Annotated in this window: 58 protein-coding genes (1 of these 58 only partly in view); 17 read left to right on the top strand and 41 right to left on the bottom strand. The window is 69.3% G+C overall.

Annotation, left to right across the window (positions count from 1 at the left end):
* The 9 genes from MKK88_RS23525 to MKK88_RS23485 all read right to left on the bottom strand — a co-directional run.
* Positions 1–361, bottom strand: partial view of a methyl-accepting chemotaxis protein gene (locus MKK88_RS23525; protein ID WP_244004038.1) — the start only. Its footprint begins 1331 nt before the window's first position; 361 of the gene's 1692 nt are visible here — the first part of the coding sequence; the start codon lies at positions 359–361; its stop codon lies off the left edge, out of view.
* 341 nt (positions 362–702) lie between these two features.
* Positions 703–2235: a methyl-accepting chemotaxis protein gene (locus tag MKK88_RS23520; RefSeq protein ID WP_244004036.1), complete on the bottom strand. Its 1533-nt coding sequence runs from the start codon at positions 2233–2235 to the stop codon at positions 703–705.
* Between the two features lie 526 nt (positions 2236–2761).
* A complete protein-coding gene (locus MKK88_RS23515; RefSeq protein WP_244004034.1) occupies positions 2762–3367 on the bottom strand; it encodes a pyridoxamine 5'-phosphate oxidase family protein in 606 nt (201 codons plus the stop codon).
* A complete protein-coding gene (locus tag MKK88_RS23510) occupies positions 3364–3696 on the bottom strand; it encodes a lipid-A-disaccharide synthase N-terminal domain-containing protein (protein ID WP_244004032.1) in 333 nt (110 codons plus the stop codon). Before MKK88_RS23510 ends, MKK88_RS23515 begins: the two co-directional genes overlap by 4 nt.
* A complete protein-coding gene (locus MKK88_RS23505; protein ID WP_244004030.1) occupies positions 3690–4457 on the bottom strand; it encodes a glycosyltransferase family 2 protein in 768 nt (255 codons plus the stop codon). The genes MKK88_RS23510 and MKK88_RS23505 overlap by 7 nt, the downstream gene beginning before the upstream one ends.
* On the bottom strand, positions 4454–6187 hold the full coding sequence (locus tag MKK88_RS23500) for an ArnT family glycosyltransferase (protein ID WP_244004028.1): 1734 nt from the start codon (positions 6185–6187) through the stop codon (positions 4454–4456). The genes MKK88_RS23505 and MKK88_RS23500 overlap by 4 nt, the downstream gene beginning before the upstream one ends.
* A gap of 119 nt (positions 6188–6306) precedes the next feature.
* Entirely contained in the window at positions 6307–7740 is a 1434-nt protein-coding gene (locus MKK88_RS23495; RefSeq protein ID WP_244004026.1) for an MmgE/PrpD family protein, read from the bottom strand.
* On the bottom strand, positions 7737–8921 hold the full coding sequence (metC, locus tag MKK88_RS23490; protein ID WP_244004024.1) for a cystathionine beta-lyase: 1185 nt from the start codon (positions 8919–8921) through the stop codon (positions 7737–7739). The genes MKK88_RS23495 and metC overlap by 4 nt, the downstream gene beginning before the upstream one ends.
* Positions 8922–9028: 107 nt before the next feature.
* Positions 9029–9202, bottom strand: a complete 174-nt coding sequence (locus MKK88_RS23485) for an Rmf/CrpP family protein (protein WP_244004022.1) — start codon at positions 9200–9202, stop codon at positions 9029–9031.
* Between the two features lie 100 nt (positions 9203–9302).
* Between MKK88_RS23485 and MKK88_RS23480 the strand changes: the two genes are divergently transcribed.
* On the top strand, positions 9303–9572 hold the full coding sequence (locus tag MKK88_RS23480) for a hypothetical protein (protein WP_244004020.1): 270 nt from the start codon (positions 9303–9305) through the stop codon (positions 9570–9572).
* A 173-nt stretch (positions 9573–9745) separates the two neighbouring features.
* Here MKK88_RS23480 and ntrC read toward each other — a convergent pair whose 3' ends face one another.
* Genes ntrC through dusB form a run of 3 tightly spaced genes read right to left on the bottom strand, consistent with a single transcriptional unit; the run spans position 9746 to position 13425 of the window.
* Positions 9746–11212, bottom strand: a complete 1467-nt coding sequence (ntrC, locus tag MKK88_RS23475; RefSeq protein ID WP_244004018.1) for a nitrogen regulation protein NR(I) — start codon at positions 11210–11212, stop codon at positions 9746–9748.
* Between the two features lie 48 nt (positions 11213–11260).
* Complete coding sequence (locus MKK88_RS23470; RefSeq protein WP_244004016.1) at positions 11261–12403, bottom strand: two-component system sensor histidine kinase NtrB; 1143 nt, start codon at positions 12401–12403, stop codon at positions 11261–11263.
* Positions 12400–13425: a tRNA dihydrouridine synthase DusB gene (dusB, locus tag MKK88_RS23465; protein ID WP_244004014.1), complete on the bottom strand. Its 1026-nt coding sequence runs from the start codon at positions 13423–13425 to the stop codon at positions 12400–12402. Before dusB ends, MKK88_RS23470 begins: the two co-directional genes overlap by 4 nt.
* Positions 13426–13593: 168 nt before the next feature.
* Here dusB and MKK88_RS23460 point away from each other — a divergent pair, with 168 nt between their 5' ends.
* The gene (locus MKK88_RS23460; protein ID WP_244004012.1) at positions 13594–14886 is read left to right on the top strand and encodes a bifunctional 2-C-methyl-D-erythritol 4-phosphate cytidylyltransferase/2-C-methyl-D-erythritol 2,4-cyclodiphosphate synthase; all 1293 of its coding nucleotides are present in this window, start codon (positions 13594–13596) and stop codon (positions 14884–14886) included.
* Between the two features lie 159 nt (positions 14887–15045).
* Here MKK88_RS23460 and MKK88_RS23455 read toward each other — a convergent pair whose 3' ends face one another.
* On the bottom strand, positions 15046–15444 hold the full coding sequence (locus MKK88_RS23455) for an MAPEG family protein (RefSeq protein WP_244004010.1): 399 nt from the start codon (positions 15442–15444) through the stop codon (positions 15046–15048).
* Between the two features lie 103 nt (positions 15445–15547).
* On the opposite strand from MKK88_RS23455, the gene MKK88_RS23450 reads away from it, so the two are divergent.
* Entirely contained in the window at positions 15548–16045 is a 498-nt protein-coding gene (locus MKK88_RS23450) for a CinA family protein (RefSeq protein WP_244004008.1), read from the top strand.
* A 14-nt stretch (positions 16046–16059) separates the two neighbouring features.
* Positions 16060–17277 carry an FAD-dependent oxidoreductase gene (locus MKK88_RS23445; RefSeq protein WP_244004006.1) on the top strand — a complete coding sequence of 406 codons (1218 nt, stop codon included), beginning with the start codon at positions 16060–16062 and terminating at the stop codon, positions 17275–17277.
* Between the two features lie 38 nt (positions 17278–17315).
* Here MKK88_RS23445 and MKK88_RS23440 read toward each other — a convergent pair whose 3' ends face one another.
* From MKK88_RS23440 to MKK88_RS23410, 7 genes are all read right to left on the bottom strand, one after another.
* Positions 17316–17774, bottom strand: coding sequence for a type II toxin-antitoxin system RatA family toxin (locus MKK88_RS23440; protein ID WP_244004004.1), 459 nt, complete (start codon positions 17772–17774; stop codon positions 17316–17318).
* Between the two features lie 15 nt (positions 17775–17789).
* A complete protein-coding gene (lipA, locus tag MKK88_RS23435; RefSeq protein ID WP_244004002.1) occupies positions 17790–18767 on the bottom strand; it encodes a lipoyl synthase in 978 nt (325 codons plus the stop codon).
* 138 nt (positions 18768–18905) lie between these two features.
* Positions 18906–19637: an MIP/aquaporin family protein gene (locus MKK88_RS23430; protein ID WP_244004001.1), complete on the bottom strand. Its 732-nt coding sequence runs from the start codon at positions 19635–19637 to the stop codon at positions 18906–18908.
* A 115-nt stretch (positions 19638–19752) separates the two neighbouring features.
* A complete protein-coding gene (glpK, locus tag MKK88_RS23425) occupies positions 19753–21258 on the bottom strand; it encodes a glycerol kinase GlpK (protein WP_244003999.1) in 1506 nt (501 codons plus the stop codon).
* Between the two features lie 54 nt (positions 21259–21312).
* Positions 21313–22845: a glycerol-3-phosphate dehydrogenase gene (gene glpD / locus MKK88_RS23420; RefSeq protein WP_244003997.1), complete on the bottom strand. Its 1533-nt coding sequence runs from the start codon at positions 22843–22845 to the stop codon at positions 21313–21315.
* A gap of 84 nt (positions 22846–22929) precedes the next feature.
* Entirely contained in the window at positions 22930–23751 is an 822-nt protein-coding gene (locus MKK88_RS23415) for a DeoR/GlpR family DNA-binding transcription regulator (RefSeq protein WP_244003995.1), read from the bottom strand.
* A gap of 305 nt (positions 23752–24056) precedes the next feature.
* Positions 24057–24302 carry a hypothetical protein gene (locus tag MKK88_RS23410; RefSeq protein WP_244003993.1) on the bottom strand — a complete coding sequence of 82 codons (246 nt, stop codon included), beginning with the start codon at positions 24300–24302 and terminating at the stop codon, positions 24057–24059.
* A 203-nt stretch (positions 24303–24505) separates the two neighbouring features.
* Here MKK88_RS23410 and MKK88_RS23405 point away from each other — a divergent pair, with 203 nt between their 5' ends.
* From MKK88_RS23405 to MKK88_RS23370, 8 genes are read left to right on the top strand one after another with little or no spacing between them, the layout of a single operon-like run.
* Complete coding sequence (locus tag MKK88_RS23405) at positions 24506–25000, top strand: chemotaxis protein CheW (RefSeq protein WP_244003991.1); 495 nt, start codon at positions 24506–24508, stop codon at positions 24998–25000.
* A 6-nt stretch (positions 25001–25006) separates the two neighbouring features.
* Positions 25007–26530 (top strand): CheR family methyltransferase, encoded by a 1524-nt coding sequence (locus tag MKK88_RS23400; RefSeq protein ID WP_244003989.1) that lies wholly within the window; start codon positions 25007–25009, stop codon positions 26528–26530.
* Positions 26530–27087, top strand: coding sequence for a chemotaxis protein CheW (locus MKK88_RS23395; protein WP_244003987.1), 558 nt, complete (start codon positions 26530–26532; stop codon positions 27085–27087). Before MKK88_RS23400 ends, MKK88_RS23395 begins: the two co-directional genes overlap by 1 nt.
* A gap of 48 nt (positions 27088–27135) precedes the next feature.
* A complete protein-coding gene (locus MKK88_RS23390) occupies positions 27136–28809 on the top strand; it encodes a methyl-accepting chemotaxis protein (protein ID WP_244003985.1) in 1674 nt (557 codons plus the stop codon).
* A 13-nt stretch (positions 28810–28822) separates the two neighbouring features.
* Positions 28823–31102: a response regulator gene (locus tag MKK88_RS23385; RefSeq protein WP_244003983.1), complete on the top strand. Its 2280-nt coding sequence runs from the start codon at positions 28823–28825 to the stop codon at positions 31100–31102.
* Positions 31103–31116: 14 nt separating this feature from the next.
* A complete protein-coding gene (cheB, locus tag MKK88_RS23380; protein ID WP_244004048.1) occupies positions 31117–32166 on the top strand; it encodes a chemotaxis-specific protein-glutamate methyltransferase CheB in 1050 nt (349 codons plus the stop codon).
* The gene (locus MKK88_RS23375) at positions 32163–33875 is read left to right on the top strand and encodes a response regulator (protein ID WP_244003981.1); all 1713 of its coding nucleotides are present in this window, start codon (positions 32163–32165) and stop codon (positions 33873–33875) included. Before cheB ends, MKK88_RS23375 begins: the two co-directional genes overlap by 4 nt.
* Positions 33872–35758 carry a response regulator gene (locus tag MKK88_RS23370; protein WP_244003979.1) on the top strand — a complete coding sequence of 629 codons (1887 nt, stop codon included), beginning with the start codon at positions 33872–33874 and terminating at the stop codon, positions 35756–35758. Before MKK88_RS23375 ends, MKK88_RS23370 begins: the two co-directional genes overlap by 4 nt.
* A gap of 481 nt (positions 35759–36239) precedes the next feature.
* Here the strand turns inward: MKK88_RS23370 and rplQ are convergent, their stop codons facing one another.
* The 5 genes from rplQ to rpsM form a co-directional block, all read right to left on the bottom strand.
* Positions 36240–36650, bottom strand: a complete 411-nt coding sequence (gene rplQ / locus MKK88_RS23365) for a 50S ribosomal protein L17 (RefSeq protein WP_244003977.1) — start codon at positions 36648–36650, stop codon at positions 36240–36242.
* A 235-nt stretch (positions 36651–36885) separates the two neighbouring features.
* Positions 36886–37905, bottom strand: a complete 1020-nt coding sequence (locus MKK88_RS23360) for a DNA-directed RNA polymerase subunit alpha (protein WP_010686165.1) — start codon at positions 37903–37905, stop codon at positions 36886–36888.
* A 109-nt stretch (positions 37906–38014) separates the two neighbouring features.
* Entirely contained in the window at positions 38015–38887 is an 873-nt protein-coding gene (locus MKK88_RS23355) for an MBL fold metallo-hydrolase (protein ID WP_244003975.1), read from the bottom strand.
* Between the two features lie 24 nt (positions 38888–38911).
* Complete coding sequence (gene rpsK, locus MKK88_RS23350; RefSeq protein WP_007557606.1) at positions 38912–39301, bottom strand: 30S ribosomal protein S11; 390 nt, start codon at positions 39299–39301, stop codon at positions 38912–38914.
* Positions 39302–39474: 173 nt separating this feature from the next.
* Positions 39475–39843 carry a 30S ribosomal protein S13 gene (gene rpsM / locus MKK88_RS23345; RefSeq protein ID WP_010686168.1) on the bottom strand — a complete coding sequence of 123 codons (369 nt, stop codon included), beginning with the start codon at positions 39841–39843 and terminating at the stop codon, positions 39475–39477.
* A 253-nt stretch (positions 39844–40096) separates the two neighbouring features.
* Between rpsM and MKK88_RS23340 the strand changes: the two genes are divergently transcribed.
* On the top strand, positions 40097–40453 hold the full coding sequence (locus tag MKK88_RS23340; protein WP_244003973.1) for a hypothetical protein: 357 nt from the start codon (positions 40097–40099) through the stop codon (positions 40451–40453).
* Positions 40454–40510: 57 nt separating this feature from the next.
* Here the strand turns inward: MKK88_RS23340 and MKK88_RS23335 are convergent, their stop codons facing one another.
* From MKK88_RS23335 to MKK88_RS23260, 16 genes are all read right to left on the bottom strand, one after another.
* Positions 40511–40741, bottom strand: coding sequence for a hypothetical protein (locus MKK88_RS23335; RefSeq protein WP_244003971.1), 231 nt, complete (start codon positions 40739–40741; stop codon positions 40511–40513).
* A 93-nt stretch (positions 40742–40834) separates the two neighbouring features.
* Positions 40835–41437, bottom strand: a complete 603-nt coding sequence (locus MKK88_RS23330) for an adenylate kinase (protein WP_244003970.1) — start codon at positions 41435–41437, stop codon at positions 40835–40837.
* A 168-nt stretch (positions 41438–41605) separates the two neighbouring features.
* Complete coding sequence (gene secY, locus MKK88_RS23325) at positions 41606–42952, bottom strand: preprotein translocase subunit SecY (protein ID WP_244003968.1); 1347 nt, start codon at positions 42950–42952, stop codon at positions 41606–41608.
* Positions 42953–43097: 145 nt separating this feature from the next.
* The gene (rplO, locus tag MKK88_RS23320) at positions 43098–43601 is read right to left on the bottom strand and encodes a 50S ribosomal protein L15 (protein ID WP_244003966.1); all 504 of its coding nucleotides are present in this window, start codon (positions 43599–43601) and stop codon (positions 43098–43100) included.
* A 10-nt stretch (positions 43602–43611) separates the two neighbouring features.
* A complete protein-coding gene (rpmD, locus tag MKK88_RS23315) occupies positions 43612–43803 on the bottom strand; it encodes a 50S ribosomal protein L30 (protein WP_020096280.1) in 192 nt (63 codons plus the stop codon).
* 12 nt (positions 43804–43815) lie between these two features.
* Positions 43816–44403 carry a 30S ribosomal protein S5 gene (gene rpsE, locus MKK88_RS23310; protein WP_012319173.1) on the bottom strand — a complete coding sequence of 196 codons (588 nt, stop codon included), beginning with the start codon at positions 44401–44403 and terminating at the stop codon, positions 43816–43818.
* A gap of 156 nt (positions 44404–44559) precedes the next feature.
* The gene (rplR, locus tag MKK88_RS23305; RefSeq protein ID WP_010686176.1) at positions 44560–44922 is read right to left on the bottom strand and encodes a 50S ribosomal protein L18; all 363 of its coding nucleotides are present in this window, start codon (positions 44920–44922) and stop codon (positions 44560–44562) included.
* 10 nt (positions 44923–44932) lie between these two features.
* Entirely contained in the window at positions 44933–45466 is a 534-nt protein-coding gene (gene rplF / locus MKK88_RS23300; RefSeq protein ID WP_244003964.1) for a 50S ribosomal protein L6, read from the bottom strand.
* 22 nt (positions 45467–45488) lie between these two features.
* On the bottom strand, positions 45489–45884 hold the full coding sequence (rpsH, locus tag MKK88_RS23295) for a 30S ribosomal protein S8 (protein ID WP_244003962.1): 396 nt from the start codon (positions 45882–45884) through the stop codon (positions 45489–45491).
* 10 nt (positions 45885–45894) lie between these two features.
* On the bottom strand, positions 45895–46200 hold the full coding sequence (rpsN, locus tag MKK88_RS23290; protein WP_244003960.1) for a 30S ribosomal protein S14: 306 nt from the start codon (positions 46198–46200) through the stop codon (positions 45895–45897).
* A 40-nt stretch (positions 46201–46240) separates the two neighbouring features.
* Positions 46241–46807 carry a 50S ribosomal protein L5 gene (gene rplE, locus MKK88_RS23285; RefSeq protein ID WP_244003958.1) on the bottom strand — a complete coding sequence of 189 codons (567 nt, stop codon included), beginning with the start codon at positions 46805–46807 and terminating at the stop codon, positions 46241–46243.
* Positions 46800–47114, bottom strand: coding sequence for a 50S ribosomal protein L24 (gene rplX, locus MKK88_RS23280; RefSeq protein ID WP_244003956.1), 315 nt, complete (start codon positions 47112–47114; stop codon positions 46800–46802). The genes rplE and rplX overlap by 8 nt, the downstream gene beginning before the upstream one ends.
* On the bottom strand, positions 47114–47482 hold the full coding sequence (gene rplN, locus MKK88_RS23275; protein ID WP_007557579.1) for a 50S ribosomal protein L14: 369 nt from the start codon (positions 47480–47482) through the stop codon (positions 47114–47116). The genes rplX and rplN overlap by 1 nt, the downstream gene beginning before the upstream one ends.
* A 790-nt stretch (positions 47483–48272) precedes the next feature.
* Complete coding sequence (locus MKK88_RS23270) at positions 48273–48650, bottom strand: hypothetical protein (protein ID WP_244004046.1); 378 nt, start codon at positions 48648–48650, stop codon at positions 48273–48275.
* 70 nt (positions 48651–48720) lie between these two features.
* Positions 48721–49479, bottom strand: coding sequence for an amino acid ABC transporter permease (locus tag MKK88_RS23265; protein WP_244003954.1), 759 nt, complete (start codon positions 49477–49479; stop codon positions 48721–48723).
* A gap of 587 nt (positions 49480–50066) precedes the next feature.
* The gene (locus tag MKK88_RS23260) at positions 50067–50696 is read right to left on the bottom strand and encodes a transporter substrate-binding domain-containing protein (protein ID WP_244003952.1); all 630 of its coding nucleotides are present in this window, start codon (positions 50694–50696) and stop codon (positions 50067–50069) included.
* Between the two features lie 731 nt (positions 50697–51427).
* Between MKK88_RS23260 and rpsL the strand changes: the two genes are divergently transcribed.
* The 4 genes from rpsL to tuf all read left to right on the top strand — a co-directional run bounded on the left by rpsL (position 51428) and on the right by tuf (position 55737).
* On the top strand, positions 51428–51799 hold the full coding sequence (gene rpsL, locus MKK88_RS23255) for a 30S ribosomal protein S12 (protein ID WP_007557568.1): 372 nt from the start codon (positions 51428–51430) through the stop codon (positions 51797–51799).
* A 111-nt stretch (positions 51800–51910) separates the two neighbouring features.
* Complete coding sequence (rpsG, locus tag MKK88_RS23250) at positions 51911–52381, top strand: 30S ribosomal protein S7 (RefSeq protein WP_007557567.1); 471 nt, start codon at positions 51911–51913, stop codon at positions 52379–52381.
* 30 nt (positions 52382–52411) lie between these two features.
* The gene (gene fusA / locus MKK88_RS23245) at positions 52412–54487 is read left to right on the top strand and encodes an elongation factor G (protein WP_244003950.1); all 2076 of its coding nucleotides are present in this window, start codon (positions 52412–52414) and stop codon (positions 54485–54487) included.
* A gap of 59 nt (positions 54488–54546) precedes the next feature.
* On the top strand, positions 54547–55737 hold the full coding sequence (gene tuf, locus MKK88_RS23240) for an elongation factor Tu (protein WP_244003948.1): 1191 nt from the start codon (positions 54547–54549) through the stop codon (positions 55735–55737).

Raw genomic sequence — 55737 nt, 5'->3', positions numbered from 1 at the left:
AATGCCCGGCGATCTGATCGATGCGCTCTCGGTAGGTCGGGGCCTCCCGGCGGGCGCCGTCGATCAGACTTGCTGCCTCGGCCGAAAAAGCATCGAGCTGGCGTCCGATGCGAACTCCGTCGGCCGTGCCAGCCTCCGTCGCGTTGCGCAGGGCGGCGTAGCCGAGCTGCGCCACGATGCGGTTCAGGCGGGCGACCTTCACGACCGCCTTCGCCTCCTGATCGAGCAACGTTGTGTAGACCGCATCGATATCTGCAATTTTCTTCGATGTATATACTGCGCATCCTAAAAATATTGCACCTGTTAAAGCAATGACTGCCAAAAGCTTCGCTGAAATATTGATCCTAGATATCCACTTCATATCGGTCCCCTCGGCGTGACCTTGGTCAAGCCGTGCCAAATTAAGCCGGTTTTGAGCTGTTACAATGCATAGGGTTGATATTTCTCAAATCGGACTGCGCTCAAATAAAATATCTTGGTGCCAGTTGTAAACTGATATTGGCAATTTTAGAATTTTGGCAAATTATATTCGGGATCGGAGAAAAGTTGTGCGCCCGTAATCGGGTTGTCTGTTGATTTCACAATCCGATCGTGGGCGCGGGCACGTTCCGGACGCTCGGGCCCCATCGAAACGGCGATACCATGCGGAGGGCCGGTGCGCGTCAGGGCGCGGCGTACAGTCTGGCCCTCGGACGGCCGGCGTCAGGCGGCCCGGATCGTGGCGAGGAAGCGCCGGACCTCGCCGCCGAGCTCCTCCGACTGGCGCGCCAGTGCGGCGGTGGCGATCAGGACCTGATCGGCCGCCGCGCCGGTCGCCTCCGAGGCCTCGGCCACGCCCACCATGTTGCTGGTGACCTCGCTCGTGCCCGTGGCGGCCTGGGCGACGTTGCGGACGATCTCCTGGGTCGCCGCCCCCTGCTGCTCCACCGCGGCCGCGATCGAGGTCGACACCGCGTCGATCTCGCGAATTCGCGCCGTGATCGTCGCGATCACCGAAACCGCCTGCCCGGTCGCCCCCTGGATGCGGCCGATCTGATCCGAGATCTCCCCGGTCGCCCGGGCCGCCTGGCCCGCAAGCGCCTTCACCTCGCCGGCCACGACGGCGAATCCCCGTCCCGCCTCGCCGGCCCGGGCCGCCTCGATGGTGGCGTTCAGCGCCAGCAGGTTGGTCTGGCTCGCGATGGCGGCGATCAGCTCGACGACGGCGCCGACCTTGCCGGCGGCAGCGCTCAGCTCCTGTACCAGGGCGGCGGTCCGGTCCGCCTCCGCGACGGTGTTCTGCGCGAGGGATGCGGAGCCGCTGACCTGCCGGCCGATCTCCAGGACCGAGGAGCCGAGTTCCTCGGCCGCACTCGCCACCGTGCTGACGTTGGTCGCGGCCTCCTCGGCGGCGGTCGCCACGGTGGTGGACCGGTCGGCGGTGCGCGCGGCGGTGTCGGTCATGGTCCGGGCGGTGGTTTGCAGCGAGGCGACCGAGGTGGAGACGAGGCCGATGATCCGTCCCACCGTGGCCTCGAAGCCGTCCGCGAAGGCCATCAAGGTCCGGCTGCGATCGGCGGCGGCGGCTTCGTCGGTCAGACGCTTGGCTTCGGCTTGCTCGGCGGCGTTGCGGGAGACCAGGGCCTTGATGCCCTCCACGGCCTTGCCGATGGCGCCGATCTCGTCCCTCCGCCGCGCCTCCGGCACGTCCGTGCCGAGCTCCCCGTCTGCCATGGCTTTCAGGGCGGACGCCATCCGGCCGAGCGGGCGCGTGACCCCCTGATTCACCAGCAGAAGGCCGAGCAGGATGCTGATCGCGATGCCGGCGGCCGAGGAGCCGATCACCCAGTACAGGGTCGTCCGGGTGTCGGCACTGAGCGCCGCGGCGCCATTCTCGATCGCGGCGCCCAGATCGGTCGCGAAGGCATCGAGTTCGGCAAACAGCGTCTTCTGGACAGGATCGACCTTCTTGTGCGCGAGGGTCAGGGCCTGGGCGCTCTGGCCCCTCTTGGCCATGATGCACATCTCGCCGGTGAGCTTGGCGTAGGTCTCGACCAGTTCGGCGATCCGTTCGGTCCGGTCGTGGAAGGCCGCCGGGGCGTAGCTGCGCACGCCCGTGATGAGCTTGCCGGCCTCGGCCGGCAGCGGCTCGAACCCGGCGCCCACCCGATCCGACTCGTCCGGATCGGCCTCGCCGAGGGCGCGGAAGGCCACGTAGCTCATCTGGTAGACGGTGCGGCCGAGGCGTGCTGCCATTGTCGCGGCCGCGGCATCGTTGCCCAGATAAGCACCATACGACGCGTCAGCCGCGACCATGCGCTTCGAGATATAGTAGAGATATCCGACAGAATTTGCGGCAATGAAGGCAAAGGCGAATGCAATTTTCAGGGATATGGAATTTCTGTAGAAACGATTCACGGCCAAGGCTCCGGGGCTGCCGCAGCTTATATCCCGCACAATAAACAAATCGACAAAAATCTGACGCCGCGATGTGCTTGCGATCCGGGCAAAGGCAGTGTCGATCGGCCCGCCACCTCAGGATGGCAAAACATAGTCTGATACAGATCGGGTAGGACAGTCGTTTCTTATAGATCTAGAATGAGACTGTGCGGACGCGGCGGGTGATTGGATTTCGCGGTGGACTTGTTCCGTCGAGCACTCGCCCGGAGATTCATTCGCCCGGCGGTCGCTGCCGGACGCGGCTGTGAGCGGCGGGGTCCGGTCCGACGGACGGACGACCAAGGGGGCGCCGTTGACGCGACCTGCCATTCGCGTCGCCCGATCAGGGTGCGAGCCACGTCCCATGCCAGCCGCCGGCGGCGTTCCGATGCCACGCCGCCCGGCGATGGCCGCGGCGGTCGAGATAGAGGAGGTCCAGCCGCTCGGTCCGGATCAGCACGACGGCGAAACGCGGCCGGCCGGTCGTCGCGGCGGTAACCTCGTCCGGCAGGCTGTAGGCGTCCCCGGCCGGGAGCGCGGTGCCGGGGGCGGGCTCGGCCGCGTAGCAGACCCGGCTCATCGCCCGGGATCCGGCCCAGGCTGCCTCGGCCACGGGATCGTCGGTGTGGAGGGTGGCACGGCCTTCGAGGCGGATCTGAATCTTGGCCGCTGCATCGTAGGCCATGAGCGCACAGGCCGGGTGCGCGGCGATCTCGGTCGCCTTGTCGGAGCGGCGGTCGCAGTGGAACCGGAGGGTGCCGGTTGCCGCGTCGGCTTCGCGCAGCACCACGGTGCGCAGCCGCGGTGCACCATCGGCACCGAGGGTCGCCAGGGCCGGCAGGTGGAATCCGCTGCGCCCCAGCGCGGCTCCCTCCGCCAGGAGCCGCCAGAGTTCGGCGAAACTGGCATCGAGGTCATCGTAGAAACCCGGCAGTGGCGCGCGGCTCATGCCCCGCTCCGCCTGCGGCGGCGTTCGCGGAAGATCAGCGCGAGATTGCGGAGGTAGATGCCGGTCGACAGGCCCTGGCCGATGATGATCACCGGCTCGCGCCGCACGAAGCCGTAGACCAGGGTCATCAGCCCGCCGACGATCGACAGGAACCAGAACGACAGCGGCATCACGCTGCGCCCCGCCCGCTCGCTGGCGATCCATTGCAGGATGAAGCGCGAGCCGAACACGACCTGGGCGACGATGCCGAACACCAGCCAGAAATCCATCCGGGTGACGAAGACGTCGTAGAAGTAGTCCGGCAGGTCGTGGGCGAGCTGGATCAGCATCCGACGTCCTGATCTGCCGGCGTCCCGGCCGGGGCGGCGATCTCCTCCGGGCGCGGATCGGTGCGCTTGCGCCGGATCAGCCACCAGACGCCCGCGAGGTCGAGGAGCCCGACCCAGAGGCGGTCGAACAGCCCGTAATTCGAGACGCCCGTCAACCGCGGCCGGTCGACCACGTCGCGGTGGACTACGGAAAAGCCCTCCCGGGCCACGAGCGCCGGCATGAACCGGTGCAGGGCGTCGAAATAGGGCAGACGGAGATACACCGCCCGGCGAAACACCTTGAGGCCGCAGCCGGTGTCGCGGGTGGCGTCCTTCAGGATCCGCCCGCGCACACCGTTGGCGATCCGCGACTGGAGCATCTTGAACGGCCCGTCCTTGCGCCCGCGCCGCTGGCCCTGGGCAAGCCCGGCCCGGGGGCCGCCTTCGTCGAGGGCGGCGAGCAGGGCGGGGATGAAGGCCGGGTCGTTCTGGCCGTCGCCGTCGAGGGTCGCGACGGTCTCGCCCCGGGCCGCCAGGACGCCGCTGCGCACTGCCGCCGACTGGCCGCCACCCCGGGCATGACGCAGCACCCGGAGCCAGGGCCGCCCCGCCCGCGCCGCCGCCAGCGCCACCGGGGTTGCGTCGGTGGAGCCGTCATCGACGCAAATCAACTCGAAGGCGAGGCCCGCGCAGGCCGCCTCGATCTCGGCCACCAGGGGCGCGACGTTGCCGGCCTCGTTGCGCATCGGCACGACGACGCTGAGACGGGGGGGCTCGCTCACCGGGTCATCCCATAGGCCGTCACGAAGACCCGCCGGCCGGTGTTGAGGTTGAAGCCATCGACCTCCGCCATCGGCGCCGGCGCCCCGCGCGCCACCGGCCAGGCCGCATTGAAATCGTCACGGTCCCGGGCCTCGACGAACAGGAGCCGGCAGCCGCCGGCCTCCAGAAATCGCCGCGCCGCCGGCCCGTCCGGCGGCAGGACGAGCCCGGTGCCGATCAGGAAGACGAGGCTCGGCTCCCGATAGCCGAGGCTCGCCACCGCGGGATTGATGCAGGGCATCCGGTCGCGCAGGGCGGCGAGGCGCGGCGAGACCTTGAGGGCCGGCAGCGAACGCTGCGCCACGCCCAGCACCGCTGGCCCGAGGAGGCACGAGGCCAGCACGCCGAGCACCAGCGCGCGTTCGGCGGATCCCTCCACAGGCCCTCGCGCAAAGGCCAGCCACGCGAGGCCCGCCACCGCACAGGCGGCGGCGAGCAGCGGCAGGGCCGGCCAGGGGATCGTGTGGCTGTCGAGGCGCCAGCCGACGACGCACAGGCCCAAGGTCAGCGCCACGGGGATCGCCGGCACCAGCAAAGCGGTCAGGCGCGCGCCGCGCAGGCGCGGGTCCAGCGCCCCCCGCGACAGCGCCAGCACGGTGAGGATCGCGAGCCACGGCATCAGCGGCAGGACGTAGTGGGGCAGCTTGGTCGGCACCGCCTCGAAGATCAGCCAGGCGGGCAGCACTGCGGCGATCAGGAAGGCCACGGCGGGCTCGCGCCGCACCCGCCACGCGAAGGGCAGGCTCATGGCGGCGAAGGCGGCCCCCGGCCAGAAGGTCGCGAAGAACGCGAGCGTATAGGCCCCGGGCGGTCCCCAGTGCCGTTCGGCCGCGCCGCCGACCTTGCCGAGCATGTCGTGTCCGATCGCCTCCGCGTAGAAGGCGCCGCCGCTCTTCCAGGCGATGGCGGCGAACCAGGGGGCCACCAGGGCGAGGGTCAGGGCGAGGCCCGGCAGCGGCCGCAGCGCCAGCAGCCAGCGCCCGGAGCGCGCGACGACCGACAGTCCCAGGGCCGGCAGGGCGACGAAGAGCGGGACCATCGGCCCCTTCACCAGGATGCCGAGAGCCATCCCGAGCCAGAAGGCCGCGAAAACCGGGCCTGAAAGGGGCCGGCCCGCGCGCGCGGCCAGCCACGTCCGGGCGAGCGCACCGAGGCTCGCCGTGGCGCAGGCCGCCAGCAGCGCGTCGGTCTTGGCGAGATGCGCCTCGGCGTTGAGCATCAGGCAGGCGCCGTAGAGGGCGGCGGCCAGCAGCGCCCCACGGCGCGGCAGGACGGCGAGCGCCGCCCAGTAGGCGAGCAGCACCGAGGCGGCGGCGCCGATCAGCGAGGGGATACGGTAGAGGGCGATCTGCGTGCGGGCATCCGGTACGCCGAGCGCCTCGCCAGCCGCCACCGCGGCGGCCTGAGCCCAGTAGATTCCCACCGGCTTCTTGTTCCGCGCCTCGCCCTGGAAGCGGATATTCACGAGATCACCGGTCTCCAGCATCTGCTTCGAGGCCTGGGCGAAGCGCGGCTCGTCCCGGTCCATCGGCTGCAGCGAGATCTGGCCGGGCAGGAACAGGATCAGGCAGAGCGCCAGCAGGGCGGCGACGGCCCGGGCATGGCTCATACCCAGCGCGTCGAGCCCGCGACCGATCCGGTCGGCGGGTGCGTGGCGCGCGGTGCCGCCGGCGGAGAGGCTCGTGGTCATGCCCGGCCGGTCAATCAGGATCGCGCGGGAAGGTCAAATGCATCGGGTCTCTTGAAGGTGCAGATAGCCGTATCGGGAGCGGCATTCGGTGCCCTGCAGCGCCGCCGTACCGCCCCACCTCAAGCGACCAGCAGCGCCCGCAACGCCCGCATGTCGGCCACCGCCTCCAGGGCGTTGATCTGCGCGATCAACCGATCGGCCTTGTCCGGCCCGAGCACCGGCGCCATCAGGTCCCGCGCCTTGGCGTTCACCGCCTCCGTGCTCAGCGGATTCTCCTTCGTCCCAGGCGGGTGCCGCGTGTGGTGCTCGACGATCCGCCCATCCGCCATCGTGATCGTGACGATCGCGCCGCGCGGGGCTGCCGGGTCCATCAAAGCGGGATCCCCCGCGAGCTCCACCTTGGCGCGTTCCGCCGCGATCGCGGAATCGTGCATCAGGCCGGCATCGTGGCTGTCCGCGAAGGAGACCGCGCCCTTCACCAGCGCCAGCGCCACGAGATGCTGGCAGCTCACATCCGGCATGGCGCTCGATCCGACGATGCCGACCGCATCGGTCGGCACCTTCACCAGGATGTGGCGCACAGTCTCCGGCGTCAGGCCGTACTGCCGCCGCAAGGTCAGCGTCGCGTCGAGCGGTGACTGGATCGGGTAGCCCACCGAGTAGGTCTTGATCGCCGTCTCGGTGACGAAGAAGCGGCTGCCCAGCCCGTCCAGCATCGCCTCGGGCTTTGGTGCGGTCGAGAGGGCGTTCAGCAGGTTGTGGCGGCCGTCGAGCACGTCCGACACCCCGGTCAGCCCCGCCTCGACCATGCCGACCGCCGTGACACCGTTGCGCGCGCCCATGCCGGCGAAGTCGAAGGCCTTCTCGACATGGTCGTGATCGCGCACCCAGCTCCACAGGCCGGAGACCTGCTGAGCCGCGTAGGAGAGCGCGAAGCGCATGCCGCGCTCGTCCAGGTGGGCCAAGGACGCGGCCGCCCCGAGCGCCCCGAAGGTCGAGCTGGTGCCCTCCGCGCTTCGATGGGTGCCGCGCACATGGTCGGGCCCGAGCGCCAGGAGCAGCCGGCAGCAGAGGTCGTAGCCGAGCGCCACGGCCCGGACGAACTCCGCGCCGGAATTGCCGTGCAGCTCGGCGAGCGCCAGGGCCGCCGGCACGGTGGCGCAGCCGGGATGCGCCTTGGTCACCGGCTCGAAATCGTCGGTCTCGTCGGCATGGGCGCACATGGCGTTGGCAAGCGCGGCGTTGACCGTCGTGGTCCTGTAATCGGAGGCGACGACCCCCGCCTGCTCGGTGCCGCCGAGACCCTTCACGTAGGCGAGCGCCATCACGCCCGGCTGCATCCGCGCGCCCGACACCATGGCGGCGAGGCTGTCGAGGATGCGGTGCTTGCAGGCGATCAGCACCTCCGGCGGCAGATCCTGCCCCCGGGCCGCCACCATGTAGCGGGCGAGCCGCCCGGTCACGTCGGTTTCCCCGGCCAGGGCCGGAAGCGTGTGTGCGACCGCGAGGGCGCCGGCGCCCTGAATCAGGCGGCGCCGGGTCGGCACACTCACGAAGCGGCCCGCAGGCGCGCGAAGCCGGCGTCGAGGTCGGCCTTGAGGTCTTCGACGTCCTCCAGCCCGATATGGAAGCGCAGGGCCGGGCCGCCGGGTGCCCACTGGGTGGCGGTCCGGTAGCCGGCGCAGTCGAACGGGATCACGAGGCTCTCGAAGCCGCCCCAGGAGAAGCCCATCCCGAACAGCTCCAGCCCGTCCAGCATGGCGGCGACCGCCGCCTCCGGCACGGGCTTCAGGATCACCCCGAACAGCCCGGAGGCGCCGGAAAAATCGCGCTTCCAGATGGCGTGGCCGGGATCCTCCGGCAGGCCGGGATGGAGTACCCGCAGCACCTCGGGCCGGGCCTGAAACCAGCGGGCCATCTCAAGCCCGGCGCGGCCGTGCTCGCGCAGGCGCAGGTTCATTGTCCGCATGCCCCGCAGGGCCAGGAAGATGTCCTCGGCACCTGCGCACATGGCGAAATGGTCGAAGGTCCGCCGGACCGCCGGGTAGTATTTCGCGTTGGCCGAGGTCAGGCCGATCAGCAGGTCCGAGCCGCCGCTGAGATACTTGGTCCCGGCCTCGACCGCGATGTCGACGCCGCGCTCGTGCGGCGGGAACAGCAGCGGCGTCGCCCAGGTGTTGTCCTTGATCACGCAGGCGTCGCGGGCATGCGCGACCGCGGCGATGGCCGGGATGTCCTGCATCTCGAAGCTCTGGGAGCCCGGCGCCTCGACCAGAACGGCCTTCGTATTCGGTCGCATCAGTTCGGCGATGCCGGCGCCGATGGTGGGATCGTAGTAGGTGACCTCGACCCCGTAGCGCGCCAGCACGCCGTCACAGAAATTGCGGGTCGGCCGGTAGGCGGAATCGGTGACGAGGAGGTGGTCGCCCGCCGAGACCGCGGCCATCAGCGCGACCGTCAGCGCCGCCAGCCCCGAAGGCGTCACCACCGTGCCGGCGGCGCCCGCGAGTTCCGTCCAGGCGCTCGTCAGCGCGTCCATGGTGGGCGTGGCCGAGGTGCCGTAATTGTAGCGCCCGCGCCGGTACTTGATGGCGTCGTAGGTCGGGTAGAGGACAGTCGAGCCGCGATAGATCGGCGTGTTGACGAAGCCGTGCTGCTCACCCGGATCCCGGCCCGCATGGACGAGCCGCGTCGCGGGCGCGAAGGTCTTTTCGGATTCGGGCTTCAGGGACATCGGAACTCGTGGACCGGGCTGCGCTGCACCGCACGAAGCGCCGCCCGCCCGGCGAGGTCAAGCTTGGCCGGTCATCCCGACGCCTCGAATGCGTCCGTTCCCCTGAATCAGGGGTTCTCGGGCGGATCGGTGACCGCGGCTTCGTCGTAGGCCTCCATCCAGGCGGTCCGGTCCTCGGACCCTTCTGGATAGGGGCACTCGCTCTTGGGCTTGCCGTAGAGCCGGGCATTGCGCCCCTGAATGAACGGGCTGTCGCTCGCGGTGGCCTGGGCGTTCGTCAATATCGCCTCCCGAAAATTGGGCGGAAGCCTTGGAGTGGGGCTTCGTTAACGGCCGCGGCGCTATTCTGTTGCCGTCTCAAGTCGCGTGTCGGGTCGTCGCTTGCGTATCCTGCGTTCCCTCTTCGGCGGCGTCCTCGTCCTCGCTTCCACGGCGACGGTGGTGTTCGTCAGCGCCGACCGGCTCGCCCATCTGGCGCCGGCGCCTGTGGTGCGCGCCGCCCAGGCCGAGCCCTCCGCCACCGGATCCCTGCCGGCGCCCATCAAGGCCGCGCCGGCCGCCAAGCCGGCCGCGCCGGCGATCCCGAACGGGTTCGATACCGAGCGGCTTCACGCGCTGATGCGGGGCGACCCGATCCTGCCGGCGCGGTGAGCGCAGGCGGGATCGCGCTCATCCGGATCTGGATCTCATCCCGAGGCGCCGGAGCGTAGCGGCGGCCTCGAAGGAGCCCTCCAGAAAGCGCACGATCCCTGGATCCCGCCTTCGAGGCCCGCTGACGCGGGCATCTCAGGATGCGGCGGCGGGTTGGATCAGGCTGAAAACTCCTACCGCGCCGTCCGGAACACCTGCAGGTCGAGATCCCGCACCTTCTTGCGCAGGGTGTTGCGGTTGACCCCGAGCAGTTCCGCCGCGCGGATCTGGTTGCCGCGGGTGGCGGCCAGAGCCGCGCCGATCAGCGGCCCTTCGATCTCCCGCAGGATCCGGTGGTAGAGCCCGGGCGGGGGCAGCGTGTCGCGATACCCGGAAAAGTAATCCGAGAGGTGCCGCTCCACCGCGCTCGACAGGCTCTCGGATTCCCCGCCGGCCTTGCGGGCGGCGCCGTTGGTGGCCGGGGTCGAGGGGGTGGCCAGCGGCAGTGTGTCGAGTTCGGCCTCGATCACCGGGCCGGTGATCGTGTCCTGCGGGTAGAGGGCGGCCAATCGCCGGACGAGGTTCTCCAGCTCGCGGACGTTCCCCGGCCAGCGGTAGCGCTTGAGCCGCTCCATGGCGTCGCCATCGAGGGACTTCCGGGTCAGCCCCTCGCGCTCGACCAGCACGAAGAAGTGGCGGACGAGGTCCGGAACGTCCTCGGACCGCTCGCGCAGGGCCGGTAGCCGCAGCGGCACGACGTTCAGCCGGAAGAACAAATCCTCGCGGAAGATGCCCTGCTGGATCGAGATCCGCAGATCCTTGTTGGTCGCCGCGATGATCCGGACGTTGGTCTTGATCGGGACCCGGCCGCCGACCGTGGTGTACTCGCCCTGCTGGAGCACGCGCAGCAGACGGGTCTGCGCCTCCATCGGCATGTCGCCGATCTCGTCGAGGAACAGCGTGCCGCCCTCGGCCTGCTCGAACCGGCCGGCGGAGCGCTGGAGCGCGCCGGTGAAGGCACCCTTCTCGTGGCCGAACAGCTCGGACTCGATCAGGTCGCGCGGGATCGCCGCCATGTTGACCGGCACGAACGGGCCGGTGCGGCGGCGGCCGTAATCGTGCAGCGCCCGGGCGACCAGCTCCTTGCCGGTGCCGGATTCACCCGTGATCATCACGGTGAGGTCGGTGGGCATCAGCCGGGCGAGTGCCCGGTAGATCTCCTGCATGGCGGGCGAGCGGCCGACCAGCGGGATATCCTCGTTCTCGGGCGGCGCACCGGCCGGCGCCGCGCCGCGGGGGCGGGAGAGCGCCCGGCCCACAATGGCGATCAGCTCCTTCAGGTCGAAGGGTTTAGGCAGGTACTCGTAGGCGCCCCGCTCCGAGGCGCGGATCGCCGTCATGAACGTGTTCTGCGCGCTCATCACGATGATCGGCAGCTCCGGCCGCACCCGCTTGATGCGGGGCAGCAGGTCGAACACGTTCTCGTCGGGCATCACCACGTCGGTGATCACGAGATCGCCCTCCCCCTGTGCGACCCAGCGCCAGAGGGTGGCGCAGTTGCCCGTGGAGCGGACTTCGTAGCCCGCCCGGGACAGCGCCTGGTTGAGCACGGTGCGGATCGCGGCGTCGTCGTCGGCGACGATGATGTGGCCGTTGGGCATGACTCTCTACTCAGACCTCCGACGGGGGCCGGAAAGGGGGAAACCACATTACGGATCGACCGCCGATTCGCGCCCGTCCCGGGCGCTCGACATCGGCAGGAGGATGCGGAACGTCGTGCGGCGGGGGGCGGGATCGCACTCGACGATCCCTCCGTGATCGCCGACGATCTTGGCGACCAATGCAAGACCGAGGCCGGACCCCTGTGCTTTTGTGGTCACGAACGGATCGAACAGGTCCTGCAGCAGCTCGGCCGAGATGCCGGGGCCGTTGTCGCGCACCGCCACCTCGATCGGCAGGCTGACCCGCTCGCGCGAGCCCGGCACCTGCAGGCGCAGGCCGGTGCGGAAGGCGGTCGACAGGGTGATCTCGCCCTCGACCGCGTCCGGACCGATCGCCTCGGCGGCGTTCTTCACGAGGTTCAGGATCACCTGGATCAGCTGGTCGCGGCTGCCCAAAACCGGCGGCAGGGACGGATCGTAGGTCTCGACGAAGCGGATATGGCGCGCGAAGCCCGACTGCGCCGAGCGCTTCACCTGATCGAGCACCCCGTGGACGTTGACGGCGCCGCGCTCGGCCGGACGCTCGTCGCCGAACAGCTCCATGCGCTCGACGATGCGCACGATCCGGTCGGATTCGTCGCAGATCAGGCGGGTGAGGAGGCGGTCCTCCTCGGCGCCGGTGCTCTCCAGGAGCTGCGCGGCGCCGCGGATGCCGGCGAGCGGGTTCTTGATCTCGTGGGCCAGCATGGCGCCGAGCGCCACCATTGAGCGCGCGGCGCCGCGATGGGTGAGCTGGCGGTTCATCTTGTCGGCGATGGTGCGCTCCTGCAGCATCATCACCACCGCGTCGCCGTCGTCGCCGAGCGGGGTGGCGAACACGTCGACGCTGCGCTCCAGCCCCAGGCGCGGCTGGGTCAGCTCCACCCGGTACTCGCTGACGCTGGCTTGGCGCCGTCGCACCTCGGCCACCAGGGCGATGATCGGCGAGGCGAACGGGATGATGTCGCGCAGGCGACGGCGCTGCATCAGCCGGGCGGAATAATCGAAGAACGCCTCCGCGGCATGGTTGCAGTGGAGGATGCGCTCGTCACCGCCGATGGTCAGGACCGGCAGCGGCAACGCATTGAGCACGGCCTCGGCGGCAGTATCGCGCCTCGGACCGGGATCCTGCTGGGGAAGTTCGTCGCTCACGCGGCCTCCCGCACGGTATCGGCCGGTCCCGCGAAGGCCCGGGCCAGGAGGGACAGGGCGACGTCCGGATCGGTCGTGGTCAGGAGCGCCGACCGCTCCGCCGGCTCCAGCGCCCCGCCGGTTTCGGCATAGGCGGCGAGGTGCTTTCGCGCGTGGCGCACGCCCATCGGGCGACCGTAGAGCGCCAGGAGGCCGGCATAGTGCTCGGCGGCGAGCGCCGCCTGCTCGGCCCGTGACGGTTCCGGAACCGGCCGGCCGGCGAGCGCCGCCGCGACCTGCCCGACCAGCCAGGGCCGGCCGGTCGCCGCCCGGCCGATCATCACCCCGGCCGCGCCCGAGGCCGCGAGGCAGGCGCGGGCGCTAGCGAGGTCGGTGACGTCGCCGTTGGCGATCACCGGGATCGACACCGCCTCGACCACCGCGCGGATCGCCGCCCAATCGGCCGTGCCGGTGTAGAATTGCTGCCGGGTCCGCCCGTGGACCGTGACGGCGTTGAGCCCCAGCCGCTCGGCGCGGGCCGCGAGGTCGGCGGCGTTGCGGGTCGCGTCGTCCCAGCCGAGGCGCATCTTGACGGTGACCGGCACCGAGACCGCGTTCCGGACCGCCGCCAGGAGCCGCTCGGCATGGTCGAGGTCGCGCATCAGGGCCGAGCCCGAGGCGATGCCGGTGACGATCTTGGCCGGGCAGCCCATGTTCACGTCGATCACGTGGGCACCGCCGGCCTCCGCGAGGCGCGCGGCCTCTGCCATCGGCTCCGCCTCGCAGCCCGCGAGCTGGACCACGTGGAGATCGACGCCCGACCCGTCCGCCCGCAACGTGGCCTCGCCGGATCCGCGGGTGAATTCCCGCGCCGCCACCATTTCGGAGATGACCGCGTCGGCGCCGCAGCGACGGGCGATCCGGCGCATGTGCAGGTCCGTCACGCCGGATAGCGGGGCGAGCAGGCAGAGCGGCGCGGGTGCTGCCCCGCCCTCAACCGGCCGTCCCCCGCGCAGTGCGCTCAAATAATGATCAGTCGCCATTCTGCACAACAATGAGGCAAAGCCGCCCCGCTGGCAAGCGGGGCCGCGCGTTGATTTCGCGTCCACCCCCGCTTAAACGACGGGCCTGCTCACCGGCAGGGCAATGGCGGCACGGCTGGCCCGCGCCCGGCCGCGATCCTGCCCCTCGATCCCACGAGTTCACCGCCCATGTCCGCCACCGGCACGCCTGCCAACGGACCCGCCTCAGCGGGAACCGGCGTCGCCGCCGTGGTGGTGGCGGCCGGCCGGGGCATCCGCATCGGCGGCGGCACGCCCAAGCAGTATCGCCGGGTGGGCGGACAGGCGGTCCTGACGCGCACCCTCGCGGCTTTGGCCGCCCAGGAGGCCATCGACCGGATCCAGCCGGTGATCGCCGCCGACGCAGCCGATTTTTTTCAAACCTGCCTGGACGAGCTTGAAGCCGGGCTGCGCGAAAAGATCGCCGCGCCGGTCGAGGGCGGCGCCACGCGCCAGCTCTCCGTCCGGGCCGGCCTCGAAGCGCTGGCCGGCGCGGCGCCCGAGATCGTGCTGGTTCACGACGCCGCCCGCCCCTACGTGGATGCGCCGCTGATCGCCCGGGCGATCGCGGCCGGGCGCGACCACGGGGCTGCCGTGCCGGGTGTGCCGGTGACCGACACGGTCAAGCGCGTCGTCGACATCGCGCCGGGCATCGGCCGGGTGCACGAGACCCCGCCGCGCGAGCATCTCCGCGCCGTCCAGACGCCCCAGGCCTTCGGGTTCGGACCGCTGCTCGGCGCCCATCGGGATGCCGCCGCGCAAGGCCTCGACGGCTTCACCGACGACGGGGCGCTCGCCGAATGGGCGGGCTTGCCGGTGGTTGTGTTCGCGGGCGATATCGCCAATCGGAAGATTACCCAGCCCGCCGACCTGATCGAGGCCGACCGCGCCTTCGCGGCCGGTTCCGCCGAAACCCCTGCGCCGGGAGCCCGCGCCATGACCAGCTACGTGACCCGCCTCGGTACCGGCTTCGACGTCCATGCCTTCACCACCGGCGACCATGTCTGGCTCGGCGGCGTGAAGATCCCGGCCGATCGCGGCGTGCTCGCCCATTCCGACGGCGACGTGGCTCTCCACGCGCTGACCGATGCCCTGCTCGGCGCCATCGCGGATGGCGATATCGGCACCCACTTCCCGCCCTCCGAGGAGCGCTGGCGCGGGGCGTCCTCGGACCAGTTCCTCGCCCATGCCTGCGAGTTGGTCCGCGCCCGGGGTGGCCGGATCGATCACCTCGACATCACCGTGCTCGCTGAGGCGCCGCGTATCGGCAAGCACCGGGAGGAGATCCGGGCGCGCATCGCCGCCATCGCCGGCGTGCCGCTCTCGGCGGTCTCCATCAAGGCGACCACCACGGAAAAGCTCGGCTTCGTCGGCCGCGCCGAGGGGCTCGCCGCTCAGGCCGCCGCGACCGTGCGTCTGCCGGAGATGGATGAGCCCGTCTGACGCGCGCGCACAAAATCCTGGTTTCGAAAGGGCGAGCCCTTTCGCGGGTCCAGGGCAGAGCCCTGGTGCCGGACGTTACCCGGTGTCGGGCTGTGCCCGAGACGGTCAGGGCCTTGCCCTGACAACCCACCAAAGGGCTCGCCCTTTGGAAACCCGGGATCAGTTCGCCCGCAGCAGCAGCGCGATCGCGGCCACGCCGAGCACCGCCAGCGTCAGCAGGATGCCGCCGCCCCGGCAGGCGAACTGGCGCGGCGAGTTCGGGGCTGCGAACATCCCGATCGGGTGCAGGATCCGGGCGACCAGCAGGGCCACCAGCAGCCCCTGCACCAGCCCATGGCCGCCGCCGCCGGCTTCCAGCAGGGCGATCAGGATCAGCGCCAGCGGCACGTATTCGATGAAATTCGCGTGCGAGCGGACGCGCTTGAGCACCGTGGTGTCGCCGCCGTCGCCGAGCAGCACGTTCTCGGACACCCGCGCCCCGATCACCCATCCCGACAGGCCCAGATAGACGAGGGCGAGCAGCCCGGCGAAGAAGGCCGTGGTGGCGGGGAAGATCATGGACTCGGTGTCTCCGGGCGACGGCCGTTCGTCCTTGAGTGGAGACCGGCTCTGGTACACACCGTGAGATAGGGCGCGGCCGCCCGATGGGAGCCTGCTCGCGATGATCGACGACACGGAGCTTCTGGCCCGCGCCGAGGCGCTGGTAGCGGCCTACACGAAGGCCAGCCGCACGATCGCCACCGCCGAATCCTGCACGGGCGGCCTCGTGGCCGGCCTGCTCACCGCGGTGCCGGGTTCCTCGGCGGCGGTCGAACGCGGGTTCGTCACCTACTCGAACGCGGCCAAGGCCGAGGCGATCGGCGTGCCGATGGACCTGATCCAGAAGCACGGCGCCGTCAGCGAGCCGGTGGCGCGGGCCATGGCCGCCGGCGCGCTCGCCGCCTCGCGGGCCGATGTCGCGGTGGCGATCACAGGCATCGCCGGCCCCGGCGGCGGCAGCGCCGGGAAGCCGGTCGGCCTCGTGCATTTCGGCCTCGCCGTGCGGGGCGGCGCGGTGCGCCACCTGGAGCGGCGCTACGGCGATCTCGGGCGCGCGGGCATCCGCCGGGCCGCCGTCGCCGACGCGATCGGCCTTCTGGAGGAGGCTGTTCGCGACTGACCGGGAGGGACTTCATGGAGACGGTGACCACCCGGCTCTGCATCGTCGGCGGCGGCCCCGCCGGGATGATGGCCGGCCTGCTCTTCGCCCGCGCCGGGATCGACACGATCGTGCTGGAGAAGCACGCGGATTTCCTGCGCGACTTCCGCGGCGACACGATCCACCCGTCCACCCTCGACCTGATGGACGAGTTGGGCTTCACCGAGCGCTTCCGCGCCCTGCCCCAGAGGCGTGTCGAGCATTTTTCCGGGGTCGTCGCCGGGCGCAGCTACCGGGTCGCCGATTTCAGTCGGCTGCCGACGCGCAACCGCTTCCTGTCCTTCATGCCGCAATGGGATTTTTTGGACTTTCTGGCCGGCGAGGCCGGCCGCTACCCAGCCTTCCGCGTGATCCGCCGCACCGAGGCCCGGGACCTGATCGAGGCGGACGGCCGGGTCGCGGGCGTGCGTGCCGAGGGACCGGACGGGCCGGTCGAGATCCGCTCGGACCTCGTGCTGTGCGCCGACGGCCGCCATTCGCGGATGCGGGACTGCGCGGGCTTCACGCCCCGGGCCTTCGGTGCGCCGATCGACGTCCTGTGGTTCCGTCTGCCCCGCCGGGACGGCGACCCCGAGGCGGCGGCCGGCCGCTTCGGGCCGGGCCGCATCCTCATCACCCTCGACCGCGGCGATGCGTGGCAATGCGCCTACGTGGTGCCGAAGGGCGGCGACGCGGCGCTTCGGGAGAAAGGTCTTCCGGCCTTCCGGGAGGCGGTTGCGCAGATCGCGCCGTTCCTGGCTGACCGCACCGGGGAGATCGCTGACTGGGATGCGGTCAAGCTCCTGACCGTCACGGTCGACCGGCTGGCGCGCTGGCACCGGCCCGGGCTGCTCTGCATCGGCGACGCGGCCCACGCTATGTCGCCGGTGGGGGGCGTCGGGATCAACCTCGCGATCCAGGATGCGGTGGCGGCGGCCAATCTCCTGGCCGGGCCGCTGCGGGCCGGTCCCGTCGCCGAGGCCAACCTCGCCCGGGTCCAGGCCCGGCGGATGTTCCCGGTCTGGGCCACGCAGGCGCTGCAGCGGGTGATCCAGTCGCGGGTGATCGCCGCTTCGCTCAAGGCCGACGCGCCGCTCCGCGCGCCGCTCGCGCTACGGATCCTCGATGCGGTGCCGCCCCTGCAGGTTCTTCCGGCGCGGATGATCGGGATGGGGGTTCGGCCGGAGCACGTGCGCGTGCCGGCGCGGCTCTGAAACCGTCCTTGCGCGCGCAGCGAAGCGATGACGGCGGGCTAAGCCCGCGCCCCGTACATCCGATCCGCCCGCCCCTCGAAGGCGTCGGTGAACTTGCGGAAAGCCCGGTCGAACATCGTGCCCATCAGGAGCCCGAGGGTGCGGCTCTTGAACTCGTAAGTGATGAAGAAATCCACCGCACAGCCGCCGTTCGGCGCTTCCTTGAACAGCCAGCGGTTCTCCAGATGCCGGAACGGGCCGTCGATATACTCGGCCACGATCTTGAGATTCGCGGGATCGAGGCTGACCCGGGTGGTGAAGCGCTCGCGGATCGCCTTGTAGCCCACACCCATCTCGGCGATCAGGACATGCCCGCCATCGGGCATGTCCTGGCGGCGGATCACCCGCAGGGATTCGCACAGCGGCAGGAACTCGGGGTAACGCTCCACGTCGGCGACGAGGTCGTACATCTGCTGCGGCGAATGCTTCACCGTGCGGGTGACCCGGAAGGACGGCATCGTGTCTGGGTTTCCTCAGGCCGAGAGCGCGGGCGCCAGTTTCGCCCGACGTGCAGCCTGCAAACGCGCGAAATCCTCACCCGCATGGTGCGACGAACGCGTCAGCGGCGTGGCCGAGACCAGCAGGAAGCCCTTGGCATAGGCGGTGGTCTCGTAGGCTTTGAACTCGTCGGGGGGGACGAAGCGCACGACCTCGTGGTGCTTCTTCGACGGCTGCAGGTACTGGCCGATGGTCAGGAAATCGACATCGGCCGAGCGCAGGTCGTCCATCAGCTGGAGTACCTCGTTCCGTTCCTCACCGAGCCCGACCATGATCCCGGACTTGGTGAAGATCGTCGGATCGAGCTCCTTCACCCGCTGCAGCAGGCGCACGGAGTGGAAGTAGCGGGCGCCGGGCCGCACCGTGAGGTACTTGGCCGGCACGGTCTCCAGGTTGTGGTTGAACACGTCGGGCTTGGCAGCGACGACGGTTTCGAGGGCACCGTCCTTGCGCAGGAAGTCGGGGGTCAGGATCTCCACCGTGGTGCCGGGGCTGGCCCGCCGGATCGCCGCGATAGTCCGGGAGAAATGCTCGGCGCCGCCGTCCTTCAGGTCGTCGCGGTCGACCGAGGTGATCACCACGTGATGCAGGCCGAGCTTGGCGACCGAGTCGCCGATCTTCTCGGGCTCAGCCCTATCGAGGGCGTCGGGCAGGCCGGTGCGCACGTTGCAGAAGGCGCAGGCCCGCGTGCAGGTGTCGCCCATGATCATGAAGGTGGCGTGCCGCTTCTCCCAGCACTCGCCGATATTCGGGCAGCCCGCCTCCTCGCAGACCGTGACGAGGCCGTGCTCGCGGACGATCTTCTGCGTCTCGGTCCAGGCCCTCGAGCCCGGCGCCTTCACGCGGATCCAGTCCGGCTTCTTGGCCTGGACGGGCTGATCGGGCCGATGCGCCTTCTCGGGGTGGCGGACCGGTCGCGGATCGTTCTTCAGGATGTCGAGGACGACGGCCATGGGTCGGGGGCTGCCACACCGTGTGGAGGCGCCCCAGGGGCGCGGTCGGGATCGCCCTGACTTAAGCCGCCAGACCCCGCACCGCAAACCGCCGCGACGCAGGGACGCCCCGCGGTGGTTAAGGGTGTGGGCGTTCCGTCAGATCCCCAGCGCCCGCACGAACAGCCCGGCCAAAGCCGCGCCAACCACCGGGGCGGCGACCGGGATCAGCGCGTAGCTCCAATCCGAAGAGCCCTTGCCGGCGATCGGCAGCACTGCGTGGGCGATGCGCGGTCCGAGGTCGCGGGCCGGGTTGATGGCGTAGCCGGTGGTGCCGCCGAGCGAGAGGCCGATGCCCCAGACCAGCATGCCGACCATGTAGGGCGCCACGCCCCGCGGGATCGCCCCGGTGGCGCCCAGCGTGTTGGTGACAAGGGCGGAGATCGTCAGGATCAGGAAGAAGGTCGCGATGATCTCGGAGATCCAGTTGGATTTCGCATCGCGGATCGCCGGGCCGGTGCAGAAGCAGGCGAGCTTCAGGTCCTGCTCCGGGGTCGCCGCCCAATGCGGCAGATAGTGGAGCCAGACGATGACCGCGCCCGCGAAGGCGCCGAGCATCTGGGCCGGGATGTAGACCGCGAGCTTGCTGAAATCCCCGGCGCTGACTGCGCCCGCCACCGTCACGGCGGGATTGAGATGCGCGTCGGGGCTGCCGGTGGCGTTCGCCACGAAGATGCCGGCGAGCACCGCGAAGGCCCAGCCCGCGGTGATGGCGATCCAGCCCGCGCCCTCGCCCTTGGATTTCTTGAGCAGGGCGCCGGCGACGATCCCGTCGCCCAGGACGATCAGCGTCATCGTGCCGAGGAACTCGCCCAGGAAGGGTGATGTCATGCTGTAGTCTCCCCCGTTTGTTGTTGATTTTGAGAGTCTTGGAGGCGCGCGAAGGCGCTCTCCTCCCCTTGCGACCCCAGGCCTACCCGGAATCGCCAGGGGCGGGAAAAGCCGCTCAGTCCTCCTCGGTCTTCCAGTCGAACGACCGCTGCACCGCCCGCCCCCAGGCGGCGGCGATCTTCTGGCGCTGGCTGGCATCCATCTTCGGCGTCCAGCGCTTGTCGACGCCCCAGTTGCGCTTGAGGTCGTCGAGCCCCTTCCAGTAGCCGACCGCCAGACCCGCCGCGTAGGCGGCACCGAGTGCGGTGGTCTCGGCCACCTTCGGGCGCACCACCGGCACATCGAGCATGTCGGCCTGGAACTGCATCAGCGTGTTGTTGGCCACCATGCCGCCATCGGCCCGCAACTCCTTGACGGGGATGCCGGAATCCTTGGCCATCGCGTCCAGAACCTCGTGGGTCTGGAAGGCGGTCGCCTCCAGCACCGAGCGGGCGATATGGCCGCGGTTGACGTAGCGGGTCAGGCCGATGATCAGGCCGCGGGCACCCTCGTTCCAGTGCGGCGCGTAGAGGCCCGAGAAGGCCGGCACGAAGTAGACCCCGCCATTGTCCTCGACCGTGGTGGCGAGCGTCTCGACCTCGGCCGAATCCTTGATCATGTGCAGGTTGTCGCGCAGCCACTGCACCAGGGCGCCCGTGATGGCGATCGAGCCCTCCAGCGCGTAGGCGGGCTTCTGCCCGTCGAGGCGGTAGGCCAGCGTGGTGACGAGGCCGGCCTTCGAGGGAACGGGCTCCTCGCCGGTATTCATCAGCGCGAAGCAGCCGGTGCCATAGGTGTTCTTGGCCTCGCCGGGGGTGAAGCAGGTCTGGCCGAACAGGGCCGCCTGCTGATCGCCCAGGATGCCGGCGATCGGCACGCCCGCGAATGGCGCCTTGGTCTCGCCGTAGACCTCGCTCGACGAGACGATCTTGGGCAGCATCGCCTTCGGGATGCCGAAGGTCGACAGCATGCCGTCGTCCCATTCCAGAGTCTTGAGCGACATGAGCTGCGTGCGGCTGGCATTGGTCACGTCGGTGACGTGGAGGCCCCCCTCCGTGCCGCCGGTGAGGTTCCAGACCAGCCACGTGTCGATGTTGCCGAACAGCACATCGCCGGCCTCGGCCTTCTCGCGGGCACCCTCGACGTGGTCGAGCAGCCAGCGCAGCTTCAGTCCGGAAAAGTAGCTCGCCAGCGGCAGGCCCGTCAGGTCGCGGAACCGGTCGCGGCCGCCCTCGCGGGCGAACTCGGCCACCAGCCTGTCGTTACGGGTGTCCTGCCAGACCAAGGCGTTGTGCAGCGGCTTGCCGGTGGTCCGGTCCCAGATGACCGTCGTCTCGCGCTGGTTGGTGATGCCGATGGCCGCGAGGTCGGAGGGCTGCAGCCCGCCCTTCTCCAGCGCCTCGCGCATCACGGCTTGCGTCTTCGTCCAGATCTCGGTGGCGTCGTGCTCGACATGCCCGGGAGCCGGATAGATCTGCGCGTGCTCGGCCTGGGCCAGCGCGATGACGCTGCCCGCCCGGTCGAACACGATGAAGCGGCTGCTGGTGGTGCCCTGGTCGATGGCCCCGACGTAACGGCTCATCGTTCCCTCCCCTGTTATGCCCGACCGGTCTGCGCCGGATCGGGGCCGAAACAATCAGGCCGCCTCGGCCCTGCGATCGAGATAGGCGGTCAGGCGCGCCGCGCTCTCCGCGCCCGTGCGCAGGCCGAGCTTCGAGCGCCGCCACAGGATATCCTCGGCGGTGACCGCCCATTCCTCGGTGCGCAGGTAATCGACCTCCGCCGCCGTGAGTCCGCCATCGAAGGCCTCGCCGAGATCCGCCATGGAACGGGCATTCCCGACGATGTCGCGCGCCCGCGTTCCGTAGGCACGGGCAAGGCGGCGGGCGGTCTCCTCCGGCAGGAACGGTTTTTCCGATTTCAGCTTCGCCAGGAACTGGTCGAAATCGGCATCCGTCATCGCGCCGCCCGGCAGGACGGCGTCGCCCGTCCAGGCCTTCTTGAGGTGCGGGTAGTACGGCTTCAGCTTCTCCAGCGCGTGCTCGGCAAGCCGCCGGTAAGTCGTGATCTTGCCGCCGAACACTGACAGCACGGCAGCCTTGCCGCCCTGGTCCTCGACGTCGAGGACGTAGTCGCGGGTCACCGCCGAGGCGTTCTCGGCCGCGTCGTCGTAGAGCGGGCGGACACCCGAATAGCTCCAGACCACGTCGGCCGGGGTGATCTTGGTGTCGAACGAGCGGTTGATGCAGCCGCAGAGGTAGTCGGTCTCCTCGGGGGAGATCGAGACCGGGCCGGGCTCCCCATCATAGGGCACGTCGGTGGTGCCGATCAGCGTGAAGTCGCGCTCGTAGGGGATCGCGAAGATGATGCGCTTGTCGGGCTGCTGCAGGATGTAGGCCTGATCGCCTTCGAACAGGCGCTTCACCACGATGTGGCTGCCCTTGATCAGCCGTACCGCCGCGCGGCTGTTGATGCCGAGGGTGCCGCCGAGCGTCGCGCTGACCCAGGGGCCGGCGGCGTTGACCACTGACTTTGCGCGGATCGTCCGCTCGGCGCCCCCGCGCTCGTCGCGCAAGGTCGCGACCCAGCCCTCGCCCTCGCGCCTTGCCGAGACCACGCCGGTGCGGGTCAGCACCGTGGCGCCACGCTCGCGGGCGTCCATGGCGTTGAGCACGACGAGGCGGCTGTCCTCGACCCAGCAGTCGGAATAGACGAAGCCGCGCTTGAGCCGTTTCTGCAGCGGCGCGCCGTAGGCGGAATTGCGCAGGTCGACCCCGTGCGAGCCTGGCAGCGTGCGCAGGCGTGCGAGGTGATCGTAGAGGAACAGGCCGAGCCGCAGCATCCAGGCCGGGCGCAACCCCTCGTCGTGGGGCAGAACGAAGCGCAGGGGCCAGATCACATGGGGAGCGAGCCGCAGCAGCCGCTCGCGCTCCGCCAGAGCCTCACGCACGAGGCGGAACTCGTAATATTCGAGGTAGCGCAGGCCGCCATGGATCAGCTTCGTCGAGGACGACGAGGTGAAGCCCGCGAGATCGCCACGCTCGGCCAGGAGGACCGACAGGCCGCGGCCGGCCGCGTCCCGGACGATGCCGGTACCGTTGATGCCGCCGCCGACGACCAGCAGATCATAGGCGTCGGACGGCTCGCGCTGGCGCGTTGCTGCCGCCATGGTTTCTCCTGCCTGACCTGAATGGCGAGGTGGAGATATATTGACCCGGCCGAAGGCTTTCGCAAGCGAAAAAATCGATGTTCGTTACGGTTCGTCCGGCCCGTCGGCGACCGCGAGGCTGACGCCCTGACGCTCCAGCAGCGCGACGATCTCCGGCGACGGCGGCCGATCGGTGAAGAAGGTATCGATCTGGTCGAACCGTCCGACCTGCACCATCGGGCGCCGGGTGAATTTCGTGTGGTCGGCGACCAGGAAGGTTTTCCGGGCATGCGCCAGGATGGTCTGGGTGGCGCGCACCTCCTCGTAATCGTAGTCGAGGAGCGCTCCGTCTGCGTCGATGCCGCTGATTCCGATCACCGCCACGTCGACCCGGAACTGGCTGAGCGTGTCGCAGGTAAGCTGGCCGAGCACGGCCCCGTCGCGGTTGCGCACGGTGCCGCCGGCGACGACGATCCGGAATTCCGTCGCCTCCGCCAGGGAGAGCGCGACGTTAAGATTGTTGGTGATGATGCTGAGATCGTCGTGGTGGGTCAGCTCGCGGGCGACCGCCTCGGGCGTCGTGCCGATATTGATGAAGACCGAGCAATGCGACGGGATCCGGCTCGCCGCGAGGCGGCCGATCCGGGTCTTCTCGGGGAGCAGGGTGACCCGGCGGTCCGCATAGTCGATGTTCTCGACGCTCGATGGCAGTCCGCCGCCGCCGCGGTAGCGCTCCAGCCGGCCCTCTGCGCTCAACTCGTTGAGATCGCGGCGGATCGTCTGGACGGTGACCCCGAACTGCGCCGCGAGGGCCTCGATGGTGACGAAGCCCCGCTGGCGCACCGCCCCCACGATGGCGCTGCGCCGCCCCTCGACGCCGGTCGTCTCGATCCTGTCCTCGGCTCTCCGGTCGAGCGGGCGCGACATCGATCCTCCCTCAATTTCTTCCACGATCCGTCGCGCTGAGACCCCAGGTTCGGGGTGTTCGTTTCCGAACATCGGCCACGTGGATCTGACTTGTCGCGAAGGTGAACGGCAGGCCGACATCCGGCAAGCTTGTCGCGCGCTGCTTTTCGAGCGCGTTGACTGGAATTATGGTTCCAGGCGGCGTGACGTTGCAGGCGCGTGTCGTGGGAGGCTTTCCGGGGCTGGGGCACGAAAAAGGCCTGCCGCGGGTGCGGCAGGCCTGATGGCCGAGGCCCGATCGCCCTCCGGCGCCGAGCCTTGGGTGATCACATGTGGTGACGCATCCGGCGGTGATGCTTCATCATCCGCTTGTGCATCATCCGCTTACGCATCATCGGCCGGGCGGCCGGTGCGGGCCCCCGCTCCATCGCGGCCGCCTCGCCGGCGCGCTCCATGCCGCCACGCGGGCCACCGGCCTGCGCGCCAGAGTTGTTATAGGGTGAGTTACCCTGGGCGTAGGCGGAGCCCGCGAGGAGCGTCAGCGACGCAGCGGCCAACAGAAGTTTCCTCATCGTCAATCCCTGGCGTAGATCGGCGCAGGCGAGGCGCCGACCATCATAGATGCGGCGCTGCTGCGTCGGAAAATAAGCGGCTGAGCCAAGACTTGGTTCCCGGGGTTGGTCCTGACCGGCCGCCGATTGCCGGAAGCGCCGACTCGGCCTATTGCGCCATCCAGCCCGGTCGAGAGGCGCGGATGGCGGGGGAGCGGGCGATCTTGGCCAGCAGCGGTACGGCCTATCTCCTCCTCGACGTCGCCGGCACGCCCTGCGCCCTGCCGCATGCCGCCGTGGCCGAGGTGCTGCCGCTGCCGGACCTGCACGCGCCGCCGGCCGCCGGAGGCTGGCTGAGCGGCTTTCTCAATCTCGGCGGTGCGCCGGTCCCCGTCATCGACCTCGCCAGCCTCCTCGGCATCCGTGCAGACCCGTCTCCGGCCGGCCTCTACGCGCATCTCGTCCTCGTGCGGGGCGAGGCGGTGGCCTATTGCGTCGATCGGGTCGCCGACCTCATCATTGTTCCCGACCCCGCGATTCGGCCAGCCGGCGAGGAGGGGACGCTCAATGGCTGCGTCGTGGCCGAACTCGTCCGCGACGAACGCCTCGTCCACGTCCTGGCGCCCGCGCGCCTGCTCTCCGCCCAGGAGCGTGCGCGGGTCGCGGCGCTCGCCCGGGTCGCCGCCGAGCGCCTTGCGGCCCTGCCCGACCTCGCCTGATCCGCGATGCCGCCTCCGGGTTCTTCCCCTCCCGCTCCGGGTGCCGATCCCGCCTACGCGGCGCTGAAGGCGCGGATCATCGCGCGCACCGGCCACCACTACTATGCCGACAAGGACGATCTCCTGATCGAGCGGCTGCGCCGGCGCTTCCGCGACGCCGCGGCGGCCGATTGCGCGGCCTATGCCGCGCTCCTGTCGGACGGGACGCGGGGCGAAGCCGAGTGGGCGCGGCTGGAGGCGGAGATCACCGTCGGTGAAACCTTCTTCTTCCGCTACGCCGAGCAGTTCCAGGCTCTACGCGAGCGGATCCTGCCGGCGCTGATCGCGGCCCGGGCCCCCGAGCGCACCTTGCGGATCTGGAGCGCCGGCTGCTCGACCGGGGCGGAGCCCTACTCCCTGGCGATCCTGGTGCAGGAACTTCTGGGCGAGGCCCTGCCGGACTGGCGGGTCTCGATTCTCGGCACCGACATCAGCACCGAGGCCCTCGCCACCGCCCGCGCCGCCGAGTACGGCCGCTGGGCCCTGCGCACGATGCCGGCGGAGGAGCGACTGCGCTACTTCACCCGCCTCCCGCCCGCCCCGGGTATCCGGCGGGAGGGCGGCTACGCCCTGCGTCCCGAATTCCGCGGGCTGGTGCGGTTCGAGCGGGGCAACCTGCTCACCCTCACCGAGCCGCTGGCGCGGGACGGCGAGCGGTTCGACCTGATCCTCTGCCGCAACGTGCTGATCTACTTCGATGCCCGGACGGTCGCCGCGGTGGTGCGCGGCCTCGGCCGCCGGCTGCGGACGGATGGCTGGCTGCTCCTCGGCCATGCCGAGCCGAGCCCGGCCTTCGCGGGGTTCCTCGATGCCGTCAGCCTGCCCGGGACGGTGGTTTACCGCACCCGGTCGGAGCCATCGGCGCCGGTGCCGGCGATACACGTCGCGTCGGCGTGTCCGCCGCTCGAGACGCCGGTGATGCGCGATGGCGCGCTCGCGGACGCCCCGGCTCTGGCCGACCTGGCACGGCCCGTCGTGCCGGCCCAGGAACCGGCACCGCTCCCGGTTTCATCGTCGGGTGCGGCGCCGCCTGCGCAATCCGTCCCGCCGGGCCACGCCTCGTCGGGTCACGACCTGCCCGGGCGTGATCGCATCCGCGCCCTCGCGGATGCCGGGGATACCGGAGCCGCCTGGCGAGCCCTGCGCATCGCCCTCGACACCGACCCGACCGACCCGGCTCTGCGCTTCTACGAGGGTTTGCTCGCCCGGGCACTGGGCCGCGACGCGGAGGCCGAGCGGGCGCTGCGGGCGGCCCTCTATCTCGACCGGGGCTTCGTGATGGCTCACTACCATCTCGGCCTGCTGCTGATCGCCCTCGGCCGACCGGACGAGGCGGCCCGCGCCCTCGACAACGCCGTTGCGCTCAGCCAAGCCCTCTGCGAAGCCCTGGGGCCGGACACGGTGCTTCCCGAGGGTGACGGCGCGACCGCCGCCGAGATCGCCGCCGGCGCGTCCGCGGCCCGTGCGGCGCTCGACCGCAGGAGTTCCTGATGGAGGCAAGCCTGAGCCCGCAGGACAACCGCGCGCCGACGCGGCCCCGGACGGAGCGCGACCTCCGCGCCGAGCGCGCCGCGGCGCTGGCTCGGCGCGGCCTCGCCGTTTCGGCCTCCGAGGCCGGGCTCGATCACCTCGTCTGCGCCTGCGGCAGCGAGCGCTACGGCCTGCCGCTGACGGCGGTGGCGCAGGTGCTGCCGATGCGTCCCCTCACGCCCATGCCCGGCGCGGTGCCGGCGCTGATCGGCCTCATCGCCCTTTCGGGCCGGATCGTCGGTGTCCTCGGGCTTGCCCGGGCGCTCGGTCGACCGGAACCCGAGGGGGAGGCTGCGCATCTCGTGGTGTTGCGCGGGGCCGTGACGCCGCAGCCCCTCGCCCTGGCGGTCAACCGGGTGCTGGGCATCGCCCCCGCGGTGATCGCCGCGGGGTCCGCGGATCCGGAGGGGTTGGGCAACGCCGCCGCTTCGGGCTATGCCCCCGCGGTGGCGGGCGCCGACCGCCCGGATTTCGTCATCGTCGATCTTCCTCGCTTCCTGCGCCGCGCCCTGCCCTGACGGGCCCGCCGGCCTTCGAGCCAGACGTCAAACGGAGCCAGCCCGACCGTGAACCTCTCGATCGGAAGACGTATTCTCCTCGGCTTCTTCGCCGTCACGGTGGTGATCGTGGCGCTCGGGCTCTATGCGCTGGAACAGATCGGCGCGGTGCGCGACACCACCGACGCCATCGTGCGCCGCGACATGACGGTGCTGCGTCAGATCGACGACCTCGGCAACGAGGCCCGCGACCTCGGGCTCCTGCGCCGCACCGCCGTGATCGCCATGCTGATGCAGGGCCAGGGACGGGCGGCGCGCCCGGAGGACACCCTGGCCGCGTGGCGCCAGATCGCCACCCAAATCGAGAACCGGCTCACCAATACGATCCAGCTCGCCACCGAGTACCGCGCCTATTCGGCGACCGCCGAGCGCGTGGCCTCCTGGGACCGCATCGCGGCGGCTGCCGCCGACGTGCAACGCGCGTTCCGCGAGGTCCGGAGCCTCGGCGAGGCGCAGTTCGCCGCCATCGCCAAGCAGGACGCCGGCGCCGTGGAGGCCCGCAACGACGAGATCACCCGCCTCCAAAGCCCGTTCCTGGATGGGATCAAGAACCTCAGGACCCTGCTCGACGGCGGGATGGCCCTCGGCCAGCGCGCCGCCCAGCAGGTTTATGACCGCTCCCGGCTCTCGATCTACCTGACCCTCGCCGCCGCGATCGTGCTGGCGATCCTGGTCACGTGGCTGATCAGCCGCGCGGTGGTGCGCCCGCTCGAGACCGTCATGGCCTTCGTGCAGCGGGTCGGCGGCGGTGACCTGTCGGGGCAGCTGACGGTCGGCGGGCGCGACGAGATCGGGCGGCTGGCCACCACCCTCAACACGATGGTGGCGGGCCTCTCGGACCTCGCCAAGACCAACCGCGCCGCCACCACCGACCTGAACGCCGCCGCGGCCGAGATCCGCGCCTCGGCGCAGGAGCAGGCGGCCTCCGTGGAGCAGCAATTCGCCGCCGTGCAGGAGACCGCCGCCACGGTCGACGAGATCACCCATTCGGGGGCGCAGATCAGCAAGCGCGCCACCGAGGTGATCGCCACCGCCCAGGCCACCGCCCAGACCTCGCGCCAGGGGCTGCGCGCCGTTTCCGACACCGCCAAGGCCATGGACGCGATCCGCGAGCAGGCCGAGGCCGTGGCCGGCAACATCGTGAGCCTGTCGGAGAAGACCCAGACGATCGGCGACATCATCGAGACGGTCAACGACATCTCGGAGCGCACGCATCTGCTCGCCCTCAACGCCGCCATCGAGGCGGCAGCGGCAGGCGAGAGCGGCCGCAGCTTCTCGGTCGTCGCCTCGGAGATGAAGCTGCTCGCCGATCAGGCGAAGGCCGCCACGGGACAGGTGCGCGGCATCCTCGGGGAGATTCAGCGGGGCATCAACACGTCGGTGATGCTGACCGAGGAAGCCGTGAAGCGCGCCGCCGCCGGCAAGACCCGCTCCGACACGACGCAGCGGACCATCGAGGAGATCACCGCCCGGGTGGAGGAGAACGTCCAGACCTTCCAGCAGATCGTGGCCTCGACGAACCAGCAGCAACTCGGCATCGAGCAGGTGATGGGCGCGCTCCAGAACATCCGGCAGGCGAGCCAGCAGACGGCGGCCGGCACGCGGCAGGTGGAATCCGCCTCGGCCAACCTGACGGAGCTGGCCCAGGCGCTGATGGCGCTCGCCGAACGCTACCGGCACTGAGGCCGGCGGCGTCTTGGCTCAGGATATCCGCCAGCTCCTCCTCGCCGCCTTCGATGTCGAGCATCGGGAGCACGTCGCGGCGATCCGCGGGGCGCTGGGCAGCGCCACGCCCGACTGGAACGACGTGTTTCGCCGGGCCCACAGCCTGAAGGGGGCGTCGCGCGCCGTCGATCTGCCTGCCGTGGAGGCGGTCGCGCACCGCCTGGAGACGCTGTTCGAGAAGGTCCGGTCCGACGCGACCGCCCTCGACCGGGATGCGGCCAACGCCGTCCACCTCGCCCTCGACCGGATCGAGGCCTACGTCGCCGGCCTGCAGGACGGGGCCGGGCCGGAGATGCCGCCGGACGCCCTGGCGGCCCTCGGGCAGGTTCTCGGGATGCCGGGCGAGGCGGCGGGCAAGCCTGTCGCCAAGCCCGTCGCCAAACCCATCCCCGAGCCCGGTGCGGGGCCGGCTGTCGCGCCTTCGCCACCCCCTCCCGCGTCCTCTGCGCCACCCGCCGGACCGGCCCCGGAGCCCGCCCCAAAGCCCGCAGAGCCGGCCGATTCCGGCGCCGCCCTGCTGCGTGTTCCCGCGGAGGCCGTGGAGGCGATGGCCCGGGCGAGCCACGATCTCACCAGCACGCTGGCCGGCCGCACTTCGGCGGCCGAGAGCCTCGCCCGGCTGGCCGGTCTCGCCCGGACCCTGCGGGCCGGCGCCGAGGCGCTCGCCGGCGGGGCCGATATCGACCGAACCGCGTGGCGCGCCTTCGCGACCGAGGTCGGTGCCTTCGCCCGGGAGGCGTCGGATCTGTCCCGACGCCACGCCGTGGCCAGCAACGCCATCGACGGGGCCGCCGCCCGGGTCCGTGCCGCCGCCGAACGTCTCGCCCTGGTGCCGGCCGAGACGGTCCTCGCCCCCCTGGCGCGGTCGCTCCGCGAGACCGCCCGGGAGCAGGGCCGGGAGGTCGATCTCGATCTGCGCGGCCTCGATCTGCCGGTGGAGCGTGGCACGCTCCAGGCGCTCAAGGATCCGCTGCTCCACGCCCTCCGCAACGCCCTGAGCCACGGCTGGCAGAGCCCGGAGCGGCGCCGCGCCGCCGGAAAGCCCGAGGCGCTGGGGCTGGGGCTGGAGGTGGCGGTGCGCGGCGCCCGGCTCCAAGTCACGGTGTTCGACGATGGGCCGGGGCCGGATCTCGCCCGGATCGAGGCCACGGCCCGGGCCCGCGGCCTCCTGAGCCCCGAGGCGGTCGCCGACCCCGAGGCCCTGCTGCGCCTCGTCTTCGAGCCCGGCTTCTCCACCGCGGAGGCGGTCGATACCCTGTCGGGGCGCGGATACGGTCTCTCGGTGGCGGCGGATGCGACGCGCCAGCTTCTGGGCAGCGTCCGGCTGGAGCCGCGCTCGCCGTTCGGCACCGCCCTGGTCTTCAGCCTGCCGCTCTCGGCCGCCCGGCGCAGCCTGCTGCTGGTCGAGGCGGCCGGCCGCAGCTACGCGCTGCCAGGCAACGCCGTGGAGCGGCTGCTGCGCCTGAAGCGGGCCGATCTGCCGTTGGCGATGGGCCGCCCGGTTCTGCGGCTCGGCACGGGCGACGCGGCCACCAGCCACCCGGTGAGCGATCTCGCCGCGATCCTGGGCGAGCCCGCCGAACCGGACGATCCCGACGCTCTGCACGCCGTCGTGCTGCGAACCGAGGGAGGCCGCTTGGCGCTCGCCGTCGATCGCCTGCACGATGTCCGCTCGCTCCTGGTCCTGCCGGCCCCGGCCTTCGGGTCCGATCCGGGCCTGATCGCCGGTACGGCCATCCTGCCGGGCGACGTCCCGGTTCTCGTGCTCGATCCCGAGGGACTCGCGGCGCGCGCGGCTGTCGCATCAACCTCCGGAACGATGGGGCAGGCTCCACGTTCGACCACACGCGCAACGGGGGACGCCGCACCGCGGGCCGCCGCGCGGGCGACGATCCTCGTCGTCGATGATTCGATCACCACCCGGACGTTGGAGAAGGGCATCTTGGAAGCGGCCGGCTACCGCGTGGTCGTCTGTGTCGACGGTCAGGACGCCCTCGATCGGCTGCGTGCCGATATCGAGCCGGTGAGTCTCGTCCTTGCCGACGTGGAGATGCCGCGCCTCGACGGGTTCGGCCTGCTCCAGGCCCTGCGGGCCGATCCGCGCTTCGCCCGGCTGCCGACGATCCTGATGACTTCCCGCGGGGACGCCGCCGACGTGGCCCGGGGCCTCGACCTCGGCGCCGACGCCTACCTGACCAAGCAGAAATTCGACCAGCGCCAGCTGCTCGACACGATCGGACAGTTCCTGTGACCCCGGTCCGCGTCATGCTCGTGGAGGACAGCCTCGTGGTGCGCGAGCTGCTGCGCCACATCGTGTCCCGCGATCCCAGGCTCGAACTCGTGGCCGCGGTCGCCTCCGGCGAGGAGGCCCTCGACAGGATCCAGTCCGTCCGGCCGGACGTGATCTCCATGGATATCCGCCTGCCCGGCATCGACGGGCTGGAGACCACCCGCCGGATCATGGCCGAGCAGCCGACTCCGATCGTCGTGGTGGCGGATTCGGTCGAGGATTCCTCCCTGCGCATCTCCATGAATGCGCTGCGCGCCGGCGCCCTGTCGGTGGTCGAGAAGCCTGTGGCGACCACCCATGCCGGCTACGAGGCGGTGGCGGGGGAGATCTGCACCCAATTACGGATCATGGCCCAGGTCCCGGTGATCCGCCGGCGCCCGATCGGCACCGAATGGGCGGGCCGCACCGCCGCGGCCTCCTACGCACCGCCGGCCGAGCAGCTCGGTCTGGCGCCGAGCTTTCTGGGGATCGCCGCCTCCACCGGCGGCCCCCCGGCGCTCGCCCGGGTGATCGGGGCATTGCCGAGGGACTTCTCCCTGCCGGTGCTGGTCGTCCAGCACATGGGCCCGGCCTTCATGGACGGGTTCGCGTCCTGGCTCGACAGCGTCGTGACCCTGCCGGTCGGCATCGCCCGGGACGGGGAGCGGGCCGAACCCGGCCGAGTCTACGTGGCCCCCGGGGACCGGCACTTGGAACTCGGTTCGGGCCGGGTCCTGCGGGTGATCGATTCGGCGCCGGTCTCGGGCCAGCGCCCGGCCGCCACGGTGCTGTTCCGCTCGATGGCCCGGCAGGCCGGGGCGTCGGGGATCGGCGTGCTGCTCACCGGCATGGGCGAGGACGGGGCGCTCGGCCTCGCCGATATGCATGCGGCCGGCGCCCAGACGGTCGCCGAACACGAGAGCACCGCGGTCGTCTACGGCATGCCGGCGGCGGCTGTCCGCCTCGGGGCCGCCCGCGCAATCCTGCCGCTCGACCGGATCGGCGACCACCTCCTACGTCTGGTGGACCCGGGGGCACGGCCGTGACCGACGCCCCCGAGGGACCCGCCCGGATCCTGCTGGTGGAGGATTCGGAGACGCAGGCCCTGGAATTCCGTCTGCTCCTGGAGACGCACGGCTTCGCGGTGGAGCGCTGCGCCTCCGCCGAAACCGCCCTCGACCACCTCAACCGCCAGCAGCCCGACCTCGTGGTGGCGGATTACCACCTGCCCGGCATGAATGGCGACGAGCTGATCCGGCAGATGCGCCTGTCCCTGCGCACCCGGGCGCTGCCTGTCCTGATGCTCACCGGCGGCAACGGCGGCGAGCGCCAGGGGCTGGAGAGCGGCGCCGACGCCTACCTGCCGAAATCGGCCGATCGCGACCTGATGATCCTGCGCATCCGCGCCCTGCTGCGCGAGCGCCGCCCGGCCGGCGACGGCGAGGGGCCGGGCGCGGCCGCCTTCCGGCGGGGGCGGATCCTCGTGATCGACGGCAGCGCCACCTACCGGACCTTCCTGGCCGGCCTGATGGCGCAGGACGGGCACCATGTGGCGAGCGCCGATGGCCCCGAAGCCGCCCTCGCCGCCCTGGACGCGGCCGCCGAGGGCGAGGTGTTCGATTGCGTTACGGTCGATCTCCTGGGCCACGCCTATGACGGGCTCGCCTTGTGCCGGGCGATCGACCAGCGCCGGGCCGGACAGGTGGCCGGGGCCGGCTTCCACCTCGTCGGCATCGCCGGCAGCGACCCGGCCAAGGACTTTCTGGTCGAGGCGTTCGCAGCCGGCGCAGACGACGTCATCGCCAAGACCGACGGCGAGGTTCTGGCGCTGCGGGTGCGCGGCTTCGTGCGCCGCCGCCTGCTGGAGGAGGACGACCGGCGCATCGCCGGCCAGTTCGGCGAGCGCGAGCGGGCCGTGGAGCGCGCCCGCGCGGAGGCCGAGGCCGCCGAAGCCCGCGCCCGCCTCGCCGACGCCCTGGAGCGGGCCAATCGCGACCTTGAAACCGCCAACCGGCAGCTCACCGAGGCGCAGGCCAAGCTGGTCCAGGCCGCCAAGATGGCTTCCCTCGGCGAGCTGGTCGCTGGTATCGCCCACGAGATCAACAACCCCCTCGCCTTCATTCTGGCCCATCAGGGCACGGTGGAGCGCCTCCTCGGCGAGCTGCCGGAGGCGCCCCCGGACTCCGCGGGCCGCCTCGTCGAGAAGGCCCGCCAGCGGGTCGGCTCGATGCGGATGGGCTTGACCCGCATCCAGGATCTCGTGCTCAACCTACGCAAGTTCTCGCGCCTCGACGAGGGCGAGCGCGCCCTCGTGAATGTACCGGAAGCGATCGAGACCGTGCTCGCCCTGATCCAGCACAAGCTCGGCGACCGGATCGCGGTGGAGCGCAGCTTCGCGGGCCGGGCCGAGATCCACTGCACCCCGGCGCTGCTCAATCAGGTGGTGATGAACATCCTGGGCAACGCTGCCGACGCCATGCCGGAGGGCGGCAAGATCCGAATCATCACCGAATCGAGCCCGGACTTCGACGAAATCCGGATCAGCGATACCGGTTCGGGTATACCAGAAGACCTCCGTGAAAAAATTTTCGAGCCGTTCTTCACGACGAAGCCGGTCGGATCCGGTACGGGGCTTGGTCTTGCGATTGCCTACAGTGTCGTTCAGGCGCATAGCGGCTCGCTCACCGTGGAGACGGCCCCGGGTGGGGGAGCCTGCTTCGTGATCGGGATCCCGCGGCAGGCGGCCAGTGCATGAGTGACCGTACGGCAGGTGTTGGGACGATCCTGGCCGTCGACGACGAGCCGGATATCCTGATCGCCCTGGAGGATCTGTTCGAGGATTCCTACCGGGTGCTGACGACCTCGCGCCCCGCCGAGGCGTTGGAGATCCTGCGCGCGGAGCCCGACATCGCCGTGGTGGTCTCGGACCAGCGCATGCCGGGGCTGACCGGCGACGCGTTGCTCGCCGAGGCGCGCAGCTTCCACGACGCGCAGGCGATCCTGCTCACCGGTTACGCCGACATCACCGCGGTGATCGCTGCCCTCAATCGCGGCGGCATCGTCGGCTACGTGACGAAGCCCTGGGATGCGGGCCTTCTGCGCTCCACCGTGCGGCAGGCCTTCGAGCGTCACCGGCTGGGCCGCGACCTCGCCACCGAGCGGGCGCTGCTGCGTGGCCTGCTCGACCACGCCCAGGACGCGATCAGCTTCAAGGACGCGCAGGGTCGCTTCGTGCGCCTCAACGCCCGCAAGGCGGCGCTCCTCGGCCATGACATCGCCGCCTGCCTTGGCCGCCGCGAGGGCGAACTCCTCGGCACCAAGGGCGCCGCCATCACCGAGGCCGATGCGGCGGCGATCCGAGCCGGCACGGTGGCGGAGATCCTGACCAGTGACGGCCCGGCCGGAGCCGAACAGTGGAGCCACGTGACCCGGGTGCCGATCCGCGACGCGGGTGGCGCGATCAGCCATCTCGCCATGATCGAGCGGGACGTGACCGAGCAGCGGACCCTTGAGGCCCGGCTACGCCAGTCCGACAAGATGCAGGCACTCGGCACCCTGGCCGGGGGCATCGCGCACGACTTCAACAACCTGCTGACCGCGATCCTCGGCAGCCTGGAACTCGCCGCCCCGAAGGTCGCCGATCAGCCTCGGGTCCAGCGCCTGATCGAGAACGCCCGCGGCGCGGCCGAGCGCGGCGCCTCCCTGACCAAGCGCCTCCTCAGCTTCAGCCGCGCCCACGACCTTCAGGCCCGGGCCGTGGACGTGAATGCCCTGATCGTTGGGATGAGCGACCTGTTCAGTCGCAGCCTTGGCGGGCTGGTCACCGTGCGGACCGATCTCGGCGCCGACCTTCCCGCCGTCCAGGTCGATCCCGAGCAGCTCGAACTTGCGGTGCTCAATCTGTGCATCAACGCCCGGGACGCGATGCCCGAGGGCGGCACCATCACGATAGAGACCCGACGGCTCGACATCCAAGGGGATCCGGAAATCGCTGACGGGACCTATCTCGGCGTCAGCGTCACCGATGAGGGCACCGGCATCCCGGAGGAGATCCTGCGGCGGGTCTGCGAACCGTTCTTCACCACCAAGGCGGTCGGCCAGGGCACCGGGCTCGGCCTCGCCATGGTATTCGGCCTCGCCCAGCAATCGAAGGGCCGGCTGGCGATCGACAGCGTGGTCGGCCGCGGTACCCGTGTCGAACTCGCTCTGCCCTTTGCGACCGAGGCGCCGCAGCAGACCGCCGCGGTGACCGGGACGGCGCCGACCACCGGGCGGCGCGCCCGCGTGCTGATCGTCGACGACGACCCGCAGGTGCGGCACGTGACGGCCTCGTTCCTCACGGGCTTCGGCCACAGCACCACCGAGGCGGGCGACGGCGAAGCGGCCCTGCAGCACCTTGAGCGCGACCGCTGCGATATCGTCGTGGCCGATCTCGCGATGCCCGGCATGAGCGGCGTCGAACTCGCCGCCGCGATCCGCGAGCGGAATCCGGGCCTGCCGGTGCTGATCCTCACCGGCCACGCGGACGCGATGCAGATCCCCGAGGATCTGCCGGTCCTGGCCAAGCCGTTCCGCTCGGCCGACCTCGCCGACCGGGTCGCCCAGCTGCTCGACGCGGCGGATGCCGGATCCCGCTGAAACGGCCGGGAACCAGCTGATTGCCGGCTCATTGACTCGCCGTGGGAGCCGACCGCTCCCGGGTATCGAAGAGGAGGTGGACCATGAGCAATCACGGCATCTTCCCGCGCCGCAGGTGCGACAACGACCCGGACCAGGACGGTCCACCGGACGCATATCAGCAGGGATAGGGGTTTTGGATCGCGGCGCGGTTGCGTTCCCGGCCCCTTCTGACACGGGCCGCTGAGTGAGCGCTCGCAACGATCCGAGACGTGGACCCTGCTCCAGACCCGTCGGCGCGAGCCGACGGGTTTTTTATGACCGGTACATCGTGACCACGAGCGCAGCGAAGCGCCCCAGGGACACGCAACGGCTCAGGACGGCGCGCCGCCCTGGATGGCTTCGCGGCGCTGGCGACGACGAGGTCGCTAAACGCAAGAAGCCGCCCCGGATGACCCGGGACGGCTTCTCGGAAATCTGGAACGTTGGGACGCGGTGAAGCTCAGGCCGCCTCGGCAATCTGGCTCGGGCCGGAATCCTTGCCGCGGGCATCGACGTCGCGATCAACGAACTCGATCACCGCCAGCGGAGCGTTGTCGCCCTTGCGGAAGCCGGCCTTCATGATCCGGAGATAGCCACCCGGACGACCCTGGTAGCGCGGGCCGATGACGGCAAAGAGCTTCTTGACCATGTCGTCGTCACGCAGCTGCGCCATGGCGAGACGGCGGGTGTGGACGCTGTCGATGCGGCCGAGGGTGACGAGCTTCTCGACGACGGGACGCAGGTCCTTCGCCTTCGGCAGGGTGGTGACGATCTGCTCGTGCTTGAGCAGGGCGACCGACATGTTGGCGAACATCGCCTTGCGATGCTCGGCGGTGCGGTTGAAACGACGGCCGCGATAACCGTGACGCATGATGCTGGCTTCCTTCTGATCTCGGCCGCCGTGCCACGGTACGGCCGGGTGCCCCAGGAACGGGGCGATTCATTCCGCATGACCCCGCGGCGGGAACTTCAACCCGAAACCCTCATCCTGTGGTGCTGCGCGGCAGCCTCGAAGGAGGGTTCCAGGGACCACATGGAGGCCTCCTTCGAGGCCTCCGCCGTGCTCGGGCACCTCAGGATGAGGCCGGAACACGGGAAAGAGCGGCTTAGTAATGTTCCTCGAAGCGCTTGGCGAGATCCTCGATGTTCTCCGGCGGCCAGCCGGGGATGTCCATGCCGAGGTGCAGGCCCATGCCGGCGAGGACTTCCTTGATCTCGTTGAGCGACTTGCGGCCGAAGTTCGGGGTCCGCAGCATCTCGCCCTCGGACTTCTGGATGAGATCGCCGATATAGACGATGTTGTCGTTCTTCAGGCAGTTCGCTGAACGGACTGACAGCTCCAGCTCGTCGACCTTCTTGAGCAGCGCCGGGTTGAAGGGCAGCTGCGGCGCGAGCGGGGCGGCCTCTTCCTTGCGCGGATCCTCGAAGTTCACGAAGACCTGCAGCTGGTCCTGGATGATGCGCGCCGCGTAGGCGAGCGCATCCTCCGGCGAGACCGCGCCGTTGGTCTCGACCGTCATCGTCAGCTTGTCCTTATCGAGATCCTGGCCCTCGCGGGTGGTCTCGACGCGGTAGCTGACCTTGGTGACCGGCGAGAACAAGGAGTCGACCGGGATCAGGCCGATCGGCGCGTCCTCGGGGCGGTTGCGTTCAGCCGGGACGTAGCCCTTGCCGGTAGCGACCGTGAACTCCATGCGGATCTCAGCACCGTCGTCGAGCGTGCAGATCACGAGGTCGGGGTTCAGGATCTGGATGTCGCCGACCGTGCCGATGTCACCCGCGGTGACGAGGCCCGGGCCGGTCTTGCGCAGGGTCATGCGCTTCGGCGCATCCGTCTGTGAGCGGATCGCGATGGTCTTGATGTTGAGGACGATGTCGGTGACGTCCTCGCGCACGCCCGGGATCGACGAGAACTCGTGCAGCACGCCGTCGATCTGCACAGAGGTCACGGCCGCGCCCTGGAGCGAGGACAGGAGCACGCGGCGCAGGGCGTTGCCCAGCGTCGTGCCGAAGCCGCGCTCCAGCGGCTCGGCGACGACGGTGGCGACCCGCTTCGGGTCGTCGCCGGTCGTGACCTGCAGCTTGTTCGGCTTGATCAGTTCCTGCCAATTCTTCTGAATGACCACGATCCTACCTCTCGTCCTTGCCCGGGATCCGCGACGCCCGTTCCCGTGCTTCGGCCGTCCGGCGCAGCCCCCTGGCGCCCCGAACGGTCCCTGAAATTCGTATCCGTCGTTACTCGCCGCCGACCCAGAGAGCCGGCACGAAGCTGTATCCAGCCCCGTCCCGATCCACGTAGCCCAGCGCCGGGAATTCGAGGTGCGACCCAGCGATGAAGGACCGCTCGCTCGCCACCTCGTCCATGATCTTCCTGCGCGTCGTGCGCGCCTGGTCCCCGTCGACGTCGAAGCCCACGCCGGCTTCCGGGTTCTTGAACTGGATCGCCGGCATGTGCACCACATCGGTCCACATCATCAGCGACTGTCCACCGGAGACGATGCGAAAACCGCAATGGCCCGGCGTGTGGCCGGGCAGATGGACCGCCGTGATCCCCGGAAGGACCTCGCCACCCCGATGCTCGCGCATCCGCCGGGCGTAGGGCGCGACCGCCTTGCGGGCACCCTCGTAATACGGCTTGGCCGCATCAGGAGCCCGGGACAGTGCCTCGTCCGGTAGCCAGTGGGCCGCCTCGTCGGCGTGGACCACGATCTCGGCATTCGGGTAGCGCGCTGCGCCGTCCTTCACGAGCCCGCCGACATGGTCGGGATGCAGGTGCGTGACGAGAACGGTCTCGATCTCGTCCGGCGTGACGCCGGTCACCGCGAGGGCTGCGCCGGCCCGGCCGAGGGTCTCGGCCGGGGCCAGATCGCCGTAGCCCGTGTCGATCAGGATCGGCTTACGACCGGGTCCGGTGATCAGGAAGGCATTCAACGTGATCTTGGGCTGCTCGGTGCGGAAACCGGCCAGCTGGAGCCGCCCGGCTTCCTCCTTGGAGATGCCCGTGACCAGATCGAGGCTCGCCTGAAACCAGCCGTCGTTGAGCGCGGTGACCGTGAGGTCGCCGAGGTTCCAACGCAGCACGCCCGGAAGCGGCTTCGATCCCGTCATGTGCTTCTCCGTCAAAGGCTTCGATCAGACGCGGCGGCGCTTGCGCGGCCGGCAGCCGTTGTGCGGGATCGACGTCACGTCGCGGATCGACGTCACCGTGAAGCCCGCAGCCTGCAGGGCGCGAAGCGCCGACTCGCGGCCCGAACCCGGACCCGACACCTCGACTTCGAGGGTGCGCATGCCATGCTCGGACGCCTTGCGGGCGGCATCCTCGGCGGCCACCTGAGCGGCGTACGGGGTCGACTTGCGCGAACCCTTGAAGCCCATGGCGCCGGCCGACGACCAAGAGATCGTGTTGCCCTGCGCGTCGGTGATGGTGATCATCGTGTTGTTGAACGAGGCGTTCACATGGGCGACGCCCGACACGATGTTCTTGCGTTCGCGGCGACGGACGCGTTGCGGTTCCTTAGCCATTCTGGTCTCACCCTTCCTTCAAGCGCGCCCGTAATGCCAGGCGCTCGGGATTCATTTCGGGACTTGGCCGGCGCGTCCGTGCAGGATCGTCGTGCCAAGGCCGGGTTCCCCGTGGGACACCCGGCGCGACGGGGAGGAGGCCGAGCGGAGCATGGCCTCCCAGTCCGAAGCGATTACTTCTTCTTGCCGGCGATCGGCTTCGCCTTGCCCTTGCGGGTGCGGGCGTTGGTATGCGTGCGCTGGCCGCGGACCGGCAGCTGCTTGCGGTGACGCAGGCCACGGTAGGCGCCGAGGTCCATCAGACGCTTGATGTTCATCGAGACTTCGCGGCGCAGGTCGCCCTCGACGAGGTAGTCGCGGTCGATCGTCTCGCGGATCGAGAGAACCTCGGCGTCGGTCAGCTGGTTGACCCGGCGCTCGGCGGGGATGTTCACCTTCTGGGTGATCTCCTCGGCCTTCTTGGCGCCGATGCCGTGGATGTACTGAAGCGCGATGACGACGCGCTTGTTCGTCGGGATGTTGACGCCTGCGATACGGGCCACGATCACTCTCCATGTGGGCCCGGGGAACCAGGCCTGTCGTGTGCGCGTCCGGTGGAGGCCGGCCCCTGCGCACGTGAAACGACGACGTGGCCCGCGGGCCACCCTGGATAGGGTACCTCGGACCATCGTTCGGTTGGACGAAGATGGGCCTGCTAGCGCGCGAACGCGCCGATGTCAACGCGGGATGGGTGGAACCCAGCCCGACCCTGCGTCGCGTGTGGTGCGACGCCCCCGAGCCGAAGAAGGAGCGAAGATGGCGGTTCTGACCAGCGACGGTGCCACCCTACGGGCCTTCGCCGATACGGTGCTCCGCGCCGCCGAGGAGACCCTGGAGGAAGTTCTGCCGGTTACCCTGGCGGTGATCGGCGGCGTCTTCGCCGAGGCGGAGCCGGGATCCGTCGCCCTTCAGGAGATGGATGATGGGCCCGACCTGCTTTGGGCGACCTTCGCCGGGCGGCGGATGGTGTTCCGCTACAATACGATGACGGCCATGATTGAACTGCGCGACGGGACCATGGAAGGCTACCCCTTGCGCCTGTTCGGACATCGATCGCTTCAGATGGACGTCGTAAACTTCTTCGGTAGCCTGCGTCGCGAGGGGCGCATTTAGCTGTCGGCTGGACAAGGGGGCCGCTCGGGTGGGAGGGTCTGCGTTCCAGCAGCGCGCCTAGCGGAAACCCTGGTTCTGCAGCCGGCAGTAACCCCCTGTATTCCGATAGCCCGCCGGGCAGTGCCGGACGCAGGTGCCAGCCGCGAACTTCAGCGGGGGACGACAGGCATGACGGAACCGCTTCTGCCTGTACACGAAGGATTGGGCCGGACTCTGCGCCATGGCCGGCAGGGGCGGAATGGACACCGCGAGAAGGAGGGTCGCGGTGGCGAGATGGCGGAGCGTCATGGCGGTTCCCACGGAGGATGCGCCACTCAACCGCGCGATCGGGCGGAAGTTTCAGGTCCGCCCGATCTCCGATGGTTCAAGGGCTGGTGAGCGTCAGGACGCGACTGGCTCCGCGTGCGGCTCCAGCAGGGCCATCAGATCGGCCGTGACCTTGTCGATCGGCTGCATGCCGTCGATGGTCTGCAGCATGCCCTTCCCGGCGTAGTAGGCCGAGAGCGGTGCCGTCTGCGCGCGGTAGGCCTCCAGGCGCTGTTTGAACACCTCTGGGGTGTCGTCCTTCCGCACGGCCTGACCGCGCGCCCGCGTCTCGGCCGCGCGATTCTCGATTCGGCCGACGAGCGCGGCCTCGTCCACCTTCAGCTCGATGACGGCGGAGAGTTGGAGGCCCTTGCCGGCCAGCATCTCTCCGAGCGCCTCGGCCTGGGCGACGGTGCGCGGGAAGCCGTCCAGAATGAAGCCGCGACGGGCATCCGGCTCCTCGATCCGGTCGGCTACGATGCCGACGACGATCCGGTCCGAGACGAGGCCGCCCGATTCCATCACGGCCTTTGCCTCCAGCCCGACCGGCGTGCCCGCGGCGACGGCTGCCCGGAGCATGTCACCCGTTGAGAGCTGCGGGATACCGAAGCGCTGTACGATCCGCTCGGATTGCGTCCCCTTCCCCGCGCCAGGCGGTCCGAGCAGAATGATGCGCATGGCGTTTTCCTCGTTCGACCCACGCTCCGTGGGCCCATCGGCGGTGGCGAAGCCTCCCTGGCATCGCCGGGTTCTGGAACTGTCTAGCGGGTCCCGGATGCGGGGGCATCCGGACCATTTGGCCAGAGTCGGGAGGATACTTGTTTCCGTCCCGTCTCTGTAGCAGCCTCAGCGCCGCCGTTGCGTGGTCGAGGCGCCACGCAGCTTGGCCTTCTTCACGAGGCCCTCGTACTGATGCGCCATCAGGTGCCCGTGAATCTGAGCCACCGTGTCCATCGTGACCGAGACCACGATCAGCAACGACGTGCCGCCGAAGCCCAGGCTCGCCGCCGCATAGGACGACAGGATCTCCGGGAACAGACACACGACGGTCAGGTACAGGGCGCCGATCACCGTGATGCGGGTCAGAACCTTGTCGATGAAGGCCGCGGTGCGCTCGCCGGGACGGATGCCCGGAATGAAGCCGCCATGCTTCTTCAGGTTGTCGGCCGTCTCCTGCGGATTGAAGACCACCGCGGTGTAGAAGAACGTGAAGAAGATGATCAGCGCCGCGTACAGCACCATGAACAGCGGCGTGCCGTGGCCGAGATAGGCCGTGATCGTGCCAAGCCAGCCGGTCGCCCCGCCATTGGCGGAGAAGCTCGCCGCGGTGGCCGGCAGGAGCAGCAGCGACGAGGCGAAGATTGGCGGGATCACGCCCGACGTGTTGAGCTTGAGCGGCAGGAACGAGGTCTGGCCCTCGTACATCCGGTTGCCGACCTGACGCTTCGGGTAGTTGATCAGCAGCCGGCGCTGGGCGCGCTCCATGAAGACGATGAAGTAGACCAGCGCCACAGCGGCGACGGCCACAGCCAGGATAATCGCCGGGGACAGGGCACCGGTGCGACCGAGCTCGAGCGCCCCCGCGATCGCCACCGGCAGGTGGGCGACGATGCCGGCGAAGATGATCAGCGACGAGCCGTTGCCGATGCCGCGCGAGGTGATCTGCTCGCCGAGCCACATCAGGAACAGGGTGCCGCCGGTCAACGTGATCACCGTCGAGGCCAGGAAGAACGGGCCCGGATCGATGGCCGCCGAGGAACTCTGCAGGCCGATCGCGATGCCCCAGGACTGGACCAGAGCCAGCACCACCGTCAGGTAGCGGGTGTACTGGTTGATGACCTTGCGGCCTGACTCGCCCTCCTTCTTCAGCGCCTCCAGGCTCGGGATCACCGAGGTCAGAAGCTGCACGATGATCGAGGCCGAGATGTAGGGCATGATGTTCAGGGCGAAGATCGCCATGCGCTCGACGGCGCCGCCCGAGAACATGTTGAACAAGCCCAGCACGCCGCCCGACTGCTGCTGGAAGTTGCGGGCGAACTGCTCCGGATCGATGCCGGGAATCGGGATGTAGGTGCCCAGCCGGAACACCACGAGGGCGCCCAGCGTGAACCAGATGCGCTTCTTCAGCTCATCGGCTTTGGCGATCGCACCGAAATTGAGGTTGGCGGCAAGCTGCTCGGCGGCTGAGGCCATAAGCGTCGCGTCCTGGACATGTCGCCGGGCGGCGAAGCCCGGATGAAACGAAAAACGGCGGCCCGCGTGGTCGCAGGGCCGCCGCTCGAAGGATCGGCTTAAAGGGTGCGCCGGGCCCGTGCAACGGGTCCCGGGGTCACGCCTCTCAGGCCGTGGCCGCCTCGCTGCCCCCGCGGGTGGGGGCACCCTGGGCGTAGACGGTAGTGACCGAGCCACCGGCCTTCTCGACCGCCTCGACGGCGGACTTGGAGGCGCGGGTGACCTCGAAGCTGAGCTTCACGGTCAGCTCGCCGACGCCGAGCAGCTTCACGCCGTCGCGGGGACGGGCGATGATGCCGGCCTCGACCAGGCTCTCCACCGTCACGGTGGCGGCCTTGTCGAGCTTGCCCGCGTCGACCGCCTCCTGGATCCGGCCGAGGTTCACCTCGTTCAGGTCCTGGGCGTAGAGATTGTTGAAGCCGCGCTTCGGCAGGCGACGATGCAGCGGCATCTGACCGCCCTCGAAGCCCTTGATGGCCACGCCGGTCCGGGCCTTCTGACCCTTCACGCCGCGACCCGCGGTCTTGCCCTTGCCGGAGCCGATGCCCCGGCCGACACGCATCCGGTCCTTGGTGGCGCCGGGATTGTCGCTGATCTGGTTGAGCTTCATCGGGACCTCCTCACGCCACGTCGCCGTGGACGCGCACGAGGTGCGCAACCTTGCGGATCATGCCGCGCACGGAGGGGGTATCCTCCAGCTCGGACACGCGGTGGAGCTTGTTGAGCTTGAGGCCGATCAGCGTCTGGCGCTGGCTGGCCTCGCGGCGGATCGGCGAGCCGATCTGCTCGATGCGGACGGTCTTCTGTGCCATCGGACCCTCCCCTTACGCGACCGCGGCTTCGGACTGGTCGGCCGGATCGGCATCCCGGCGACGCGACTGCAGCGTCGACACCTTGATGCCGCGGCGGGCCGCCACGGAGCGCGGGCTGTCCTCGTTCTTGAGCGCCTCGAAGGTGGCGCGCACGAGGTTGTAGGGGTTCGACGAACCCAGCGACTTGGCGACGACGTCCTGCATGCCGAGCGTCTCGAACACGGCGCGCATCGGGCCGCCGGCGATGATGCCGGTGCCCTGCGGGGCCGCGCGGAGGATCACCTTGCCGGCGCCGTGGCGGCCGTTGACGTCATGGTGCAGGGTCCGGCCCTCGCGGAGCGAGACGCGAATCAGGCCGCGCTTGGCAGCCTCGGTCGCCTTGCGGATCGCCTCCGGCACCTCACGGGCCTTGCCGTGGCCGAAGCCGACGCGGCCCTTCTGGTCGCCGACGACGACGAGGGCCGCGAAGCCGAAGCGACGGCCACCCTTCACCACCTTGGCGACGCGGTTGATGTGGACGAGCTTGTCCACGAACTCGCTGTCGCGCTCCTCGCGATCCTCGCGGCGGCCGCGGCCCCCGCCCTCACGTTCACGTGCCATTTTGCTACCTGTTCATCTCACTGGCGCAGGCGGCGGGCCTGCTCGCTCGATTGATTGTCGAATGCCGGACATGCTCCGCACGTCCGGCCCGCCGTCGTTCAACGGTTCCGATCGGGCTCACCGTCGGCAGAGGCGCCGACGGTGAGCCCGAACAAATCAGAACTCCAGGCCACCCTCGCGGGCAGCCTCGGCCACGGCCGCGACGCGGCCATGATAGATGTAACCGGAGCGGTCGAAGATCACCTTCGTGACGCCCGCGGCCTTGGCGCGCTCAGCGACCAGCTTGCCCACCGCCTTGGCGGCGGCGACGTCGGCGCCGGTCTTGAGTTCGCCCTTGAGTGCCTTGTCGATCGACGAGGCGGCGGCCAGCGTCTTGCCGGCGACGTCGTCGATGACCTGCACGTAGATCTGCTTCGACGAGCGGAACACCGAGAGCCGCGGACGGCCGTTGGCGGCCGCCCGCAGCGCGCGGCGGACGCGCGCCTTGCGGCGATCAAGGGCTTCGAGCTTGCGAGACATGATGCCCTCCTTACTTCTTCTTGCCTTCCTTGCGGAAGATGAACTCGCCCGCGTACTTCACGCCCTTGCCCTTGTAGGGCTCAGGTCCGCGGTAATCGCGGATCTCGGCGGCGACCTGACCAACCTGCTGGCGGTCGATCCCGGAGATCGTGATCTCAGTGGGCTTCGGGGTTGCGATCGTGATCCCGGCCGGGATCGCGTACTCGATGTCGTGGCTGTAGCCGAGCGACAGCTTGAGGGCCTTGCCGGCCATCGCGGCGCGGTAACCGACGCCGGTGATCTCAAGCTTCTTCTCGAAGCCCTTCGACACACCCTCGACGATATTGGCGATCTGCGCCCGCGACGTTCCCCACAGGGAGCGCGCCGGCTTCGACTGGTTGACGGGCTGCACCTCGATGGCGCCGTCCTTCATCGCCACGTTGACGAGGCCCGGAACGACGAACGACAGCTCGCCCTTCGAACCCTTCATCTTCACCGTTTGACCGGTGACGGTGGCGGTAACGCCGGCCGGTACGGGGACCGGCTTCTTGCCTACGCGAGACATGGGATAACCTCCTCCGTCCCGATCAGAACACGGTGCAGAGCACTTCACCGCCGACGTTGCGCTCGCGCGCCTCGTGGTCGGCCATGACGCCCTGCGGGGTGGAGACGATGGTGACGCCGAGGCCGTCGGCCACGTGCGGCAGCTCGCCGACCGACGAGTAGACCCGGCGGCCCGGCTTCGACACGCGCTTGATCTCGCGGATCACGGGGCGCCCGTCGTAGTACTTGAGCTCGATGGCGAACTCGGTGCGGCCGTTGCCGAGGTCGGTCGCCGCGTAATCGCGGATATAGCCTTCGGACTTCAGCACGTTCAGGACGCTGGCGCGCAGGCGGGAGCCCGGCGTCTGCACCACGTTGCGACGGCGCAGCTGGCCGTTGCGGATGCGGGTGAGCATGTCGCCCACGGGATCGTTGACCATGGGGACCTCCTTACCAGCTCGACTTGACTAGGCCGGGGATCAGTCCCCGGTTGCCAAGCTCACGCAACGCCACGCGCGAGATGCCCATCTTGCGGTAGAAGGCGCGCGGACGGCCGGTCATGCCGCAACGGTTGCGGATGCGGGTGGCCGACGAGTTGCGCGGCAGTTCCGCGAGCTTGAGGCGCGCCTCGAAGCGCTCCTCCATCTCGAGGGCGTCGTTGTTGGCGATCTCAAGGAGCGCCTTCCGCTTGGCTGCGAAGCGCTTCACCAGCGCCTTGCGGGCCTCATTCTTCTCGACTGAGCTTTTCTTCGACATGTGGTCTATCTCCGGTGTCCGCGTCTGAAGCCCGGAAGCTTCACTGCCGGAACGGGAACTTGAAGGCGGCGAGCAGGGCCTTGGCCTCGGCATCGGTCTTGGCGGTGGTCGCCACGACGATGTCCATGCCCCAGGTCTGCTCGGCCTTGTCGTAGGAGATCTCCGGGAACACGAGGTGCTCCTTGAGACCCAGCGCGTAGTTGCCGCGACCGTCGAACGAGCGCGGATTCAGGCCGCGGAAGTCACGCACGCGCGGCAGCGCGATGGTGATCAGCCGGTCCATGAACTCGTACATGCGCTGCTTGCGCAGCGTCACCTTGCAGCCGATCGGCATACCCTCGCGGACCTTGAAGGTCGCGATGGCCTTGCGGGCCTTGGTGATGACCGGCTTCTGGCCGGCGATCAGGGCGAGGTCGCCCGCCGCCACGGAGGCCTTCTTCGAATCGGCGGTGGACTCGCCGACGCCCATGTTGATCACGATCTTCGTGATCTGCGGCACTTCCATCGGGTTCTTATAGCCGAACTCTTCGATCAGCTTCTGGCGCACGACTTCTTCGTAGTGCTTGCGCAGGCGCGGAGAGTAGGCGTTCTTATCGGCCTCAGCCATCGATCTGATCCCCCGTGGTCTTGGCGAACCGGACCTTGCGCCCGTCTTCGAGGATGCGGAAACCCACGCGGGTCGGCTTGCCGTTGGCATCCGCGACCGCGATGTTCGAGAGCTGGATGGCGGCCTCCTTGGAGATGATGCCGCCTTCCTGGTTCTGGGTCTGCTTCTGGTGCTTCTTGACCAGGTTCACACCGCGCACGAAGGCCCGGCCTTCCTTCGGCATGACCTGGATCACCTCGCCCGAGCGACCCGAGTCGCGGCCGGTGAGCACGACGACCGTGTCGCCTTTCTTGATCTTGGCGGCCATTACAGCACCTCCGGAGCCAGGGAGATGATCTTCATGTGGTTGCGGGCGCGGAGTTCGCGCGGCACCGGTCCGAAGATGCGGGTGCCGATCGGCTCCTTCTGATTGTTGATCAGAACGGCAGCGTTCTTGTCGAAGCGGATCACCGATCCGTCGACACGCTTCACGGCCTTGGCGGTGCGAACGACGACCGCCTTCATGACGTCGCCCTTCTTGACGCGACCGCGCGGGATCGCCTCCTTGACGGAGACGACGATGACGTCGCCCACGCCGGCATATTTGCGCTTCGACCCGCCGAGGACCTTGATGCACATAACGCGGCGTGCACCCGAGTTGTCGGCGACGTCCAGATTCGTCTGCATCTGGATCACGTGCGTGACTCCTTGTTTCAGGCGGGTTTCCGCACGCGGACGGTATTGCCCGGCGGACGACGCCTGATGGGGATCTGACGTCCCCGGCTCATGTGTTCGACCGCGCTGGCGGTGTCGAAAGGACACCGGCGCGGTCACCGCGTTCACAGGGTGCGAGCACCCATCGAATTTCTCGCGAAGGCCGGGCGGATACTACGGGCGCGCCGGGAAGGCAAGCCGAGCGGCGGGATTTTCGCCGCCAGGGCTTGGGGCGTGCGCCCATTCCCCGACAGGTGAAGCGTCAGCGGAACCTATCCCGGGCTCTAGCATAAGAAGCGCCGTTAAGCGTCACAGGTTGATCCAGGTAGACGCTTCGCAAGGGCGTGCGCTGCCTGGTCTCCGGCAGCATCGCTCGGCAAGCGCATCGGGTGATCCGGCTCTCGATCTCATCTGAGGTGACCGCGAAGCGGGGCTCGAAGGAGGGGGCCAGTTAGCCGCGCGATCTCTGGAGGGCACCTTCGAGGCCGGGGCTACGCGCCGGCACCTCGGGATGAGGGTGAGGGTTGGATAGCCGATCCGGGGCATCCGAATGGAGGCCATGGACCGTGTGTGCGAGCACCCGGGTCGCAGTCTGCTGGCGCCGCATGCGCCTGGGACAGGGGGCGGCGGTTGATCGTGCGCCGGACTTCATGCGGACAGCCGAACCTGCTGGCACCTATCCCTAGGAACGGCCACGGAAGCAGCGCCACACAACGCAAAGGACCGGCGCGCAGGTCAGCGCACCGGTCCCGATCTCATGCGAGGGGTTGAATCAGGCGGGCTGGCCGCCCGATTCGAACAGGAAGCCGTCGAGGCTCGGGATTGTCACCGAGGTCCCGCAGGCGGGCTTCGACAGACGCCAGGGCCGATCGCCCCGGGCGCGGATCGCCTCGGAGGGGCGCAGGCGGCGCATGGTACCGTCCTCCCGCATCTCCTCGATCGCCAGGAATCCGTAGACCTGCAGGCGCGAGGCCGTGAGCTTGGTCGCGCGATCCTCCGCCGCGAGAACCATGCTGCCGGTGGCGTAGACCGCATCCAGCAGGGAGCGCTGCTCACCGCGGCGGCGGTCGCGCGCGTCGCGCTCGCCCGGTGCCTGAGTGGGAAGGGGCCGCCGGAACGGAACGACGTTGCTGACCGCGACGCAACCCATACGCATACCCTCGACGCGAATACAGGGGCGGTCAGGCCGCCCGTTGATCGCGACACTTCGACGGTTTGCTTTAAACTTCCGTAGACCATGGCGGGGCGCCCCTGCCCCGATCCGGCACGCCGGGGTGTTCCGCGGGCGTGCCGCGGCTCGACCGGGAGGCCCGCCGGGTGCCCTGCGCCAGCGCTGCCAACCGATCGAGCGCAAGGCAGAGGGCGCCGGAGACCGTCCCGACGACCAGGAAGATCTCGGTCGGATAGACCATGGCGCGGTTGTTGACCTGCGCGGCCACGAAGGACAGCTCCGGTACGCCGATCAAGTAGGCGAGCGACGTGTCCTTGGTCAGCGCGGTCCATTGGTTGACGCAGGACGGCACCATGGCGCGCAGGGCCTGCGGCAGGACAATGACGCGCAACACCTGCCAGTGGCCGAATCCCAACGCGAGACCCGCCGCCCATTGGCCCTGGCCGATACCCTCGATCCCCGCCTCGACCCCATAGGCGAGATAGGCTCCGCCGACGAGCGAGCGCGCCGTCACCACGGTGCCGATCTCCGGAACCGACACGCCGAACAGAATCGGCAGCAGGAAGTAGCTCCAGAAGATCAGCATCACGACCGGGATGGCCCGGAAGCCAAGCCTCAGGACGAGCGCCCGGCGCTCCATGCCCGTACTCATCGCGAGCCCGATACCAAGGACCAGCCCCAGCGCTGCCGAGGCGAGGCCGGACAGGATCGAGAGAATCGGCGTCAGCGCGAGGCCATCGACCGGCCCGTCGGGCCAGGCGCCGAACAGCAGGTAGCCGAGATTGTCGGTGATGACCGCGGGATTCATGCGCGTGATCCCGCGGGCGCGGCGCGGCGCGGCGGGCCAGGGCCCGCCCGGCCGCCTCCACCAGGGCGACGGAGCCGATAGAGAGAAGCGTCGCGATGCCGAAGGCCTGGAAGGTCTTGAACGTGTCGGTCTCACCTGCCGGGACGCGTAGGACAGCTCGGCGAGGCCGATCGTCATGGTCAGCGACGTGTTCCTGATCGTGTTGAGGTATTGGCCGACGATCGGCAGCCACGCGCTGCGCAGGGCCTGCGGCAGGACGATATGGCGGAAGGCCTGGACCGGCGTGAGGTCCAGGGCGAAGGCCGCCTCGCGCTGGCCCGGGCGGACGCCGTTGATTCCGGCGCGGTCCTCCTCGGCGATGTAGGCGGCCGCGTAGAGCGTCAGGCCGACTTAGCCCGCAACCGTGCGCCGCGCCGCGGGCCCACCCACTGCCCGCGGGCAGCAGGCAGCAGGCCGCGAGCCCCAGCACCGTCCCGGCAAGGCAGACAGCCGCCGACAGGGCCAGGGTGACCCCAAAGCCCTGCGGCAGCCAGACGAGGTAGCGCGGCGCCAGCAGATCGCCGAACAGGCTCACGGCGCCGCTCCGGTCAGTCGTGCTCCCCGCTTCGGAACAGGCGTGGCAGCGGCTGTTCGGTGTTCGGGCCGAACCAGTGGTCGTAGATCGCCGCCGCCTTGCCGCCCTTCTCCAGCTCCCGCAGGGTCTCGTTCAGGAGGTCGCGCAGGCGCGCCTCGCCCTTCGGAATGCCGACGCCGATATAACCGTTGGAGATGCTGAAGGCCGGGATCTCGTAGTTCTGCCGGTCCGGCACCTTGGCGCGCAGCCCGACGAGTTTCGGTCCGTCCTGGGTGATCGCCCGGACGTTGCCGTTGCGCTGGGCCGTGAACGCGAAGGGCGTGTCGTCGAAGGAGACGACCGTGGCCTTCGGGACGTGCCGGCGCAGCACGATCTCGTTGACGGTGCCCTTGTCAGCGCCGATGCACAGGCCGTTGAACTGGTCGGGCGTGGACAGCGTGCCCTTCCTGGCCAGGAATTGCTGGCCCGAGGCGACGTGCGGAATGCTGGTGTCGCGCGGCTTGGCACGCTCCTCCGCGATGGTGATGTTCGCCAACAGGAGATCGACCTTGTTGGAGGTGAGCAGCGGGATGCGATTCGCCGGATTGGTCGGCCGCACGTCGAGCTTCACGCTGATCTTGTCGGCGATGGCCGCGGCAAACACGAATCCCCTTGGGCCGATCCGGCGGCGGGCGGGATCCGCGCCCGCGATTTCGGCGTGCAGGATCCCGCGCGGAAGCGAGGGGGCAAAGACGATCGATCGCAGGGAGCGCGATAAGCGGCGGTCCGGAAAAGGTCTCCGCGCTGCCGGCCGGCGATCGACGATAAAAATCGTCGGAATGCCGAAGAAACTCTAAGAGACAGCTTTCCGGTGTTCGGGACCGCAAGAGAACAGAATGCCAAAAAGGCCAGGGCCGGTGTTGAGGATCTCCTGCGTCGCCGGTGATGATGATTCGCGGGACCTTGCCGCCGGACGCCGGGCTTGGGATTGACCGGGCCGGCAGCCGTGACCCATCATCCGGATCGCGGCGGCGTTCGTCGCGCGCGTGATCGCGCCTTGACCGAACTTTAACCTCCGGCGCGGTGCAGATTTCTGCCGCATATGCATTGACCTGTGGAGCAAGCGCGTCTAGAAGCGCGCCACTTCGGACGGCCACCGGCTGCCGACGGCCCCCTCGGATATGCTCCGGACGCCGCCGCAAACGCCCCGCGCGCTCCGAGGAATCAAATCGCCTGACGCTGTAAGTCAGATCCGTAGGTACGAGCGCGTTCGTTTTTGGACGTGCTCCTCTGCCCGCACCGCGCCGAGGGGCTCTGACCAGCCCTCCGGCGCATATTCGTATTGCGGACTGCTCTTCGCGGTCCGGACTAGGTGACCGAGGAAGAGGGCACAGGATGCCGACGATCAATCAGCTGATCGCCCAGCCGCGGAAGATCCAGCGGAGCCGTAACAAGGTTCCGGCGCTCGACGCTTGCCCGCAGAAGCGCGGCGTCTGCACCCGCGTCTACACGACGACCCCGAAGAAGCCGAACTCGGCGCTTCGTAAGGTCGCCAAGGTGCGGCTCACCAATGGCTTCGAGGTGATCGGCTATATCCCGGGCGAGGGCCACAACCTTCAGGAGCACTCCGTCGTGATGATCCGCGGCGGCCGCGTGAAGGATCTTCCGGGCGTGCGCTACCACATCCTGCGCGGCGTGCTCGACACGCAGGGCGTGAAGAACCGCAAGCAGCGCCGGTCGAAGTACGGCGCCAAGCGTCCGAAGTAATTTTTTCTTCGGGCGTCGCAGTAGCGTTTCCACTGCCTGACAAGGATGTCGCCGGCGAAAGCTCAAGGCGACCTGCGTCAGGTGCTTAAGACCTGATTTTCGAGAGCCACAATGTCCCGTCGTCACTCTGCCGAGAAGCGCGAGATCATCCCGGACCCGAAGTACGGGGATGTCGTCCTGACGAAGTTCATGAACTCCATCATGTATGAGGGCAAGAAGTCGACCGCCGAGCGGATCGTCTACGGCGCCTTCGACATCGTCGAGAACCGCGCCCGGGCCAATCCAATCGAGGTGTTCCGCGCCGCCCTGGACAACGTCGCCCCGATGATCGAGGTGCGATCCCGCCGCGTCGGCGGCGCGACCTACCAGGTCCCCGTCGAGGTGCGCACGGAGCGTCGTCAGGCGCTGGCGATCCGCTGGTTGATCCAGGCGGCCCGCTCGCGCAACGACCGCACCATGATCGAGCGCCTCTCCGCCGAGCTGCTCGACGCCGCCAACAACCGCGGCAACGCCGTCAAGAAGCGGGAAGACACGCACCGGATGGCGGAAGCCAACCGCGCCTTCTCGCACTACCGCTGGTAAGCGGTTCCGCCGTCTCTCAGGAGCAATCCGATGCCCCGCACGCACGCGATCGAGGACTACCGCAACTTCGGCATCATGGCCCACATCGATGCCGGCAAGACCACGACCACGGAGCGGATCCTCTACTACACCGGAAAGTCCCATAAGATCGGCGAGGTCCATGAGGGCGCCGCCACCATGGACTGGATGGAGCAGGAGCAGGAGCGCGGCATCACGATCACGTCCGCCGCGACGACGTGCTTCTGGCGCGACAAGCGCCTGAACATCATCGACACCCCCGGCCACGTGGACTTCACCATCGAGGTGGAGCGCTCGCTCCGCGTGCTCGACGGGGCCGTGTGCGTGCTCGACGGCAACCAGGGCGTCGAGCCGCAGACCGAGACCGTCTGGCGCCAGGCCGACAAGTACGACGTGCCGCGCGTCGTGTTCGTCAACAAGATGGACAAGATCGGCGCCGACTTCTTCAAGTGCGTGGCCGACATCATCGACCGCGTCGCCGGCAAGCCCGTATGCTTGCAGCTGCCGATCGGTGCCGAGTCCAACTTCCAGGGCGTGATCGACCTCATCAAGATGAAGGCGATCGTCTGGTCGGGCGAGGCGCTCGGCGCCAATTACGAAGAGGTCGAGATTCCGGCCGACCTGAAGGATCAGGCGGTCGAGTATCGCACCAAGCTGGTCGAGGCCTGCGTCGAGCTCGATGACGACGCCATGTCGGCCTACCTCGACGGCACCGAGCCGGACGAGGACGCCATGCGCAAGCTCGTGCGCAAGGCTGTGCAGCTGCGCGCCTTCCACCCGGTGCTGTGCGGCTCGGCGTTCAAGAACAAGGGCGTGCAGCCGCTCCTAGACGCCGTCGTGGACTACCTGCCCTCCCCCGCTGACCGCGGCGAAATCAAGGGCCTCGATTTCAAGACCGAGGAAGAGACCGTCCGTCACCCCACGGATTCGGATCCCTTCTCCATGCTCGCGTTCAAGATCATGGACGATCCCCACGTCGGCACGATCACCTTCTGCCGCGTGTACTCGGGCAAGGTCGATTCGGGCGCCAACGTGCTCAACTCCTCGCGCGACAAGAAAGAGCGCGTCGGCCGCATGCTGCTGATGCACGCCAACAACCGTGAGGACATCAAGGAGGCCTTCGCGGGCGACATCGTCGCCCTGGCCGGCCTCAAGGACACCCGCACGGGCGACACCCTCTGCGATCCGCAGAAGGCCGTCATCCTCGAGAAGATGGAGTTCCCGGAGCCGGTCATCGAGATCGCCGTCGAGCCGAAGTCGAAGGCCGATCAGGAGAAGCTCGGCATCGCGCTGGCGAAGCTCGCCGCCGAGGATCCGTCGTTCCGCGTGTCCACCGACCAGGAATCCGGCCAGACCATCCTCAAGGGGATGGGCGAGCTCCACCTGGACATCAAGGTCGACATCCTGCGCCGCACCTACAAGGTCGACGCGAATATCGGCCAGCCGCAGGTGGCCTACCGCGAGAAGCTGACCCGCCGTCAGGAGATCGACTACACGCACAAGAAGCAGACCGGCGGTACCGGCCAGTTCGCCCGCGTGAAGTTCGTGGTCGAGCCGAACGAGCCGGGTGCGGGCTTCGCGTTCGAATCGAAGATCGTCGGCGGCGCGGTGCCGAAGGAGTACATCCCGGGTGTCGAGAAGGGTCTCAACTCGGTCCTCGGCGCCGGCGTGCTCGCCGGCTTCCCGGTGGTCGACGTGAAGGTCGAGCTGATCGACGGCGCCTACCACGACGTCGATTCCTCGGCGCTCGCCTTCGAGATCGCCTCCCGCGCGGCCTTCCGTGAGGCCCTGCAGAAGGGCGGCTCGGTCCTGCTCGAGCCGGTGATGAAGGTCGAGGTCGTCTCGCCGGAAGAGTATACCGGTTCGGTCATCGGCGATCTGAATTCCCGCCGCGGCCAGATCCAGGGCCAGGACATGCGGGGCAACGCCAACGTCATCAACGCGATGGTGCCGCTGGCCAACATGTTCGGTTACGTGAATCAGCTGCGCTCCTTCTCGCAGGGCCGCGCCAACTTCACGATGCAGTTCGACCACTACGAAGAGGTGCCGCGCGGCGAGGCCGACAAGGTCATCGCCAAGTACGCCTGAGGCTCACGCCTCAAGGCATCTCTTCTTCCGCAACGCGAATTCGAATTTAGGAGGCTCTGATGGGCAAGGAAAAGTTCTCCCGCACCAAGCCGCACTGCAACATCGGGACGATCGGCCACGTCGATCACGGCAAGACGTCTTTGACGGCGGCGATCACGAAGGTGCTGGCTGAGACGGGCGGCGCGACGTTCACGGCCTACGACCAGATCGACAAGGCGCCGGAGGAGAAGGCGCGCGGGATCACGATCTCGACGGCGCACGTCGAGTACGAGACGCAGAACCGGCACTACGCGCACGTGGACTGCCCCGGCCACGCCGACTACGTGAAGAACATGATCACGGGCGCGGCGCAGATGGACGGCGCGATCCTGGTGGTGTCGGCGGCCGACGGCCCGATGCCGCAGACCCGCGAGCACATCCTTCTGGCCCGTCAGGTCGGCGTTCCGGCGCTGGTGGTGTTCCTCAACAAGGTCGACATGGTCGACGACGAGGAGCTGCTGGAGCTGGTCGAGCTGGAGGTGCGCGAGCTCCTGTCGAAGTACGACTTCCCGGGTGACGACATCCCGATCACCAAGGGCTCGGCGCTGATGGCGCTGGAGGACAAGGAGCCGAAGATCGGCAAGGAGGCGGTCCTGGCGCTGATGGCGACGGTGGACAGCTACATCCCGCAGCCGGAGCGCCCGATCGACCTGCCGTTCCTGATGCCGATCGAGGACGTGTTCTCGATCTCGGGCCGCGGCACGGTGGTGACGGGCCGGGTCGAGCGCGGGATCGTGAAGGTGGGTGAGACGGTGGAGATCGTCGGCATCCGCAACACGCAGACCACGACGGTGACCGGCGTGGAGATGTTCCGCAAGCTGCTGGACCAGGGCCAGGCGGGCGACAACGTCGGCGTGCTGCTGCGTGGCACGAAGCGCGAGGACGTGGAGCGCGGCCAGGTCGTGTGCAAGCCGGGTTCGGTGAAGCCGCACTCGAAGTTCAAGGCCGAGGCCTACATCCTGACGAAGGAGGAGGGCGGCCGCCACACGCCGTTCTTCACGAACTACCGGCCGCAGTTCTACTTCCGGACCACCGACGTGACCGGGATCTGCACGCTGCCGGAGGGCACCGAGATGGTGATGCCGGGCGACAGCGTGACGATGGACGTGGCGCTGATCGTGCCGGTGGCCATGGAGGAGAAGCTGCGCTTCGCCATCCGCGAGGGCGGCCGCACCGTCGGTGCCGGCGTCGTCGCCGCCATCAACGACTGA

It is taken from the genome of Methylobacterium sp. E-005 (genome assembly GCF_022829725.1).
GTDB lineage: Bacteria > Pseudomonadota > Alphaproteobacteria > Rhizobiales > Beijerinckiaceae > Methylobacterium.
Note: the sequence above shows the minus strand (reverse complement) of the source record. Positions and strands in the feature narration are given on the sequence as shown.

Excerpts from the sequence above, each read along its gene's own strand:
- MKK88_RS23520 (WP_244004036.1), bottom strand. The coding sequence starts at position 2,235 with ATGGCAGCACGCCTCGGCCGCACCGTCTACCAGATGAGCTACGTGGCC.
- MKK88_RS23515 (WP_244004034.1), bottom strand. The coding sequence starts at position 3,367 with ATGAGCCGCGCGCCACTGCCGGGTTTCTACGATGACCTCGATGCCAGT.
- MKK88_RS23510 (WP_244004032.1), bottom strand. The coding sequence starts at position 3,696 with ATGCTGATCCAGCTCGCCCACGACCTGCCGGACTACTTCTACGACGTC.
- MKK88_RS23500 (WP_244004028.1), bottom strand. The coding sequence starts at position 6,187 with ATGACCACGAGCCTCTCCGCCGGCGGCACCGCGCGCCACGCACCCGCC.
- metC (WP_244004024.1), bottom strand. The coding sequence starts at position 8,921 with ATGTCCCTGAAGCCCGAATCCGAAAAGACCTTCGCGCCCGCGACGCGG.
- ntrC (WP_244004018.1), bottom strand. The coding sequence starts at position 11,212 with ATGCCCAACGGCCACATCATCGTCGCCGACGACGACGCCGCGATCCGC.
- dusB (WP_244004014.1), bottom strand. The coding sequence starts at position 13,425 with ATGGCGACTGATCATTATTTGAGCGCACTGCGCGGGGGACGGCCGGTT.
- MKK88_RS23460 (WP_244004012.1), top strand. The coding sequence starts at position 13,594 with ATGTCCGCCACCGGCACGCCTGCCAACGGACCCGCCTCAGCGGGAACC.
- MKK88_RS23455 (WP_244004010.1), bottom strand. The coding sequence starts at position 15,444 with ATGATCTTCCCCGCCACCACGGCCTTCTTCGCCGGGCTGCTCGCCCTC.
- MKK88_RS23450 (WP_244004008.1), top strand. The coding sequence starts at position 15,548 with ATGATCGACGACACGGAGCTTCTGGCCCGCGCCGAGGCGCTGGTAGCG.
- MKK88_RS23445 (WP_244004006.1), top strand. The coding sequence starts at position 16,060 with ATGGAGACGGTGACCACCCGGCTCTGCATCGTCGGCGGCGGCCCCGCC.
- MKK88_RS23440 (WP_244004004.1), bottom strand. The coding sequence starts at position 17,774 with ATGCCGTCCTTCCGGGTCACCCGCACGGTGAAGCATTCGCCGCAGCAG.
- lipA (WP_244004002.1), bottom strand. The coding sequence starts at position 18,767 with ATGGCCGTCGTCCTCGACATCCTGAAGAACGATCCGCGACCGGTCCGC.
- MKK88_RS23430 (WP_244004001.1), bottom strand. The coding sequence starts at position 19,637 with ATGACATCACCCTTCCTGGGCGAGTTCCTCGGCACGATGACGCTGATC.
- glpK (WP_244003999.1), bottom strand. The coding sequence starts at position 21,258 with ATGAGCCGTTACGTCGGGGCCATCGACCAGGGCACCACCAGCAGCCGC.
- glpD (WP_244003997.1), bottom strand. The coding sequence starts at position 22,845 with ATGGCGGCAGCAACGCGCCAGCGCGAGCCGTCCGACGCCTATGATCTG.
- MKK88_RS23415 (WP_244003995.1), bottom strand. The coding sequence starts at position 23,751 with ATGTCGCGCCCGCTCGACCGGAGAGCCGAGGACAGGATCGAGACGACC.
- MKK88_RS23410 (WP_244003993.1), bottom strand. The coding sequence starts at position 24,302 with ATGAGGAAACTTCTGTTGGCCGCTGCGTCGCTGACGCTCCTCGCGGGC.
- MKK88_RS23400 (WP_244003989.1), top strand. The coding sequence starts at position 25,007 with ATGCCGCCTCCGGGTTCTTCCCCTCCCGCTCCGGGTGCCGATCCCGCC.
- MKK88_RS23395 (WP_244003987.1), top strand. The coding sequence starts at position 26,530 with ATGGAGGCAAGCCTGAGCCCGCAGGACAACCGCGCGCCGACGCGGCCC.
- cheB (WP_244004048.1), top strand. The coding sequence starts at position 31,117 with ATGCTCGTGGAGGACAGCCTCGTGGTGCGCGAGCTGCTGCGCCACATC.
- MKK88_RS23370 (WP_244003979.1), top strand. The coding sequence starts at position 33,872 with ATGAGTGACCGTACGGCAGGTGTTGGGACGATCCTGGCCGTCGACGAC.
- rplQ (WP_244003977.1), bottom strand. The coding sequence starts at position 36,650 with ATGCGTCACGGTTATCGCGGCCGTCGTTTCAACCGCACCGCCGAGCAT.
- MKK88_RS23355 (WP_244003975.1), bottom strand. The coding sequence starts at position 38,887 with ATGACGGGATCGAAGCCGCTTCCGGGCGTGCTGCGTTGGAACCTCGGC.
- rpsK (WP_007557606.1), bottom strand. The coding sequence starts at position 39,301 with ATGGCTAAGGAACCGCAACGCGTCCGTCGCCGCGAACGCAAGAACATC.
- MKK88_RS23340 (WP_244003973.1), top strand. The coding sequence starts at position 40,097 with ATGGCGGTTCTGACCAGCGACGGTGCCACCCTACGGGCCTTCGCCGAT.
- MKK88_RS23335 (WP_244003971.1), bottom strand. The coding sequence starts at position 40,741 with ATGACGCTCCGCCATCTCGCCACCGCGACCCTCCTTCTCGCGGTGTCC.
- MKK88_RS23330 (WP_244003970.1), bottom strand. The coding sequence starts at position 41,437 with ATGCGCATCATTCTGCTCGGACCGCCTGGCGCGGGGAAGGGGACGCAA.
- secY (WP_244003968.1), bottom strand. The coding sequence starts at position 42,952 with ATGGCCTCAGCCGCCGAGCAGCTTGCCGCCAACCTCAATTTCGGTGCG.
- rplO (WP_244003966.1), bottom strand. The coding sequence starts at position 43,601 with ATGAAGCTCAACCAGATCAGCGACAATCCCGGCGCCACCAAGGACCGG.
- rpmD (WP_020096280.1), bottom strand. The coding sequence starts at position 43,803 with ATGGCACAGAAGACCGTCCGCATCGAGCAGATCGGCTCGCCGATCCGC.
- rpsE (WP_012319173.1), bottom strand. The coding sequence starts at position 44,403 with ATGGCACGTGAACGTGAGGGCGGGGGCCGCGGCCGCCGCGAGGATCGC.
- rplR (WP_010686176.1), bottom strand. The coding sequence starts at position 44,922 with ATGTCTCGCAAGCTCGAAGCCCTTGATCGCCGCAAGGCGCGCGTCCGC.
- rplF (WP_244003964.1), bottom strand. The coding sequence starts at position 45,466 with ATGTCTCGCGTAGGCAAGAAGCCGGTCCCCGTACCGGCCGGCGTTACC.
- rpsH (WP_244003962.1), bottom strand. The coding sequence starts at position 45,884 with ATGGTCAACGATCCCGTGGGCGACATGCTCACCCGCATCCGCAACGGC.
- rpsN (WP_244003960.1), bottom strand. The coding sequence starts at position 46,200 with ATGTCGAAGAAAAGCTCAGTCGAGAAGAATGAGGCCCGCAAGGCGCTG.
- rplE (WP_244003958.1), bottom strand. The coding sequence starts at position 46,807 with ATGGCTGAGGCCGATAAGAACGCCTACTCTCCGCGCCTGCGCAAGCAC.
- rplX (WP_244003956.1), bottom strand. The coding sequence starts at position 47,114 with ATGGCCGCCAAGATCAAGAAAGGCGACACGGTCGTCGTGCTCACCGGC.
- MKK88_RS23270 (WP_244004046.1), bottom strand. The coding sequence starts at position 48,650 with ATGGGTTGCGTCGCGGTCAGCAACGTCGTTCCGTTCCGGCGGCCCCTT.
- MKK88_RS23265 (WP_244003954.1), bottom strand. The coding sequence starts at position 49,479 with ATGAATCCCGCGGTCATCACCGACAATCTCGGCTACCTGCTGTTCGGC.
- rpsL (WP_007557568.1), top strand. The coding sequence starts at position 51,428 with ATGCCGACGATCAATCAGCTGATCGCCCAGCCGCGGAAGATCCAGCGG.
- rpsG (WP_007557567.1), top strand. The coding sequence starts at position 51,911 with ATGTCCCGTCGTCACTCTGCCGAGAAGCGCGAGATCATCCCGGACCCG.
- fusA (WP_244003950.1), top strand. The coding sequence starts at position 52,412 with ATGCCCCGCACGCACGCGATCGAGGACTACCGCAACTTCGGCATCATG.
- tuf (WP_244003948.1), top strand. The coding sequence starts at position 54,547 with ATGGGCAAGGAAAAGTTCTCCCGCACCAAGCCGCACTGCAACATCGGG.